This window comes from Amycolatopsis sp. lyj-84, from assembly GCF_046549075.1.
GTDB lineage: Bacteria > Actinomycetota > Actinomycetes > Mycobacteriales > Pseudonocardiaceae > Amycolatopsis.
In genome coordinates this window covers 113135-168595 of record NZ_JAJPWO010000013.1, presented here as the reverse complement: position 1 = coordinate 168595, position 55461 = coordinate 113135, and the positions used below count along the sequence as shown (strand labels likewise).

The following is a 55461-nucleotide window of genomic DNA, read 5'->3' as shown; positions in this document are numbered from 1 at the left end:
AGCAAAGTGATCAAGAACTTGGACTTCATCTCATGCTCCGATCAGGCTGATGATCACGGAACCGCTCGCCGCCGCCAGCGCGGACCGAACGTGTTCGGTATCGATGATCACGTCGACCACGACCGTTCCGGCGGCATCAGGTGTTCCGACTCCGGCGACTCCGGCAAGGAACGCGTCCTCGACCGACGAGAACGAGTCGCAGGATGGTGCTTCTGGCAAGGGGGACACGCAGACCTGCGCACGCGGCCAAAGGGGCTGGCTAGGGCGATGGCCGGCTTCGACTCGCAGGCCGACCACCCGGAATCCCGCTCCTGGCACACCCTCCGGCAGGAGGTCGGCCGCAGCGAGGAGTGTCCCTTTCTGAAGGCCTATGGCAGGGGTACGACCGAGGATGGCGGCCCGGTCGGACGCGTGGACGAAGCGGACACCATGGTCGGGGATCAGGTCGACGGTGACCAGGTCCTGCTCGGTGATCGGCTGCGCCGCGCCGACGTCCCTGGCCAGTACGAGCGCCGGCGCCGTTCTGTCCCTGAGCACCACGACGAGATGAACGATTACCAGCGCCAACACCATCGCGACGACCACCGTCGCAAGGTTCAGCCAGCGCGTCGAATTCTTCCGCGAAGGCTCCGGATCGGGCACGCGTTGGCGCGCCTTCCTCAAGCGTTCGGTGAAGTCGGTGACCGTCATCCCCCGACCTCGGCATCCAGATCTGCGGGATCCACTTGTTCGATGACGCCCCGCCATGTCCGGCACTCGTCGCACCAGACGTACCGGCTCAGCGGTTCCTCGTCGTCGCCGTCCGCGGGGATCTTCACTCGATCACCGCAATCGAGAACGTATTCGCCTGACATCCGGCCTCCCTCCGTAGATCTGTCCGGAGACGGAGGCCGGCTGAGGCTTCCCGAGTTGCTTGCTGGCTACTCGGGCGAGGGGAGGTTGCTCAGCCGGCCTCCGGTTCTTCTCCTGCGTCGCCAGGCAGTCCGTTCCTGGCAAATCAGGAATACCGCTCGCCGCCCCGGTGAGTGCAAGGTCAACGCCAGGTGAGCCTTGGCTCAGCGGGGGTTTTGTCACTCGTCCGGGTGTAGGAATGAGTAGAATTGCTCGCGCACAAGCAGTAGCGAATCGTGTTAGCTGGTCGGTATGGAGGGGTGGGAAATTCCGTATCGACACAGCGTTCAGACCGCCTTGGATCTCTTGAGAGGCAGGTGGACCGTTGCCGTCTTGGCCGCGCTCGCGCGGGGCGAAACGCCATTCAAGGAATTGCTGACCGCGATCAACGATGTCGAGAAGCGCACGGACCGAGATCGCCAGCTGTCCGGCCGCGTGCTGACCGACACCCTGCAACGTGCGCGCGAAGACGGGCTCATTGAGCGGCACGCGGAATCTGGCAACTTCGCGACGGTCTCTTACGTCCTCACTCCGACTGGCCGCTCGCTGCTCTGCGCCGTCCGGCCACTGGCCGAATGGGCTCAGGTTTACCAAGCGGACCGCCAAACTGACGAGGTAGACCGGCGAGGCGCTTAGTCCGCCCTGGTGGAAGCCGTGCGGCGGGCGGGCGGAATCAGCGAACGGACCCGGTCCCGGCCCGCGTCCTTTGCCGCGAACAAGACGTTGTCCGCGGCTACGAGCACATCGGTGATGCTGTCGCCTGCCGCTGGATAGGCTGCGACGCCAATTGAGACGCTAAGGCGCAAACCACCCAATTCACCATTGAGTTCCATCCTTCGGACCGCCTCACAGACGCGGTCGGCAACATCGACCGAAGCGGCCGTGTCGGCATTCGGCAGGAGGACCACGAACTCCTCTCCACCGAACCGCGCGGAGATGTCGTACGACCGAACGTTGCCGACGATCACCTGCGCGATCTCGCGAAGCACCTTGTCCCCGACGAGGTGTCCATACGTGTCGTTCACCGACTTGAACTTGTCGACATCGATCATCAGCACGCCGATCGGAGCATGGTGGCGCTGAGCTTTGGCTACCTCGTTCTCGGCAAGGGTCTTCCATGTTTCCGCGTTGAGCAGGCCGGTCTTCCTGTCGGTCGTCGCCGCGGCTTCGAGCTGGCGGACCAGAACGCTGCGCGCCAGCACATACAGCGGCAACATGACGAAGGCCAACGCGAGCGGATGCCAGAGCATCAGCAGGGCGACCAGAACGCCTACGCACAAGGTGGCGAACTCGAGGCTGTTCTCGCTCCAGCTGCCGACCAACGTCCCGAACGAACGCCTACCAGGTGACAGCGCGATCACCGCGGCGACCAAGGCCGAGTTCACCAGCCAGTAGCAGACGAGCACCAGCGCCAGCCCCACCAGTGTGCCGTCGTCGACGTTCTCGAGCGTCTGGACCGCAGGAAGCCAGCGAGCCACTGCGATGGCCAAACAACAGGAAACGACAACCGAGCCCGCGCTGAACATCACCCTGTACAGGCACATGCCGGACACGCGACGCCAGCTGCGCCACCACATGTGCCCATAGAGGATGACCGCCGTCGCCGCCGCCAAGGTCGGCGTCACGAGCAAGGCGGCCGCGAGGGTCCACACCGAGCTCATGTTGACGTGCGGAGTATCGGAGAACCTGCGCCGCATCTGCTCGACAGCTCGGGTCACTTCAGCCGCGGCCAGGCCAAGCACGACAAGGATGCCGAAGCGGACGAGATCGGACCGGCTCACCGGCGTGAATCCATCGAGAAGAAGCGTGAGCACGATCGCAGCGCCCTCGACGGCCAGAACGAACACGATCACTTGCCAAGGCAAGGACCAGAGCTTCCACCGTGTGACATTCCAAATACGTTCCGTATCACCAGAGGCATCTCCGGGCACAACTGAGGCTCTGACCTGCATACTTGAGTCGCTTGCGTCCCCAGGCGGCCCTCCGGCGGACGCCGTCGTCGGGCTGTTCTCAGCGGGTGGGCCGTCCAGGCAGTCCGTTCGCTGGGAGGAGGGTTCATCGATGACCAACAAGGACTGGTGATCTCGCGCGTCCTCATTCGCTGAACCACGCTCGCTCCCGGCCCGCTGCCGGGAGCGAGTAAGTGTCCACAGCACACCGATCGCCGCCGCCACACCGACCGCGCCGGCACCAGCTGCAGCGACCGCCTTGAACGGCCCGAACTGCTGGGTGGCGAGTCCGCCGCCCAGGATCGCGATGCCTTGCGAGCAGTGCAGGCACGTCGACATCCGGCCCATCACTCCTCCGCGCCGGGCATCCGGCACGAGGTCGACAACGATGGTCTGCACCTGGATGAGCAAGGCCGTCGAGACAGCGCCGGTCGCGGCCCACAACATGATCGAGACGACGACGCCCGGTTCGAAGGCACAGACGATGAGCGGCACGCCGGCCAAGATCGCGAACAGCGACGCCACGAGGGGCGTCGCCGGGAGCTGAACGCGCGTCGTGAGCCATGCTCCGATCGCGCTTCCCAGCGGATCAGCTGCGAGCAGCAGTCCGATGCCGAACGCCGAGACTCCGAGTGCACGTCCGTACGGCACCGCCAGGCCCTCGGGCACGACGTAGACGCCGACCAGCAGGACCAGGCCGTAGAGCAGGAACCACGTACCGCCCGCGGTCCTGGTGGCGAACACCCTGCCCGAACCCTCCTGTTCGGGCACGTCTTGGCTGACCGGCCTCGATGCCACACCCTTCAGGAGGACGACGGCGCTCAGGAGGAAGGTGCCTGCGTTCACCAGCATCCCGAGATGTGGCTCGATCAACGTCAGCACCAGCCCACCGGATCCGAAGGCGACGACCTGGGCGATCTGCCCGGTGAACTGCCGGAGAGCGAGGCCTGCGGGGAAGGCTTCGCGGCCGAGAACCTGCGGCAGCAGCGCCGACTGGGCCGCTTTGAACGGACCTGCCGCCGCGCTGAGGAATGCCGTACACGCCCACAGCGCGGGCAGCGGTAGCCCTGGCAGTGCCATCCCCGCGGCCAGAACCGCGCGGGCGACGTCGGTGATGACCAAGATCGCGCGGCGCGGATACCGATCCGCGAGACCGGACAGCAGAAAGCCACCGAGCACCGACGGTATGAAGGTCAAGGCGTACGTCAACGCGGTCAGCGCCGCGGAGGACGTCTCCTTGAACACGAGTAGTGAGAGTGCGACACGAGCAATCTGATCCCCGCCGATGGAAAGCAACTCGGCGACCCACAGCGCCCGAAACTCCCGATTCCGCAATGGCACGGCAAAGCCGGCACGGCGGCGCTCCGCCATATCCGTTCCCCCTACGCAACTACCAGGCGACAACTCAGCATGGCGGTCGCGCAGTCACGCTCCCGCCGGACTGACCATGCCGGGTCGTTCGTCCCTCTCCCGGATCTCACGGTATGCCCGGAGCGTCGCAAGATGACCACCATCAGCGACTTTTCGCCCGTTTGTAGTACGTGACTACTCCAGGTGATCAACTTATGAATTGCCTGCTCAGAGCGACTTTCGAGCCACGATGATGCCGCCCCGGCAGGAGATCGTGAACTCTCCGCGCCGGTCGAGGTGCCGGACGAGTAGCTCGTGTGCTCGATCGATCGTCGCGTCGAACGGGACGCCGCCCTCGTCGGCCCAGGCCCGATACGAACGAAGGTGCGCGAGCACAGGTCCCGGCTCGCGAACGGTGATCACTCCGGGCAGATCGACCGTGGTGATCTGTTCGAAGTACGGCTCAAGAAGCCGAGGCGCATCTTCGAGCGCGAACCGTTCGCTCAGCGCAACCCGCCTTGGCCCCTTGGTTACGCCGAGCACGTCGGCGGCGGCCGCTGACCAGAGGTCGTCCAGTTCGGCTTTGTCGGTGCGCGCGTTCGTCGAGACGAACACGAGACCACCGGGAACCAGGACTCGGCGGATCTCGTCGAGCGCCGCAGGCAGCTCGGCGACGTGGTACAGCATGTGCAGCGCCAGGACGACGTCGAATCGTCCGGACGCGAACGGCAAGGCTGCTGCGTCCACCGCCACGGTCGGCGGCGGCAAGGGCGTCAGGATTCCGGGCGAGATGTCGGCTCCGATGGTGAGCGCGTGCGTGCGCTCAAGCCGGATTCGGTGAAGGAATTTCCCGTTTCCGCAGCCCAGGTCGAGCACGCTCGTTGTCGAAGCCGGCAGGTGCTCGAGCACAATGCCAGGCAGGTCGTAGCTCGGTTGCTGCCAGGCGTACAGCGACTGCCGTGCAGCCAGGTCTGCCTCGTCCTTATATGCGCTTCCGGCGAGCTTGGTGCGGCTCGTCGTGTCCACTTCCTCGGGCTGTGACGTCACTTCGCCACTATCCCCGCTCCGGGTGGGAGCGCCGGCGGCGGCGCGCAGAACTCCCGGATCTCGCTGCGCAGGCCCTTCGCGCGGGCCGTCGTGAGGTACTTCGTGGAGCTCAACCGGTCACCGATGTCTCGGGCTCGCTTGACGATGCTGGCCGTTCGCCGTACCTGAGGCGCGGCAAGAACAGGTAGGAGATACGACTGCGTGGCATCAAGATCATCCAGGACCATGTGCGCTCCAGCCAGATCAAGACGGGCAGCGAAGATATCGCCCGCGGAACGATCCGCAGGCGCCGCCACTTGGTAGACGTCAAGCGCGAACTGCGACTTCCCGATAGCCTGCTTCGCCAAGGCCGGGCTGCTTTTCAAAGTCAGCAACGTAGTTCCGGCATACACCGACTGCTTCGCGGCGGGAAAGGTAAAGACACCGGAGTACTCGTCCATCGTCGAGTCAGCACGAGCGCTCTCCGCGACGTCGAGCGCGGCCACCGTTCCTTGTTCGTCGCCGCGCGCTGCGCATGCCCGCGCTTCGAGGCTCGCAAGACGAGCCCCAGTCGTTCCTCGCGGATGGAACAGGGCACCTTCCCGCGCTCGTTCGACAGCGTCCTCAAGCCGATCATCCCAGTAGGCGATCAAGCTTTGCAACGCCTTGATCCAGCCGAGCATGTCCTGATGTCCGGCCAGTTTGGCGTAAAGCCACGCGGTCTGAGCGTGGATGTCGGCAGCGCGGTAGTCGCCAAGATCGAGCGACACGTGCGCCTGCAACCCGCCGAGCCTGCTCGCGTGCAGGTAGAGGTCGCGAAGCTGGTTCGGGATCCGGTTGTTGTCGAGCAGCCGGAAGACCTCTTGACGCAGTTCCCGGATCTCGCCGAAGACATCGACAAGAGGCCGGGAGATATAGGCTGCGGCGATCCTGCGGATCTCGGAGTCGAACTGGTCGACGGCCTCGTTCGTCGTCCCGGAAGACGCGATCATGCGAGCGATCCGAGCAGCGTTGCGCGCGTCATCGGCAACCGCCTGCCGGCTGAGCTCTGCATCTTCAACCCCTTCGCTCGACAGCGGAGACGACGACCTGGCCAGGGCCGCAACGCGCCCCTGGCGACGACGAGCCTGCCGTTCTTTCTTGGCTTCGCGCCAGAGCGCGCACAGCTGGCCAGTGGCACCAAGGGCCTGATCGAGTGCCTCGACAAGGTTCTGCGAAGGCAGGTTTCCACCCACACGCTCGGCCATGGAAACGTAGTTCCGGGTGTAACCGACTCGCTCGCCTAAACCCGACTGACTCAAGTCGGCCGCGTTCCTGAGCCGCCTGATCTCTCCCGCGAGTCGAGAGTGCGCCGTCCCAGCGGTGAAGCTCTCGTCGGCCATGTCTTTCTCCGGCTCCGTCAGGGGGTAAATAGGGGTAAATACCACGCGTAGCGTCATTACCCCGTTCCGTAACTATAGCGGTCGAGCCAAAGTGGTGACAGTCCACAAAAAACTCAACCGCGCCGGAGGTCGGCAATGACGACAACCGTCTGCAAGAACTCGATGCGCCCAGACACGAAGCACCTTATGACGTTCTGGTCGACCAAACCAGACTTGGCTGTTCGTGCTCGCCTGACCCGAAGTGCCTCGACACGAGCAGGCGGAGGTAACCGCGCACAGCACCCGGAACCAGTTCAGCTGTACGACTTGCTGACGTGGTATATCGCAGTACACGTACCGCTTCCCGACACCGACGCACTCCACAGCCGGCTCTCGTGCAAGCGGCCAGACCTGGCCTTGTGTGTCCGTCCGGCTGGCCTACCGCCCGCGTGAAAGCTTCTGAGCGAATGCCGTCCTGGAGGCCACCATGTCGACGTTCTGGATGGTTAGCGCTGCCGCGCTCAGCGCCGTCCTGATCACCGCAGGAATCACCTGGTTCAATAAGCGTCGCCGAATCCGTCTGTTTCACGGTCAGCCGTACTGGGCGGCCCTAGCGATCGTCGCCAGGGTCAGAAGGCAGCGGGAGGACGAGAAACCAAGATGGCCTTCAAACGAGCCCGACGTTCTGGACGATGAGCCGACCGAAGTACTCGTCCTACCGCCCCAGCCACGGCCATACCTGGAATCCCGCTTCCGATGTCGCACGAACCCAGACGTGCCGCGGGACGGATTGGCTGGCAACCGCCTAGCTCCCGCACCGCAGTCGAACCGAGGCGGTGAACTTGACTTTGGAAGAGTCGTCGTCGGTCCGGCCGTGGAACTGCCTGATCGTCGACTGTGAGAGCCCGTTGGGCAAGGTCGCTTTCTCGGTATGCGAACTGACCGCACACCTACCTGATCCCGACGCGACGCTTCTCTGCTCCATCTGCTTCGGCAAGCAGTGGCCGTGCGAACGGTTTGACGTAGCAGCAAGGAAAGTCCTCGACGGTCGGCTCTCCCTCGCGGCTCTCATTCCTCTCGACCTCCACCACCGACTCTGGCCACAAGCTCCTCCGCGGCCGACAACAAGCCCCACCTGAGAAAGTGATTCACCGTGTTCAAATCGGCACCTAAACCAACACCGCAACTCAAGCGCGTCGAAGAGTCCACAGCCAAGAGCCGAGAGATCGGCGTCGCGCTGCGGCAAGCGCGGAAACTTTCCGACCTCAGCGCCGCCGACGTCTGTCGCTCCCTCGGCTGGGGAGCTCCGAAGGTCTCCCGGTTGGAAAGTGGCCAGCGCGAAGGATCAACGTTGGACATCGTCGCCTACCTGGCCCAAGCCAGGACCGCGCCGGGAGAATTCGATCGCATCAGGAGGCTGGCCGAGTCACCGGCCAATGGCTACGACCTCCAGCGTCACCCTGAGGGCATTCCCGATCTGCTCCCGACGCTGGACTTTCTCCACGCGAGTGCCAAAACGATGACGTTCTACGAACCACGCCGTATCCCCTCTCTGCTGCAGAGCGAGAGGTACGCGGAAGTGATGCTGCGACACAACCGGAACCCCAAGGACCCCCTGATCAAGGAAGCCGTCCAGGCACGCCTCGCCCGACAGGAGGTACTCAAAGGCGTCAAGAAGAGCTTTGATGCCATCTTCTACATCGACGAGTTCGCGCTTTGCGATCCAGCCATGAACGACGTCTTAGAGGACCAAATTCTCCAGTTGCTCATTACCTCGAGCATCCCACACTGCAACGTGCACGTTATTCCGTCCGACAGCTTCGATGAGGACCTTCAAACAGCTTTCGGCTCCTTCGAGGACTACGACAACAACTCTGTCGTCGTAGTCCACACCGCCACCGCGATGCTGGTGCTGGAAGAAACCGAAGAAATGTTGCCGTATCTGCGAAAACTGAACGAGATTCGCGAGATCGCCCTGAGCGAGAAGGAATCCATAGAAAAGATCAACTCGCTAGGCCTTCTCTAAGTCGCCGAGGCTTGCGTAGCCGCATTTCGAGTGCGGCGGCGTTCGAGCGCCGAGTCGCTGAAGTAGTTCACGAACGCCTCACGCTGACCAATCCATGAGGAGTGCCCTATGACAGCTGGTTGGCCACCGACCGGTGATCCGTGTTGACCGCGCCAAGTACTCGGCGCGGAGGCGGGCGTTCACCGCCCGCGCGAGAATGCCGGGAACCAACGCGAGAAGGGCTGAACGTGTCGCACCCGATCATGATGTTTGACCACTACGGATGGCTGCATGGCGATGATGGGCGCGTTCGGCGCGTGCTCCGGTCGGCCGGTTCGGTGTGGTCGGTGATCTGCACGCCGGAGCCTGCCGTCGGGCATCTGGTCGACGCCGTCCGGCTCACTGGCGACACGAACGTCGCCCCGGTCGTCGACACGATCGACCCGCGAACACTGGTGGGCGACGCGACGGTGTGCGAGCCGCTGCGGGCAGACGGACCGATCGCGCGCGTGCGGACTTCGGATGTGTGGGAAGCGCTCGGCACTGCGGTTACCCGCCAGGTGATCAAGGCCTCGACCGCGCGCGAGAACTACCACCGATTCTGCGAAGCCCACGGCGAGCGGTACAACACCGCGGCCGGTCCGGCGTGGCTATTCCCCTCGCCCGAGACCGTCCTCGCCTTGTCCGACGCCGAGTTCGACGTGCTGCGGATGAAGTTCTTCCGCGACGGCCTGCGCTCGGCTGCCGAGGCGAGCCTCAAGGCGGCCGAGGGCTGGGCGGGCATGACGGGCGAGCAGCTCGTCGCCGCGGTGCAGAGCGTTCGCAGGATCGGCCCGTGGACGGCCGGCGCCACGGTCGCCGACGTCACCAACGACTACAGCCTCTATCCCTTCGCCGACCTCGCGGTGCGCACCTGGGCGGGCAAGCTCGCCCCTTCGGTCGACTGGCCGAAACCCGAACCTGAGTTCGGGCGGTTGTGGCAAGCGATGGCCGGCGCGCAGTTGTCCGAGTGGACGCTGCTCACCCTCGCTTGGGGAGTTCGACATGCAACCGGAGTTGCCCTCTGACCTGATCGCCGGTACCGACCTGACACGCGACATCGACGCCCTGTTCGTCAACGCACCGTTGCGCGACTACGACGAGCGCCCGCGGGTGAACGACTTCACGTTGCCGGTGCTCGGTATGGCCTACATCGCCACCTACGCGGCCGCGCAGGGGTTCAACGTCGGTGTTCTCGACGCCGAGGCGCACGGGCTCGGCATCGAGCAGACCGCCCGCCTGGTGAACGCGGCCGCGCCGCGGTGGGTCGGGTTCAACCTGCTAGCCCCGACGTACGAGATCAGCGCGCGGATCGCCGACCGGCTCGACCGCGACATCATGGTCATGCTCGGCGGACACCAGGCGAAAGCCATGCCGGCCGAGATCCTGCTCGACCAGCGGATGAGCCAGTGCGAAGCGCTGGTGATCGGCGAAGGCGAGACCCGGGTCGCCGCGCTGCTCGACGACCACCAGCGGCGGATCGAGCTGCCAGGGGTGATGTGGCTCGACCCGATCATGCGGGAACCGGTCACAGGCGGAATCGGGAAGAACAAGCACTACCTGGCGCCGGACATCAACGCGTTGCCGTTCGTCGACCGCGGCTACCTCACGCAAGACCCGCACCGCGACAACGGACGCCTTGAGGCGAACATGGTCGGCGCCCGCGGTTGTCCCTACGACTGCTCATTCTGCGGCGCCGCGGTATCGGCGAACCCGGATATCACCATCCGCACCCGCGAGCCGCACAACATCCTCAACGAGATGGACGAACTTCGCGGTACCGGTGTGAACGCGTTCCGGTTCGTCGACGACCTGTTCCTCGGCGTCCCGCGTGTCATCAAAACGATGATGAACGCCTTTACCGTGGACCGCGTCGGCGACTGGGCGCAGTGGGACGCCACCGGCCGCATCAACGTGCTCTACCGCACGAGCGACGCCATGCTCGACACCCTCGCCGAGAACGGCCTACGCGAGGTCGCGCTCGGCGTCGAGTCCGGCAACCCGCGGATGCTCGAGCTGATCGACAAGCGCATCACCCCGGACATGGCGCGCTCCGTGGTGCGCCGGCTCACCGAGCGCGGGATCAACGTCAAGGGCTATTTCATCCTGGGCTTTCCGACCGAGACCCGTGCCGAGATCGACGACACCGTGCGGCTCGTGCACGACCTGTGGGACATCACCGACCCCTTGCCTGGCCGGTTCCGGGCCTCGGCGTTCGAGTACCGCCCGTACCCCGGTACGCCCGACTGGGGCGAGTTGATGAAGTCCGGGAAGTACACGGCCGAGCAACTGCTCAACTACAGCGCCGTCGACCTCACCTCGGACGGTGTCGACGAGTCGATGCGCGAGCGCGACGAGTTCAACTTCTCCGTCAACATCCAGTTGAGCGAGGCACCCATCGACTACATCCGCCGCAACCTCGTCACGCTCTCCCGCGCGCAGTACGACCGAAGGGCGGCCGCGTGACCACCAAACGCCGCGGGGTGTTCGTCACCCTCGACGGCCCGGCCGGCGTCGGCAAGACCACAACAACCCGCCTGCTGCACGAATACCTCGCCAACCGCGGATACCGGGTCCACGCCACCGCTGAACCCTCGCACAGTGCGCTCGGCGAGACCGCTCGACACAACACCGAGACCTACCGCGGGTACACGCTCGCGTGCCTGGTCGCCGCAGACCGGTATTACCACCTCAAGACAGAAGTGCGGCCGCACCTCGAGAGCGGGCATATCGTCCTGTGCGACCGCTACGTCGCCTCGTCCTTCGTGCTGCAATGCATGGACGGAGTCCCATTGCCGTTCGTCGAGGCGATCAACGGTGCGGCTGATCGGCCCGACCTTTCCATCATCTTGCAGGCGCCACCTACCGTGACCGCAAAACGAGTCGCCGCCCGTGGGGCACACGACCGGTTCCACAGCGGCGAGGACAGCGGCCGACAGGAAACCGAGCTCTACGAAGAAGCAGCGCGACGGCTGACACGGTGGCAGCATCCCGTCGTCGCGGTGGACACCGGCGAGGCCTCCCCGGTCGACATCGCGACCTACCTCACGGACCGAATCGCCGACCTCGTAGACCGCCTCACCGAGGAAGCGGCCACGGCGTAGCCTGCCTGCGAGCCCGCGAAAGCACTGGGCTCGCAGGTTCAGGACCGCCACCCGTGAGGATTTCGCCGGATGCCCAACGGCCAACACACCATCATCGACGTGCACGTCTTGCTCGTCCGCGGCGATGAACTGCTGCTCATCCAGCGGCGCGGCACCTACGGCGACGGCATGTGGCACCTACCCTCCGGCAAGCTCGACGCCGGCGAGTCCCTGCCCGCCGGAGCGGCACGCGAAGCCTCCGAAGAGGTTGGCGTGCTCATCGACCCTGCCGATCTCCGGCACGCGCACACGGTGCACGTCGACGGCTCCGGCCCCGTGCCGCGGCTCGGCGTGTTCTTCGAGGCTCGCCGCTGGTCCGGTGAACCGCACAACCGCGAGCCAGACAAGTGTTCGGCCGTCGAATGGTTCCCATTCGACGGCCTGCCCGACGCCGTCATCCCCTACCCGCTCGCCGGCATCCGCGGCTACCTCGACGGCGCCCCATTCAGCCTGCTCGGCTGGGCAGAAAGGCAGCAACCCGCCCTGGCCTGACCTGCTATCCCGCGCAGCAAGCCACGGAACTCGAATGCCCTTATGCACAAAAGGCGTCTCGACGCTATATCGATTGAGACTTGCCGATCACCGCACTCAAGGGAAACCAAGCCAAGATCACCAATGGCGAACTACGCGGATTTCAGGACGGCAGGCAGCGCGCTACACCTAGGCCATCTTCCTCGGACGACCGCCGCCGGCGCCCTGCCCTGGCCGCGCTCGTTCCCACGACCAAATCTCGGCTTCGCGAGCAGGCGACCAGCCAGGCGTCCGACCGATGATGACGTCCGGCTCCGGGAAAGGGTGATCGTCGGCGTAGCGGCGCCGCCACAGGGCGACCGTCCGGTGCGTGACCCCGAACCACTCCCCGATCTCGACCATCCCGAGGTACCGAAGGGTCAACCCTTCGCCGGCCGGACGACCGTCTTCTAGTCGGTGGTTTTCGCCGCTCACCAGGCTGAAGTTAACAGGAACCTGCACGTCCGACTTGCACCTATGGCAACACGGCATGTCCAGCCCGAGTGAACCTTGTTGACTAAGTAATCAAAGTTTGCCTACCCTGAACCTTGATTACTTAGTGTTCAAGGTTTTATTGGGAGGCCTGATGTGGCATATCAGCACCAGATCGAGGGCAGTTCAGAAACGAGCCGGGGGCCCTCGCCATGGCCGAGCACACTGACGGGTCCTGGAGCCCGCCCGAGGCGCGTGAGCTTCCGGCCCTACGTGAGCACCTGGCCGAGTACCTCACGAGCTTCGCCGCTCACCTGTTCACCTCGGCGATGGTGCGCGAAGGCCGAGGAACGCTTCGCCCGATCGGCGATCCAGACATCGGTGCCGAGTTGATGTTGGCGGACGAGTACCGGCGGCTTCACCAGGCACAGCTGTTCTACGTCACCAGCGACATCACACCCCTCGTCCAGCATGCGGCCCGGAATCTTCACGACCACTGGGACATCGAACCTCAGGATTTGCCCGCGCTGACCGGCTTCATGCTCTTCGCCGAACCGCTGGCCACATACACCAGAGAAGATGGCAAGAACGTCGACATAGTCGCTGTTTCCTGGGGAGAAACGACCCTCATCAGCCATCCCGGCGGCGGAATCTGGCTGACCTTCTGGAGCGCGACCGACTTCGCCGTGGTGATCGCCAAGTTGCGCGAGGCAGGCTTCCCAACTGCCGAATCAACCCGGCTCGCGCACGCGCAGAATGCCGAGCTGACCTGGGACAACGAGATCTATATGCCCTGGGGTGCCACCCATGCCGTTGTCCCCGAGGAGTCCGGCGGACGAGCCCTCGATCCCACCAAGGTCGCCGCGGCTAAGACGACGATTGACTGGCTGCGAGTGGTCCACGCCGGTTGGATCTTCTGCCAGCCAAACGGCTTCACGGAGGTATCCGACGAGCATCTCCCGAAGACGTTGCGGAAGCGGTCCGAGCGTGCCGGGCACTCCACGGACCCGGTCCGAGTGCTCTCTGTCAGCCGGAAGACTCCCTCTCGACCGGCGCGAGCCCCGGAACCGAGTGGACGCACCGTCGGTGTCCGCTTCCCCGTCGCGCCATTCCTTCGGAGGCAGGCATACGGCCCCAGCCATTCACTCCGCCGCTGGAAGGTCGTGTCCGGCCATTGGCGCGGCCCAGCCGACGCACCGGTTCGGATCGGCAAGAAGGTCAACCTGATCGACACTCCCCCACCAGAACACGACTGAGCGAGGCAGGAATCATGATCGCAATCAAGCGCCCGAACCCGACGGAAGATGTCATGTCGGCAGCCCATCACTGTCTCGCGGCGGAGAACTTCTTCGCTCGTGCCAAGGAGATCTACGAGGAAACCGTGAACAGCCCGAGAAAACCGGACCGCTTTCACCGTCGCCTGGTGAACGGGCTGGAGCGGTCATACCAGACTTACATGGAGTGGGCTCGTTTTCACCTCCAGATGGCAGAGGCCATCACGCACAGCACCAATCTCGTTTTGGCGTACTACCGTACTTCATCCACTGTGGACCCGCGGCTTCTCAGCGCGGACGTGGCCCACGAGGTTGTTTGCTGGGAGGCGTTCATCGGCGGGCAGCCACGTGACGGCCGGGAACGATGGCTGCAGAAGCCAGACCAAGACGACGCCGAGTACTGAGTCGCCGGTTCAGAGGAGGTCGTCGTAACCGAGCTCGGTGGCGACGTCCTCGACAAAGTCTTCGCCCGGGACACCGGGGTGCTCGTTCTCCACGTCCCAAGCCGCGTCACCGACGGCATCGCCACCTTCTTCAAGCGCGTCGACGATCATCTCCACCAGCCCACGGGCTTCGTCATCGTCGAGGTCGAACCGCTGAGCGGCGTTCGATTCGGCTTGTTCGAGGTCCTGGTCGTACCACGGAGGTTCATACATCTGCGGGCTCCTTCGCTGGTGTGTCGAGCCCTCAGGACATGGTGTTCTTGCTCGCGTTCGATTCACGCGGACGTTCGTTCAGCTGCCGAGGGCGGCCATCGTCGCGCTCAGCATCGTGGCGGCCAGCATCGGTGGCGCAAGCGGCATACGGCTGCGACGAAGGCCCCAGCGTTTCGTGAGCAGCCCGAGTACGGCGAGCAAGGCGGCCAGCAGGTAGGAGCCGACGATTCCGGCCAGGAGCCATTTCCAACCCAGCCAGCCGAGCAGCATCCCCAAGCTCGGCGCCAGCTTGACGTCACCGGGGCCTGGATCGCCGGTGAGGAGGAACGACATGAACAACACCCCGCCCCACACCACGGCGCCGACGAGCGCCATGGTCAACGACGGCACTAGATCCGCGAGCAGCGCTACTGTGACCAGCGTGATGGCCATTCCCGCCCCCAAGAGGCCGGTGAGCCGGTCCGGAACCCGGTGTTCGACCACGTCGACAGCGGCGGCCGGCACGCCAAGCACCAGAAGAAGGGCGCCTGCGGCAATCAGGCTGGGTGGCCAAACCGCGGCAGCCGCACCAAGCACGGCTGCCGCGGCGACGATCGCGACGTAGTGGAAGCGCTTCGGCGGCGCCTTGAGAGTGGCGCGGAAGAGCAGCGCCGAGACCGTGGCCAATACGCCGCCGAGAGTGAGCCCGAGGACGATGCGCAATTCGATGCTCATCAACGTGCCGGTGCCCTCAGGTGGTGGTCCATCTGGCGATGGTCACATGGGCTCCAGCCGAATCGACCGTCACGTCGCCCGACCGTGTGAACGTCCTGTCAGGAGCACTAGCCGGATCTCGGCGCCATACCAAGACCCGGCTTCGTCCGAACGTGCTCGGCGGTAGTGCCAACCTGGATGGTTCGATACCGCAAGCCCTCGACGGCACTCGCAGGTTGTCGCGCACCACCAACCGGGCCGCACGCGCAAACCCGTGTGGCCGACCGGCGGAAAGTGCTCGGCGAGCGCTCCTCTCGCCTTCGTGAGGATCTCGCCCAGAGAGGAACCGCGAACGAGCAACTGCCCGTGCGCCTCGTGATGTTCGACGACCCATTCGACGTCGCTCAGCTGGGGTTCCGAAGTCGCGCTCATACTCTAGACAAGCCGAGGTGAAGGTCGACTTGATGCGCTCCGGCTCAATCGTGCTCAAGCACTTCAAGTGCCTCACGTTCTTCGGCTGAGATCGTGGTCACCCACGTATCGAAGTCCTGCAGGATCTGGAGCCGGCCGGACCGCGCCCGCTGGACGGTCACAGTCGAGCCGCCGGCGAGTTGAAGCTGGAGCCGAGAGCCATCACACCGCGCTGAAGCGACGTGCAGCGCCCGACGTCGAATGACAGCCGGATCGAAGACGGGCAACCGCGTCTCCGGATCCTGGGAGGCCCCAATGAGTGGCCGGATCCAGAAGAGAGCGGGCTCGTCCACATCCCGACGTACATGCCTGGCCAGCGCGACCCGCTGGTCACCGTCGATGACGAGTTCGGCACCGGGATGCAGGTCGTCAGCCCGTTTCTGGGCGCGGCCGGTGACCAGGTTCTCGAAGATGCGCCCGGCCTCGTCGAGGTCGATCTCATGATTCACGGGTCATCTCTCCTTCATACCTTCAGAACGTCGTCGATCGGCTTACCGGCGATGTGCGTGATGCCTTTGGCCGTGAACATGGCTTGGATCTCCTCGCGCTGTGCCTTGCTCTCGCACAGGATTCTCGACGGTCCTTCGGCCCCCAGCAGGTCGATGCCGTCACCGAACATGACCTCGTTGGAGGGATTCGTGAAGTGGGCGATCTTGAATGGGTCTCGCGTGGACGACGCGTACTTGCCGGTCTTGGAGGGATTGACGGCGCCGTAGGTGTCCGCGTTCGCGCCGTAGTAGTCCGCGCGGTGCATCAGCCGCTCGGGCTGATCCCACACCAGCTTCGGGCCGGAATGCGACGAGGGCTTGCCCAGCACGCGCAGGAAGACGGAGCTCGCTCCGCCGGTGAGTTTGTCCTGGTCTTCGCTCATACCGACGCCGCGGCTCACTCCCATCAGCGTCCGCCGCTCGGTGGAGGCGAGCACACCGTTCGCCAGCATCGCCTTCAACCCCGACGCCGAGGTGGCGTGAACCAGCGCCTTGCCCTTGAAAGCGGCCGTCAGCATCGTCATCGAGTTGCCGACATCGAAACGGTTCCAGGTGAGCCAGCCACCGGACGGACGAGGCGCGGGGTCGTATCCCGCGGTGGCGGAAAGGGCCCCGCCGTCGTGTTGCCCAGTCACCTTCGCAACAGCTTCGCGCAGGACCTTCACCTTCGTCGGCAGTGCCTGCGTGTGCGCGTCAAGCTGGATGTCTTTGGCGAACCGCGCGAGCTGAGCGTCGTTCAGGCCGACAGCGAGGTGGGCACGCTCGTGGAAAAGCTCCTGTCGCATCATCTCCTCGAGTTGATCACCGGTCGCGATGGCTGCCTGCACCTCGTCCTTGTCTCCCAGGTTCTGGGCTTTGACGTTCGCGGCGAGGTAGCCGTATTCGCCTTCGGCCTGGGTCATGGGGCGGTTGGCCAGGTTGAGCTGCCCAAGCCGTTTGACCACGTCCGGGCCGTGCCCCTCGCCTGCGGGCGCGATGATCTCGAGCCGGCCGCGCAAGGAGAACTCCGCCGTCATCGGCGAGTTGATGCCATAGGGCCGGTAGACGGCCTGAAACCCATCGCCGAGGTTGATCACGTACTCCTTGCCAGCGACCTTCTCCCACCGCGCGACGCCGTTCCAACTGGCCTGACCGGTTTCGGTGTCCAGGGTCGGCCTGATCCGGGTCGCGTCGCGTAGAAGGCCGGCGACGCGGTGGTCACCGGTCTCGCTCGTGAGCACGGGCATCGTCACCGTGACGGTCGCGACGCCTTCATGCAGGTACGGGTTGACGTGACCAACGGCCTTCGCTGCGGCGGCCGCCGACTCGACGTCGGCCAGTTTCGCCGCGTAATGCGCGAGCATTGCGGAGTCCGCCGGCCCTGGGCTGTCGCCGATGTCCATGGCCGCGGCCTCCGCCGCCTTCTTCGCGTCAACAATCTTCTGCTCCGTTGTTGACGGCAGCTCCCCGACGGAGAGATCTCCCTCTTTGAGGTGGTGGTTCACGCTCTTCGCGGCCGCGATGATCTTTTCAGCGAGTTCGTGCTGCTCGTCGACCGGCAGCCGGCCATGAACGATCTGCTCGACCTGGATCGGGGCTGTCTCCTTCGAGACGTTGATGGCGTCAAGCAGCTTCTCTTCCGCCTCCTCACTGACCCGTGCGTGCAGAACGGTGCGTGGGCCTTCGGCGCTGGCGTAGCTGACGAGAGTGGCGCTCGAGGCGTGCAGGTCGGTCCCGCCCACCAGAATCGGCTCGCCGAAGGGCTTGCCGACGTCAGGTGTCTCCGGGAGGGGTGTTAGCGGCTGAGCACCTGGTTCTGGAGAGCTGTCCGGTTTTGACGGTGTCTGGACGTCGAGGGCGATCTCCTCGTCGAGAGGCGCCGGCTCGGTCGACGGGTTCGACGGCGTGATCGAGTAGCTCGTGTGAGCCGTCTTGGAGTTGGTACCCATCAGGTCTTCCCCGCGTGCTGAAGGGCCGCGGCGTTCTCCAGCTTCAGCTCACCGAGGAAGAACTCGGTGAAGTCCTTCCTCAGGCTCTTCTTACGCTCGACCGCGTAGTCGAGGAAGGCTTCCGCTATCTGTTTCGTGGTCACCGAGGTTTCGGCGACGCCATGGTGCTTGGCCGCCTTCGCCCGCATCGTCGGCGCCCACTTCATCTGCTTCTGCGCGGCTCCGGCGTAGGCGGCCGACCGCAGCATTCCGCGCCACTCCGCGTCAGGAACCGCTTCGAGGTGCTTGATCACCGAGTGCGCGGCCGCGGGGTTGATCCGTACGCCTTTGGCGAGCTTGCCCTCCTTAAAGGCGTCGTACGCCCGGTGGTAGACGGCCGTCGTGTTGTTCGGCCGGAACGACATCGACAGCTTGTCCTGGCCGTAGAACTTGAACGACTGCCCATGGTCGATCGGGACGAGACCACCCTCTCCCGTCCGGAGGACGTTGCCGGCGTGCGGATCGTGGTTTCCCAGAGCCCAGCTCGCGACGTGCAGGCGGACGATGTCGTCGATGTCGGTTTGCGACCAGGTGGAAGGGTTACTGGACATCTCGGTCGCGCCGACGAGCATCGGTTGCACGGAGGCCGGCTTCCCGTTGACCTTGGTGGCGAATACGGGGACCACCGGCAGACCTGCACGTTCAAGTGCCCTCGAGGTAGCGGCCTCGGCTTCGATGACCGCGCCGCCCCGAGGAGTCGCTTCCCCCTTCGCGAGCCAGGGCTTGCCGTCCGGCCCGGTATGCAGCGTCTTCGGATGTGTCCCGCCAAGTTTTGCGGGCTTGCCCGTTCCGAAGTCCCAGGCCGCGACAGCAGCTGGATCGACCGACTTCGGTAAGGCCGAGAGAGCGGCCTTGGTCTGTTTCAACGCCGAGAGCATCTCGGCGTGCTGGCGGCCGAACACGCTCCTGGGCGCAGCCAGAATCGGCGCCTTCGCGGACTTCCCTGCCTTGGGAGGCAACGACTTCGTACTGTTCTTGAGACCGATCTTCTCCTGCAAGCTGTGTTTCAGTGACGCGACCGCCGCGCTGGCCCCATAGGCCTGATGAACGAGGAGCTTCTTGCAGAAAGACTTCGTCGCAGCCGCGGCTTGATCAGTCGTGAGGAGGCCAGCGGAGACGACGAACGCTCGCAGGTCTTTCAGTTCTTGCTGGTCTGTCCACAGCGCCACTTCGGTTTGCGCGATCTGGAGTGTCTCGTTGTGCGCCAGTGTCGGCTCGACGGGCTTCCAGCCACCCATGTCCTTGTAGGTGACTCCCGCCTGGTGCGCGTGGTCAAGGAACTTGGTCATCGCCGTCATGCCACCTGGGGCCGCGAGGCTAGGCAGGCCAGTGTGGCCCAGTGCGTTGTGCAGGTCGGCGATGTTGGCTTCGAACGTCACTTTCGTGGCCGCGCGCTCGACGGCGAGGGCCTGGAGGTCGTGTCGTTCCTGCTTCTCGGTCGACGCACGGAGGAGCTTCAGAACCTGTTGGGCATTGAGCACCTTGGCCTGGAAAGGCGCAATCTGATCGTGGTCCTTCGCGGCTTGTATCGCGGTGGAAAGTTCGTGCGGTGAAATGTCGGTGAAAGCTTGATCGACTTGATGCTTCGCCGAGGACCGGATCGCCTCCAGGTCGTCCAGCGCGGGGTTGTGCGCGGTCGCCAGCTTGTTCTCCGCCGCGATCAAAGCCGAGACGAGGTCGGGGTCGGCCCACGAGCCGTTGCTCTTGGCGGTATCGACAGCGCCGGCGGCGGAGTTGATCGTTTCCTGCGCTGCCTGAACCTCGGCGGCGGTCGCCGTCCACGACAGGAACCCCGGAGGCACGTAATGGCTTGGCGTAGCGACCAGGCTCGCGTCGAGCAGTTGCCACTGCTCCAGGGTTTTGCCGCCTACTGTTTCACCGGAGAGCAGAGCCACAAATCTGTCGAACGCGACACTCTGGATCATCTTCTTCGTGCCCGCGTCGTCCGGATAGGACGGATCGAGCCAGTGCACCAAAGGATTTCCCGTGGACTCGGACAACCCCACCAGAGCTGGGTGCTTGAACCCGCGGGCGGCGGCGAGTTCCTTGAGCTCATCCGATGTCAGGCCGTTCAGGAACGACTCGCAGTGGATGTGCAGCGCGTCCTCGAACTCAGTGGGATCACCGCTGAGTTTCGCGATTTCTTCTTGCGCCTCACGGACTGCTTCCGCGAACATCGCATACCGTTCTTCGATGTCGTCAGGTAGGTCGAGTGAGGTTTGCTCGAATGGGTTGTCTGGGTCGACTCCGTTGAGCACGAAGCCTTCGACGACCGACAACGCAATTTCAGCGTCCGTCCACTTCGGGCCAGCTTCGGGTGACGTCTCCTCCGCTGTCGAGGGCCCGACGGCGTAGGCCGCGTGCGTGGTCTTGGAATTCGTTCCCATGGAGAGTCGCTCAGCCGGCGCTACCGAGCAGGTCGTCGAGCTGGTACTGAACGGCGGCAGCGAGATCCGGCGCCGAGGGGACGAGGTCGACGCGTGCGGCGGGTGCCGTGAGAGAGTTCTGCCAGATTTCCATGTGGGCAACGAGGTCATCGACCGGTGTCGATGCGATGCGCTTCCGCCAGGTGAGGCAGCGTTGATACTCCCGCGGGACCCATTCGATGTGCCGGGAGAACTGGCCGTCGTCCTCCTGGTCGATACCGAGAACCGCGACGACAGTAGTGGCGGCCCCATACTCGGGTGACCAGCCGAGAAGAATCCAGAGAGTCCGCTGCATCAGTTGCCTCCTTCAGGTAAGAGCGAAGCCAGGTAGCGCACCGAGCTGGCGAAGGCGTCCGGGATACGGGCTTGCAGGTCCTTGCGCCCTTCCGGAGTCATCACGGCTCCATGAAGCGCGTACTGCGCCGGGTTCTGACTGACGAGAATCAGCCTGGCGCCGAACAGCTCGGCGGCGGTGGCGATGCGGTCTTGGCGGGACAGGCCGGTGATGACGACCGGGAGGCCGTCCGGGATGTTCTCCGCGAGCCAGCTGAGGCCCGGCAGTGCCCAGGTTTCCCAGTTCTTGTTCTCGCGCACGGTCTGGAGGTTGATCGCGATGGCGGGCGGCGCGGTTTCGGCGATCCACGCGGCGTACCGCTGGAGGTCCTCGAGCCGGAACCAGTAGAGGTTCGGAACGGCCGGCAGACGGGCCCGGGCGAACTCTTCCGCGAGCAGGAGCGACCTGCGCATGTTGATGAGGTGTTCGGCGCGGGGCCAGTTGCCGTAGATCGAGTAGTTGGGAGCCAAGACGAGATCGAACTTGAGCGCCGCCAGCCTGTCGAGCAGACGATCACGGTGCCGGGCCGTCCAGAACGCTTCAACCAGCGGGTCCTCTCCATATCCAGAGAGGACGATCAACGTTTTGCGCGGAAGACCCAACGCTTCCGTGGCAGTCGCCGCTCGGTCCCACCGTGGGTAGATTGCGTGTGTCCGCGGAGAGAACACTCGACGAAGTCCGACGGCGTACGCGGGCCAGCCCAACGCGGCGTCGAGGTGGCCTGCGTTGGATCCGTCGACCTGCGGGATGAAGGAGGGCAAGCCTTCGGGCAAGCGGCCACGGAGGACGATGTCGTCGAATTCCAGGGTCTCCCCTACGTCGGCCATCCACGTCTGGATGTCGCTTCGGGAGCCGCATCGGATCGGGCAGCTCGAGCACGCGATTCCCGTCTGCCCGGTTTCCGCGCGTGCGCAGCCGCAGTAGCTGCAGTCCGAGTTGCACCCCGAGCACACCGGCGCGATGACCGCACCCGGTTCGGCATCAGTGCCCGCGTACCAAGGGCAACGCCTGCAGTCGCACCGCGCGGCCGGCGCGGTGCCGGTGGGTAGGCCGAGGAAGACGGACACGGGGCTCACTCCGTTCCGTTGAGTTGATCGGCCAGAAGGCGGAGTGACGCCATGTCATGCGAAGAGAGTCGAGCGCCGCGAGCCAGTGCGGCGACCAGGAGTCGAAGACTGTCGAGGGTGTTGTCGACAAGTCGTTGTTCCACTAGCGAGACGGGTACATCGGCGGGTGCTGACGAGTCTGCGCGGAGTTTGTCGGCACGTGCGATGTCCGCTTGTTCGTGCAGGCGCCCGGCTTCGGCCAACGCTTCGTCAGGAGTAACAGCCGGATCGGCCGCGACGGTCAGGGCCGAACTCAGCAGCCGGGTTCGCTTGGTCTTCTTCACCGCGGCCCAGATGTCCTGGGCCGCCTGCGCTCGCCCGCGGTTGAGCTCGATGAACCGGATGCGGGTGTTGAGACTGATCTTGGCCTCGTCCATCTCTTCCGCGATCTCGCGGGGCATCTCGGCGAACGCGCGCACCAGCTCGCGCGCCTTCCGAGGAGTCAGCTGCAGGCCGAGACGGGTCAGGACCTGGGACCACGGCGCGGCGCATTTCTTGTCGGCGCCCCGGATGCGCTCCATGGCGGAGAATCGGGCGATCGGATCATCGATGGCGTAGACGTCTGCGGGGACCTTGTAGCCGTACGCGATCAGCTTGCCCAGCAGCACAGCGCAGCGATCGAGGACAAGCGCGGCCGCCAGCTCGCCGGGGCGCAGGTCCTCACGAGCAAGGTTTTCGACCAGCTGCCAGATCCGGCGTTCCTCATCCGACAGCGGTCCGGGACAGACGACCGCCGGGAGTGCGGTGAAGTGCGGATTATCCGGCTTGTGGACCACGCCCCACCGGCAAGCTCTCAAGCGCCGCTCTCCCGCCGTCAACCGCATGACAGGAGCCTTGTTGTCGCCAGAGTCCACTTCCTCGACGAGCACCGGTTGCAGGACGCCTACGGTCGCGATAGACGAAATCAGGTCAGCGAGTTCTTCCGGCGCGGTGCTGTCGCCTGGCGCTCGTCCCTGCACGTCCGTGAACGGAGTGCCATCGCCTCGCAGCGGGAGCAAGGTGAATCGACGCTGGCGCAACCGGGATGAAAGCCCGAGCTGCTCCACGAGGTCGACCGGCACCGGCTCTGTCACGATCCACCGGACCTGGGCCAGGCGAAAACGGACGTCGGCGCGGCGCTCTCAGCGAGGAGCGGGAGCGCGATGTCCGCCGTCGGGCCGGGATCTCGAAGCCTCCGCAAGGTCGTACCCAGCGCACACACGCGATCGCCGGCGAGCGCCAGGCCGTGCATCGCTTGCGCGTAGGCCCGCAGGTCCGCGAGCCGGCGCTCGAGAACGTGCTCGGCCGCGCCGGACAGGACGATGAGAAGCCGGGGGTAGCGCGCGTAACGGCTTCGCCATGCGGGGCGCCCAGCCGAGCTCGGCTTCCCTGGGATGTAGTCGTGGTACTGGACGTAGGAACGAAGCTTCTGTGCCAGCCGGGCCACGGGCATCGTCGCACGATCCAGCTCGATGAAGTACGTGCGCTGCGACCGCCGCCCGTCCTCGTCGAGGACGTAGTCGAGGACCGCGTCCGCGATGACAACGCCCTGGCGCCGTCCACGGCCGTCTCGAAACCGGTGCGCGACCTCCGGAGTCCACGACAGCGGGCCGCACTCGTCCCTATGCCGGCGGGCAGCAGCTGTGAAGGCGAGCCCGACTTCGACGACGTCGAGAGAGTGTTCCTGCAGTAGTTCCACCACCGCTGCCCGCGGGATCCGGTACGGGCGCGCTTCCACGCGTCCGGACTCTTCGACCAGTTCCGCGCCGGTTTCGGTGACGTGCCAGGTCCGGGAAGCGTGGTGCCGGTGTAGGCAGTCGGCGAGCCCATCTGCCTGTAAAGCAAGGAGTTTGTGCTGGATGGTGCGGATCGGTGTCGTCGGAGCGATCAACCGGCGCATCTGCTCGGTGGAGACCATGCGGTGCCAGTAGAGAACGACGAGCGCCTCGCGCTTGAACGGGTCGAGACTTGGCATTGGTCACTCCACCGTCGACTCGGGTGCGGACAGCCCGATTCCTGCGCCGCTCCCGCGGGAAGGCGGTCGCCCTCGCCTCGAGCGAGAAGCAGGCTGGTTGCCGCGCAAGGCGTCGAGGATGCGGTCATCGAGGTCCTCGAGTTCGTCGAGGACCTCACCGATCGGCCTGCGGGTCAGGTTTCGGTCGAGGCATCGATCGACGTCGTCGTTCCACTCGGGATGGAAATGGTCGGCGAACTCGTCATCCACATGCAGGCCGCGGATCTTGAACGGTGTCGTGCGCTGGCCGCCGAGCGTCACGGTGACGACGTGATGGAACTGTTCGAGTTCGGTGATCGTCGCGGGCTGGACGAGGCCGCCGTACTCGCGTGCCACGGTCCGGGCGCCGTCGATCGCCGCGGCACTGGTCATCAGTAGCGACTGGTTCTGCAGCAGCGCCCTGCGGGTCTCCGGAGCGAGCCGGTCGGGCATCTGGTTCATCGCGTGCAACGCGACCCGGTACTTCCGCAGCTGTTCGAGAATCGCGGCGAGATAGCCACGCGACGCGCCGTCGACCGCGGCGAGCTCGTCGACGAAGGCGTCGCACCTGCGGCGCTGATCGACCGGGATCTCCGCGCGCGACCGGCCGGCGCGGAACAGGTCGTAGATCATGAACGAGGTGATCAGCTTGTTCGTCTCACCGGTACCGGTGGTGCAGACGAAGACGATCTTCCCGGTGTCCATGGCCCGGCGGACGTTGTAGGTGGTGACCGAGGAGCCGAGGAAGGCCGACAAGGTGGGGCTGGTGCGCAGACGGTTGATGATGTTGGTGACGACCGTGGTCGCGTCGGGCGCAAGCTTGGGGAAGGAGTCCGTCCAGTAGCGACGGATGCTTGGCTTGAGAACGCGCAACACCTCGTCACGCCAGGAGTCGTCGTCGAGGAGCGTCGGGATCTGGAAGATGGTCGGCGCGCACTCAGGAGGAAGGCGCATCGCGAGGTAGCAAAGCGCCTCGCACGCCTTGGTCAGGATCGACTTCGCGCGAGGGGCGGCATCTCCCCAGCCCAGCGCGGTGGCGAACGAGGTGACAACGGCGTCGACGCGGTCCTCGATGTCCTCCTCGGAGAAGCCCTGCATGCTGAGCGGGTTCCAGCCGGGCAGCCGCTTCTCGCGGCCACGTACGTCGAGATTGACCTCCCACAATCGATTCCGCAGTTCTGGATCTGAAAGATACGGTTTCGCCCGTTTCCAGCCATCTGCGTGCGGATCCAGGAACCAGACGCCTCCGCCCAGCCGAGCGATCTCGATCGCCTGCACGAGAGCTTCTTCGGTCTTGCCGAAGCCGGCCTTCCCGAACCTCGCCGAGAACAACAGCTCGCGGACCGGGACCCCGACGAGCCGATCCTCACCGTTGACGTCCGTGACGTAGCCGAGCCGGACCAGCCCCACGCCTGGCTTGTAGCGCGGAATCTCGCGAGGAGCTGGCATGACCCAACCACGGCTGCGCGCGATCACCGGCGACTGACAGCGTCCGGACGGCGGCTTCAGCAGCGCCGCAATCTCGCCGGCCGTGACGAAGGATTTCCTGCGTGGCTTGGCCAAGCCGGTCTCGAAACGCCTGTCGAAGAGCCGGCGGATCAGGACCGTGTCCGCACCGAAGTGCCAGCCCAGTACGCGCATCCCGCGAACTCGCCAGTAGTTGTCGCCGCGGTAGACGTCGAAGGCGCCGATCACGCTCCGCAGGTGCGCCTGGGCGCGGCCGGGGATCTCCGAGCGGCAGCGGATCAACAGCTGGACCGCGAACACTGGTTCGTCCGTGGCGAACTTGTTCAGTACCGGCGTTTGCTGCCGCGGCGCTGGGCGTCCGCCTCCGCGCGCCGCCAGCATGAACTCACCGAGTACTTCACTGGCCACGTCGGCAACTCCGCGGGCCAGCGCGCGTCCAGACGTTTCCTGCTGCTTCGCCGTCTGGCGCGCGAGGTGCCGGATCCTCGCGGGAGTCAACGGAATGAGGTCCAGGCATACGTCGACCCCTTCACCGAGGTCTGGCCGAACATCGCCCAGCGCGTTCGCCAACGTCTGAAGGGGGTCGTCAGGACGCAGCGGCAGAGACTTGAGCGCGAGGTGAGCCGGCCTTGCCAAGGTCAGCTCCGCGCGAGCAAGGTGCACCTGCGGTTTCGTCTGCTCAGCGGACGGCGATGTCTCCCTCATCGCGCGCCTCCGGCCGCGGGGAGGTCGTCTCTCCGGTGAATGCCCGGGGAGACATCACCCCGTTCGGATCGGCTACGCCGGATCTCCACCTCTGGATAGGAGAGCTTGTTGATCACGCCGGTGATCGACTCCCGGCCCTCCACGCTCATGGTCATCTTGCCGAGGTACTCGTCGGTGCTGAACCGGATCCGGACGCCGACCGCGCCCTTCGGTACCCAGCCATGTACTGGCCGGACCCTGCCGAGCTGGTGAGCGAACGACAGGACGCCCTGGAGCGATGGGTCGAACGTGGCGGTCGGGAGGAGGTCGAAGCGAACTCTGGAGCGGAGGTGGTGGGAACGGAAGTGTCGGTGGAGGACGAAGACCGCGATCAGGATCGCGACCACCGCGGCGGTCACCCACCACAACGCGGGCTCGGCGAGCACGTGGTGGGGATCGAGTGCCTTCGGCACGCTGGTTCCCTGGATGGCCTGACGGCCATGGGGGAACAAGTCGGCATTTCCCCAAGGGCTTGCCCATGGGGACCGACCAGCCGTCGCACAAGCGCTCCAACCGTTCACAAGCGACAGGTCAACCGCGACGACATCCGCAAGATCACTGCACAGAATCATGTGGAAGGCATGTGTAGCCACTGGCCCGTTCGATGCAAGCCGGGCTGCAGAAATCACCTTCAGTTATGGACCTACTACCCAAGTGCACACGGGGGCAGTAGATGGAGCGAATCAAAGTCGGCAACAAGCGCCCGCGAGGTGCCAGCCAATCCCAGAACTGTCGGCCCGAGGACACATACTCGTTTCATGGTTCGCAGAATGACTCCCGCCCAGGCCCGAGCCGCTCTTCAGAAGGCTCAGCGTGAAATCACGGCGCATAACCAGAAGGTGAAGAAAGCGGTAGCGAGATACAACCAAGAGGTACGCGCCTACAACTCGAGTGCGCGCGCTCACAACCGTCAGGTCGAGAATCAGCGGCAACGCCTCAACCAGGAGATCAGGCGTCTCAACCAGCGGCCGGCAAGCACCACGTTCGTTACTTACCAGGCATCGACCGCCACCCTTGTTCAGCGGTACAACACGGCCGAGGTCAACCTCACCTCGAACAGCGCATCACCCGCAGCCCGCAGATTCGTCGATTTAGCAGGCGACGAAGCAGCCAATAGCGTCTATCTGATCAACGCCCTGAACGGAGATGGCGACCCTGCAGACGACCCGACCGAAGATGAGCTTCGCGCACCGTCCTTAGCCAACGAGCTCTCCGCTTTCGGGCAAGACCTCGTCAACCGCTGGGCAGGAGCCCTCTTTTCCCTCAGCCCGCAAAACCCGGACGCGGCTCGACACTTCTGCACCAGTGCACGCGAGGTCCTCATCACCATGCTGGACTCCTCCGCACCCGACGCAGAGGTCAAGCACGCCGACCCCGCCTGCGAGGCCACCGACAAGGGAGTACCAACCCGCAGGGCCAAGATCAATTATCTGCTCCGCAAGCATGGAGTCACCGATCGTGACATCGTCAGCCTGGTCGATGAGAATGTATCGAACGTCCTGACCCTGTTCCGAACATTCAACAACGGAACACATGGGCATGCCGGCAGGTTCACGATTACCGAACTGGCAAGCATACGCACTCGAGTCGAAGCGGCGATCAGCTTCATCCACCAGGTGGTGGCAGCGCCTACAAGTTAGACACCAATCCGTCGGTGGAAACGAGGCTACGGGGACCCGACGTCGCCGCCTAGATGATGAGTAACATTCTCACAGCAGCCTGACCCCACCGGCGTAATCGACGTGGTTAACGACGTCGATTCGGACTTCAGCCCCGGAGTGAGGCGCATTGATCATCTTGCCTTCGCCGATGTAGATCCCCACATGATGGATAAAGCCGGGACTGTAGAACACGAGGTCGCCTGGCCGCAGTGCACCGAGACCCGCCTCTTTCGGCACCCGAGCCCCGGCAGCGAACTGCGCTCTGCTGTTGTGCGGCAGGCTGATCCCAACCTTGGCGTACGCGAACAGAACCAGGCCACTGCAGTCGAAGCCGACCTTGTTGTAGTCACCGTGCCGGTCCGCGACGCCGCCGTCGCGGATCCCACGGCTTGGTCCTGCAGCCGTTCCGCCACCCCAGGCATAGGGCACGCCGAGCTGCGACATGGCGGCCTCGATCACCGCCTTGGCGTCTCCGGTAGCAGCTACCGCTGGCCGGAGTTCGACGGCGTCGTAGCGCTCGACGTTGGCGAGGACCTGCGACACGTAAGTCTGGCTCGCGTTGTACCTGAACAGCGCGGCTCGAAGCTGGCCCTGGTCGCGAAGATCTCGAGGTCCAGTTCCGCACAGATAGGCCGCAGCACCGAGCGCGGCGTCGAAGGCGTTGTTCGGGTTGCGGACGCCGTCGTCGTTGCCGTCTTGTTCGACGCTTGCCCAGGTCGTGGTCAAGAACTGGAAGGGTCCGACAGCGCGGGCGAAGCTGCCGTCTGGGTTGCGGATCGGCGTGCGGTTGCCGCCGACGCCACTGCCGTCGAGTTGCGGCCCGAGGATCGGTGGGGCGATGTCGCCGTTGGGTGCAATGTTCCGGCCGCCGGCGTGCCGGGATTCGATCTCGGCGATGCCGGCCAAGACGGACCAGCGCATCCCGGCGCACGCTGGCCGGATGTTCGTGATTCGTTGCGCGGCTCGCTGGTAGGCGCTCAGCATGACGTCAGGGATTCCAGGGACGTGGCCAGGTGCCGCGTCGACGCCTTCCGCTCCCCCGGCGATCACGATGATGATCAAGACGCCGACGAGCACACAGGCGATGGCTGGCCCGAACAGCAGGAACAGGGTCAAGCATCCCCACTTCTTCGGATGCTCTCGGATCTCGTTGCGGACATGCTCGGCGATCTGGAGAGCGAGCAACGGGTTCACGGCCGACGCTCTTCCAACCGGCTCCGCAGGCGTTGCGCCCAGGTCGGGGTGAGCGGCAGCATCCCGGGTGGCAGCGGCGCGGGATCAGACGCCAGACGTTCCTGACGCCCTGTCCGCATAGGTCGGCCGCCTGGCACCTCGGCTTGCACACCTGTCCCGGTGAACGCCGGAGCCTTGGAGGTTCTGCGTGGTGTAAGGGCCTCGACTTCCTGTTCGCGAACGGTCGTCTGCGGGGCCGACGTACGCGCGGTCCGCGCAGAGAGGGCGGCCGCGGCGGTAGTCGCGGCGCTCCATAGCGGGTTGGCGACTGCCCCGACGTTGCTCGCATAGGTAGAGGCGTAGGCCTTCGCTGCGGTCGCTTTCCTCCCAAGGGCCGCCTTGGCGACATTGCCTTTCGCAGTCAGCGCTGTCTGCGCTCGGTTCGCCGCGGCAGGCCAGGACACTGGTGCGCCGGCGGTGTATGAGATGGCCTTGCTGCCGATTTTGCTGCCGACCTTTCCCGCGGATACCAGTCTCTTTCTCAGGTCGTTCGCCGGAGCAACGGCCTCGGTGAAGGCGCTGGTGCCGGCTTTGAGGGTCCGGCCGATTCGATGCGGCCCCGGCGTGACGACCGGTAGGGGCAAGGCTTTCGGGGTGCTCCGCGGTCTACCGAGTCGCTGGACACCCGAATTGACGCTGGAGCGGATTCGTTGGATGTTCGCCATGAGCTGCTTCCGGAACAGGAAGCCGGAGAACACGACGATGTCGATGACGGCGAACTTGACCAGTTGCGGTCCGAGGTCGGCGAGCATGAGCGACCGCAGGAGCATGGTCATCATGGCGATGAAGAACATGCCCATCAACAGTTTGGCGATGGTGCCCGCGATGGAGCTGATCCGGTAGGCCAGCTGGTGCTGCAGCGCCGGGATCAATGCGGCGATCAGGGCCAGGGAAAGCAGGAGACCTTCGAAGAGCAGGAAGTACGGGGCAAGGATCTGGATCGCGTTGAGGCAGATGCTGAGGATCGCGAACAAGATCATCGCGACGGCGTACTCCCATGCTCCCAGCATGCGGTCGACGTCGGAGACCTCGTTGTACTTGCCGTACTCGCTCGGGCAGCCCGCCAGCTCGCGGGCCGGTGTGCTGTCCTTGCCAGACCACGGGCCCTGGTCGAGAATCTGCTTGATCGAGTACTGGCAGGCACCGGTGCCCTGCTTGCCAGAGACCGGTGTTCCGTAGTTGAGGGTTTCCCAGGGCGAGATGAGCAGGTTGTCGATGAGAGCTTGCCCGATCGGCGCCGCGGGGTTGCCTGTTCCTCCGGGTTGTTTGCCCATGATCACGGCGCTGACGTCGGCGCCGAGGTCGCGGCTGAGGCTGAGCACTCCCCCATCACCGACGAGGAAGTCGACGGGGTGGGTGATGAACGCGATGGCCATGACGTTGATGGCGATCGTGGACACGGTTTCCCGCCAAGCACGGGTAGTGAGGCCACGTGTGAACAGCAGTCCGAGGTAACCGGTGGCGATAAGCAGAGCCAGTTCACGGAGTTTAAGCCCACCGATGATCGTGGTCTGCCAGATCTTCTCCAGGTCCTGGGCGGGCGCTTTGATCCAGTCGACGACTCCTGCGGTCATGGACCATTCGGTGAACCAGACAGCGAAGCCGAGCGCGTGCTTGCCGACGGCGAAGCCCATGTTCGCCAGCCAGAGCCAGATCGTCGGCATCGGATTGGTGGCCAGCCAGGGCAAGTTCGCGAAGAGGTCGTAGTTGCGCAGGTCGCGGCCATAGCCATCGTCGACGGTGAACATGCCCTTGAGGTGCGCGGCGTGCCCGGGATCGTCCTGCAGGGGCAGCGTCGGCCTGTCCGGATCGGGGCGGTCCAGGCTCGGCGGAGTCGGCTGCGGCACGCGGGGATCCGGGACGACCAGGCACAGCGGATACGGCTGGCACGGCCGCGGTTCGTTCGGAGGCAGCGGCAAGACCTGGGCACTGGCGGGCGCGGCATTGCAGAGGAGCAGGACGAGCAGGATGGTGGCGAGCGCGAGGGGTTTCGCGACACGCGCGTTGAGCGTCATGAACGTCTCCCTAGATCGCCGGTTGTGTCCGAGACATGGCGCTCACCTGGGGGTTTGATTCAGGTCCGGAGTGGACCGCGGGCGACGATCGGCGTGGTGAGGACGGCTTTGGGCAGGGTCCGATAGGGCTGAGTGAGGACCTTGACCTTGCCGACTCGGCCGGAATGGTCGCGCACCAGGAACTCACCGGCCCGAGCTCGGCGTTCGGGCTCTCCGCCCGCAGGGTTGAGCGGCGACAGGTCCTTGGTGACGATCTCCTGGTAGCGGGTGTCGGCGGGATCGACGCCGAGCCACGCGAGACCGTGCCGGGCAAGTCCGCTGTCACGATGGCGACCGAGCATGCGGACGGCGATCAGGCCACGAAGGACTTCGTCACCAAGATCCCGCTCGGTGTGCGATCCGAACGCGGCGTCAGCACCGTGCTTACGTCCGTCCCGGACGAACTCCAGCGCGATCTGCTGACCTTCGGGCGTGCCGGTGACGTTGTAGGCCTCGTCGCAGATGAACTGCCCCCACCGCTGTGTCCCGAAGCAGACCTCCTTGGCGATCGCCGCGATCAGCAAGTGGAACGCGCGCCCGAACAGCTTCCGCGGCGGGATACGAGCGGCCATCCGCTCGTTGCTCATCTCAAGCGTGTTGGGCAGCGGGACTTCATTGGTGCAGAAGACCACCATGTCGGCGGAAAGCAGATCGACAGGTTCGAGATCGGCGTCGAAGATCGGCCGGGTGATCGGATCGCGCCGGAGTCGTAGCAGCCGCTCAGCGAGACTCCGTGCGGCCGGGTCCGCGATACCGCGCTCGGCCAGCACGTCGATGAGCGCGTTGCTCGATACGTCAGGCGTGCCGCTGACCTGGTCGAGGCCGCGACCGAGTGCGTCACGTTCGGCCGAGTTCGACTCCAGGTCCAGCCACGAGGCGAAGAAGGTTTCGGCGATTCCGGTGCTGGACTTGGTTTTACCGCGGAACACTCGAAGCGGGTCGCAGGAGTGCCGGAGTTCGGTGCCGGCGGCGCGCTCACTGTCGAGGGTCGGATCGATGATGTCGACGACCTGGCAGTTCCCGGGGAGGGCCCGTGCGACGGGATCCCACTCGCGACTCCTCGTGCGGTCGATGGCGATCACCCGACCGTCGAGCATGAGCCGAACGACCGCGGCGATGTTCTTCAGGACAACGGATTTCCCGGAACCGAGCTCGCCGATGACCGCGACACCTCCGGACGAGTCGTGGGTGGGGCCGTAGGTGGGGTCGAGCAGGAAGGGCGAGATCGCGCCGCCGTCCAGCACCATGCCGAACAACGCTCCACTGGGGTCACCGAACTCGGTCGACGACATCGGCAGCAGCATCGCGCAGTCACTGGCCAGGAGGTTCTGGCTGCACTCCCGCACAACCAGCGGAGTCCGGTAGCCGGGAAGCAGTGCCTGGTAGAGCTGTTTCTGACCGCCCAGCGGTCGTTCCCACTTGTACTCGCCGCCCAGGAAAGTCTGCCGCAGCGTCTTCGCGTGCGCGTCGCACTCCGCGGCGGTTGTGCCCCACACACAGGCGATGACACCGACTTCGAGTTCGATCTCGGTGGTACTCGCGCCGAGCCGGGCGTTCTTGTGCTGGATCTCTTCTTGCGCCGAGTGGACATCGGCGGGGACGCCGGCAGTGTCCCCTCCGTGCTCGTCGTCTTGGCCCATCAGGTCTCGGGTTCGGCGCCGGTTGGCCGCGCGAGCTTCGTCGTTGGTCTTGGCCGAGATCCGCAGGACGTAGTCGACGCCGAACCCGATGTCCGCCAGGCGCGACAAGATCTCGTGCCCAGGGAAGGTGAAAGCTCGCGGCATCTCGGCAAGCACCAGATATGCCTGGTAACTCTCGATGAGACCGTCGTCGTCGGGCGTGACGCATTTGAGGAACCGCTTGTTCAGTACTTGCAAGGGATTCCCCAGCGACGTGGGCTCATCCGTGCGGCCACCTTCGTCGAACACGGTGCCGCGGAGCCTCACCAGTCGCGCCCGCCCACGCCCGTGCGAGAGCGTCGCGCCCGAATTGTGCACTGCGGCCGTGCGGTCGAGCTGAGGCTCACGCACTCCGCGGACCGGTGCGCGGCTGAGCCACCACAGCAGTTCGGCCTCGGTAGCGGGCCGAAGCGGAATGGCGCCACCAAGCTCCTGCTCAGTGACGCTGGCCAGCTCCTGCACCTCAGCAACGATTTGAGGAGACACCGGCCGTGGCGGGATGCCGAGCCCTGCGTTCAGCGCGACTCCCACGGCTCGCAACAGGGTCCGGCCACCGTCACGCCACCCGTTGCCGGTGAGAGGTTTGGCGATCCAGTAGCTGCGCCCGAGCACGTCGAGGTCGTCGAGCTGGTCCCATGCGTTGTGCACGGTTTCCGCCCAGTGCGGATTCTTGTCGAGGTCGATGTCGTCGAGGCAACGCCGGATGATGGCGTGTGGCTGGACCTGCTCGCACAGAGACGCGAGCATCACCTCACCACGCAAGGATTTCATGAACATGACGGTGCGGCTGTAAAGCTCGTGCAGTTGCTTTCCCGCCGACCGGGCGCTTTCCCGAGGAAGCGCTCGCCACACGGCCCAAGTCGATCCATCCGCGCAGAACAGCAAGTTGCCGTTGATGTCGAGAATCTGGTTCTCCATCACCGCGCCCCGGCCAGTAGCCGCTGCAACGACGACATCGTCGTCGGCTTACTGTCCACGCCCACGTCCATACCGTGTACATAGAACCGCTGCCTGCAGAACACCTTCCGGTCTGGTCGGTAAGCCCGCCCGGCCAGCGTTCCCGACGACGGCGCGAACAGGTGCGCCATGAATCCGATCAGCCAACTCGCCGGTGTCCGTGACTCGATCCGAGCTCTCCGGATCGCGATCGCGGTCAGCGGCACACCCCAACGCGCCGGGCCGAGCCAATCCAGCAGCGGCAGCTTCCACACCACGAGCAGAAGAACCAAGAAGACCACGCCCTGAGTGAGCGTGTACGGCCCGCCGGGCAGGTAGCCGCCGTCGCGACCGGGCATCCGTCCGAACATCCTCGGAAACCGGCGCGACCGCGTATACGACCGTCCGATGAGGACATCGCCGCGGCCGCGTTGCGCGTTCATTTGGTGAACCAGGCACCGAACATGCCGGATACGCCGTCGAGGTTGAGCAGGATGCCCAGGAAGATCGCGGCGATCACGCCGTATTTGATCGAGCGGGTGAAGTTACCTCGCGTCCCGATCAGCAGACCGATTCCGCCTACGACGGCCGCGAGCAGGATCAGGCGACGGACAGCTTGGTCTCCCCAGGCGAGGTTGGCGTCGATCCAGCTCTTGACGTCGGCTGCGAGCACGATGGTCGACATCTCTTCTCCTATTCGCCGGCCTTGGTCGATGGTGTGGCCGGGGTCCCGGCAAGGAGCGGACCCGGGTCGATCCGGCCGACTTCCCAGCGCCCTGCCCGTGCTGTGAGCGTCAGGGCGTAGTCGACGGCGGTGACCTGCCCGATGGCGTCATATCCCCAAGCACGCGCCATCACGTGGATCTCGGTTCCGTCCAGTGGCCGAGCTGCCTGACCTGGCTCGAACGGCTCATGCGTCCGCAACTCCAGCAGCTGAACCTCCGCGTACAGGGGCGGGACGATCACGCCGATGCGTGTGCCCGGCGCGATGTAGCGGTCCAGCTCTCCTCGGCCGACCAGGTAGGCGAGCAAGAAGCCGTGCACGGACTGCCCGATCGGCCCGTTCAGTTCCGCGGATTCCGGGTAGTCGGATTCGACCGCGGCGAGCGTGTTCGGGCAGGCGACCGGTGCCGGCAAGGCCGCTGCGACGTAGCCCTCACCGCTCCCGACGAGGTTGACCTGAGCGCAGGTCAACCTCGCGTGGTGTTTCCCGTCGAACTGCTGGACCAGCATGCTGGCCGCGACGACTACCGTCCACGAGCCTTGCCGGGGCGATGTCACCGACAGCGTGCTGGTGTCGACCGGGATCTGTGTACCGACCTCGCGGGTCGACTTCTGACCCGCTGGGTAGAAGGCCTCCAGCCCGGCGGAGTCGTCTCTGCTCGCCGAGAGCCACGACCGGATGTACATCTCCGCCCATCCCTGCGGCTGGTCCACACCGAGCGGCGCATCGGCATGCGGGACTCCGGAGGGCACGTCCGGTCGTAGCACCGTCAGGCCGACGATCACCGCCAGCGGACTCGCGACGATCACACACCACCCCAGCACTCGGCCGAACCGCCGCGTGACCGCGCGGGCAACTGGCTCCAGCTGGGCATCAGGAATCATTCGCACGATTCGGTTCTTACGGAGCTCCATCACTGCGCCTCGATGCCCATCACCTGATGCAGGCGTTTGCGCAGCTCTCGATCACTGGAACTGGCCAGCCTGTCCAGTGCGTCGCACGCCGGGAACCCGACCTCGTCGAGGAAGCGCCGGAGTTCCTCGTACAGCTGTCTGTCGACCAGAGCCGATCCGAGCCGTCGTCCCAGGTCCCTTGCTCGGACGCGGGCGTGGGCGACAAGAAGTTCGCCGGGGGCAAGGTCTGTACGGGGTCCGGTCACGGAGACTCCCTGAGGTCTGGCGGGCTGCGGCGCTCAAGACACGCCCCACACCGCTGACCTTTGATGCACCTCGCCCGCTGTTCGGGCCCCGGAGCGCTAGCACTGTCGCTGCCATTCGCGACCAGCGTTCGCCAGCGTGTCGAGCGCCCGGTTCCGCCGACGCGTGGCGGTCGGTTGGCTCACGCCGAACAGCGCACCGAGCTGCCGGTCGGTCGCGACGCCGTCACGCCCCATGTCTTCGCCGAAATATCGCGCGGTGAGAATGGCTGCCTCCTGCTTGTCCAGCCACTCCTGCTCGACCGCCCACGACAGCAGTTCCAACAACTGTTCCGACGCATCCCTCTCGGTCTGCACCTCGGCAAGTGGACGGTGCACAGCATCGTCGTCGATGCTCACGACCTCTGCGGCGACTTGGCTCGTATCGACACCGAGGGCGCGAAGAGCCGATCGTTGGGTGTCACGGACCAGGTTGGCGGCGACATGGTGCCGACGGCGCAGTGGATAGCAGCGGATCTGCTCCCACAGGTGTCCGATGACCGCGGCCTGGACATCGGTGTTCGTCTCATTCGCCGAGACTCCGCCCCCGGTTACACCGCGGCGAGCACCGAACGCGCCGAGCGCTGCCCGAGTCGCACGAATGACCCGGCCGACGATGCCAGGTACGGCGGGCAGCATGGCGTTCAGAGCGAGTTGAGCGGCAACGGTTCCTTCGTCACGCTCAATCGCGGCCCGCTGCAGCAGCGCGTAGAGGACTTCGTCGTGACGTGCATAGTCGCGGCCGCTCAACACGTCAGTCAGCTGGTGATGAGATCCGACGTCGGCCAGCGCCGTGTCGTGCTCTGACCATGAACACAACGCGGCGTCGAACCTTTCGAGCACCTTGGGGTGAGCAAGCTGTCGTTGAAGTGCGGTGAGTGGGCTGCAGGCAGAGGCGGACATCGAGATGGCCTTTCGAGCGGCGACAAGATCGCCACGAGGCTCGAAACCGCCCCTCGCCCCTTCCCTGGCTCAGATGCTTGCCCTGGACTGGGGCAAGTCGAAAGGTCACCCGATCAGACGTACGAAGGCCAGTGCTGGACGGCAGTCCAAGCCACCAGGCGAGATTGGATCGCTATGCCCGAGACCGGTATCCAAGCGCAGTCTCGACTCTGGTGAACGAAGCGAGACCGGGGTTCGTGTGGGTCTCGCTATCTCTAACCGTCGATGAGCAGAACTGTGCCCGCTCGTCGGAGGTTCCTACGATTCGGATTGCTGTCTCCCTCGCGGCGACCAGGGTCTCGCCGGAGCCAAGGCCAGTCTCGGCACCCTCAGGCCGGCGGCTGCTCGGCTGGTGGTTCGAGCTGCCGCGCGTCGGTGGGATCCGATCGGCGGAGAACGAAGATCTTCGCCAGCGCGATGAGGCTGGGGCCGGCAAGGAGCGCCGCCAAGCACGCCTGCCCGTTGACGCCGACGAGCATGCCGACCACCAGGGCGAAGCCCGCCCATAGACCACAAAGATGCCGGAAGTGGCGCTGACGCCGCTCCTCCTGCTCGTTCCGGAGGACCTCGAGCCGCCGGGCGTCTTCCCTCCGGATGCTTTCGAGCTGACGCTCGTGTTCCCGCTGGAGCTCTGGTTCCAGCGCCTTGAGTGCGACTTCCAGGTGCTCGGCCGGAACTCGTGCCCACATCCGCGCGATCTGGACAGCGCGGGACGGTGGTGGCTTCTCGTCACTCATCAGCGGGGCGCCGTCTCGGAGCTGCTTCGAAGTCGACCCTGGACGCGACCTGATTGGCAATATCGGGTTTGGGAAGGTCCGGGAGCTCGCCGACGGGCGATGCTCTTTTGGCGACGCGATCGAGTCTGTCGACCCGCCTCGCGGCGTTCCTGACAGTCACGTGGAGCCAGGTCGAGATGCTCACGTGCGCAGGTACTTGCTCTCGGTCACCCCAGGCCACCAAGAATGCGTCCTGCATCGCGTCGGCCGCCAACTCGGGACTCCGCGTCACACTCAAAGCGATTTTCCATGCCTCGTCTCGGTGGCGTCGAACGAACTGCTCGAACACGGCGCGCGCTTCAGCCTCGCTGCCCAGTTTCGCGCCGAGCAGCTCGCGGTCCGTCTGCAAGTCCGTCTCCAACAGGTAGCCGGATGCCGCAGTCGACGTGAATGCGCAATCGACGACACGACCCAGGTCTCGGAGAGCAACCTTCCCTTCGCCCGATCGGGTGCGTCGTGTTCCAGCCCGAGACCTACGCCGTGCGCGAGTAGAGACCACGTTCTCGAGGTCACATCGAGAATTCATCGCAGGGAACAGAGGCATCCCTACGCGGCTGCATCGTTCGATGCTACCGACGCGCATGTCTCCAGAGGCATTTTTCGGTCCGGCGAGACTGGACGCGAGACCGGCGAGACCAGGTTCGATACAGGTCTCGCCACCGCGCCAGTACCCGGATGACGGTCTCGGAGGGCTGATGGCGCGAGCATCAGAAGACGAGAAACCCGAACCTGCGCTCCCGTCCGGGGAACCTGTGTGGTGCTACCCTCAACCGAGCAAGCGCGGCATTGATCGCACCTTTTCTGGTCATATAGACCGAATCCATGGAACCGAAGCCGAGTTGGCTCGGATACGACTTGCCGCCGCCACCACCGATCTCTTGCGCTGGGCCCGCGAAAGCGCTCAGCGCGGATTACCCGAGGACGGCAAGCCCACATGATTTCACCTTACGAGTTGACCGCGGCGGCTCCAGCTCTGCTGTCCACACCTGATGGCCGCATGACGCAGGTTCCGGTGTCCGGCCCCTCGGGCTTGTCGGACTACGCCGTGTCTCCGCTCGGGATGCCGACAGCTCTTCTCCGTGATGAAGTACGTGTCGCCTTCCTCGCGCGAACGTCAACCGAGGACCAACAGGATCCACGCCAGTCCATCCTGCGCCAGCTCGGCAACTCCAAGGCCGCCATCCCCGAGTCCTGGGTGATCGTCGCGCATTTCTACGATGTCGAGTCAGGACGCATGGATCTCGCCGCTCGCGGACGCGGCGAGAACTACGAGCGCTTCGACATCCCCATCGCACGAGACGGCGGCATCTCCGACCTACTCACCGAGTCCGCGAATCCGAAACGCCGATTCGACGTCGTAATCTGCGAGAACATCGCTCGAGTCGCCCGACGAGCGTACGAGGGCTTGTCGGTCGAGCGCGAACTAGAGCGCAACGATGTGCCGCTCTTCGCCTCGAACGAACCGATCACGGTTTCAGGGAGCCGCGCACAGCGCATCCTCCAGCGTCGAATCAACCAGTCGGTGGCCGAGTACGAGGTTCTCAATACGCTTGAGCAATCATGGGGCGGGCTCTGCACCCACGTGCGCGAGGGCTGGAACATCGGCAAGCCATGCCACGGTTACAAGGCGAAGGTCTTCAAGCACCCGAACCCGTCCAAGGCCGCGAAGGGATACACGAAGTCACGTCTGGAACCCGATGGCCTCAAAGGGGAAACCGTCACCCAGATGGCGATGTGGCGGTACTACGAACGCATCGGCTGCGACACGATCGCAGACCGCCTGAACGCAGACCTCACCAAGTACCCGCCGCCAGAACCACCAGGAAAGGCCCGCGCTCGTGGCGTGTGGAGCAGGTCGAGCGTGTACGACATCCTCCGTAACCCCAAATACACTGGCTATCAGGTGTTCAACAGGCGCGCGACCCGCTCACGCGGAGGCAGGCACAACGACCCCATCAAATGGGTCTGGTCACCTACCCCGGTCCACGAACCGTTGATTCCTAAGTGGATGTACGACGCGATCAACGCTGGTTGGAAAACCAAGCAAGGCTCACGGGACAGCCACGAGCCGAACAACCATCCTGCGACCATCAAAAACTACCTGTTCCGAGGCCGCCTCTTCCACGGCTGCGGACGAAGGATGGTCGGGGATCCAAGACACGGCCGGGCGTACTACCTCTGCCGACCGAGCAACAACAACCGAGCACGCTCAGACCGATACGCCTCACACGAGAAAGCCCTCTACCTCCGTGAGGACGCCTTGCTCGACGCAGTCGCGAAGTTCTTCTCCGACCGCGTCTTCGGCCCCGACCGGCGTTCCATCCTCGAAGCCGACCTCGCCGGCGTCGACGACCAGGCAGCCGTCGAACACGACGCTGAACGAGAACGAGTAGGACGACGGCTTGCCGAGATCGCCAAGCAGCAGGCCTCGATCCTCAAGCAAGCACAACAAGGCGACCCGGACGATCCCTTCACCACAGCACTTCGCGGCAGCTACAACAACCTGGCCAAGGACGAGAAGCAACTGCGCGCCAAACTCACAGAACTGGAGGAAACGGAACAGCCGACCCCTCAAGGGATAACAGTCGACGAGCTGGCCCTGATCGACGCACTCCCCTGCCTCGCGATGAATCTCGCCAAAGCGCCCGATCAGCTCCTCCGGGCACTGTTCGAAGCCGTCCAGCTCGCCATCATGGTCCACGACGACGGCGAACATGCGACAATCACGATCAAACTCCCGGCAGACCAGCTGCCCGAGATAGCTCAGGCAGCGGAGAGGATCACTGAGCCCATGAATCCCCACGAACTCCCGCGCGAAGCCGCGCCTGAGCTTGTGGGGTTGCTGTTGGTGCCCCCGGTGAGATTCGAACTCACACTGGACGGGTTTTGAATCCGTTGCCTCTGCCAGTTGGGCTACGGGGGCGTCGCGGGGTGAACTTTACGGGATCGCAGGAGCGCCGCTTCCGCCGGGCTCGGGAGTGTGACGACTGTCTGACGTGGTGAACGCCATCTCGCCGACTGGATCGTTCCCGGTAGGCTTCAGGTTCGCGGACAGCCCGCGAGCCGAACTGCCCGACGACCTTCAGGAGGACCCCGGTGACCGAGCAGGCTGCCGAGGCCAACGGTGCCGTCGCCGCACCCCAGCGGCGGGTGCTCGTGGCCGAAGATGAGGCCCTCATCCGTCTGGACCTCGTCGAGATGCTTCGCGAAGAGGGCTACGAGGTTGTCGGTGAGGCCGGAGATGGCGAGCAGGCCATCAACCTGGCCACCGAATTGAAGCCCGACCTGGTGATTCTCGACGTCAAGATGCCCAAGCTCGACGGGATCGAGGCCGCTTCCAAGATCACCGGTGACCGGATCGCGCCGGTCGTGATCCTGACCGCGTTCAGCCAGCGCGACCTCGTCGAGCGGGCCAGGGACGCGGGCACGATGGCGTACCTGGTCAAGCCGTTCGCCAAACGCGACCTGGTGCCCGCCATCGAGCTGGCCGTGAGCCGGTTCGCCGAGCTCCAGGCGCTCGAGTCCGAGGTCGCGGGACTCACCGACAGGCTCGAGACGCGCAAGGTCATCGACCGGGCCAAGGGCCTGTTGATGAGCCGTCAGGGTCTCACCGAGCCGGACGCGTTCCGCTGGATACAGCGCACCGCGATGGACCGCCGGACCACGATGAAGGCGGTGGCCGAGGCCGTCGTCGAAAGCATCGGCTGACGAACCCGAAAAGGCCACCTCCGTCGCCGGAGGTGGCCTTTTTCGGCTCAGGACCCGCTTGCGGTCCGCATCACCCAGTAGACGTCGGTGTTCTCGACGGTGCCACCCAACCGGGCGGAGCCGGGGCCTTCGGCGGTGACGGGGGTGTCGGCGCCGGTGTGGTCGTGCGTCGTCCAGTCCACAGTGAACTGGAGCTTCGAGCCCGGTACGTCGAACGGACCGTCCTGGTCAGGGTCGGTGTCGGACTCGTCGTAGTTCTCGATGCTCAGCCCGCCGGTCTCGTGGTCGCCGCCGATGATCACCAGCGTGTCGGGGTGCGCGCGGACGAACCGCATGACCTCGGCGATCGTGGCGTCGAGTGCGCGGCCTGCGTCGATCACGCCGTGCGCGTTGTTCTCGTGCGACATCCCGTCGGTTCCTTCTTCCTCCAGGAAGAGAAAGAAGCCTCGCGGGTTCTTCGACAGCGTGTCGAGCGCCTTGCGCGCCATCTGCTGGAGCGGCACCCGCGGCGCGTACTTCCCGACGCCGTCCGGGCCGTAGTCGACCATGTCCTCGTTCGCGAACAGGCCGAGGATCCGGTTCGCCCGCGTGTTCCGCAGTTCGTCGCCGTCACGCACGTAGGTGTAGCCCGTTCGCTGCGCGCGTTCGACCAGGTTGCCGTACGGGCTGCGGCTCTCCTCCCCCGGCTTGTCCGGCCACAGACCGGGATTCCCCTTCGGGTACCACCAGTCCTCACCGCCGCCGAGCAGGACGTCCGGGCGGCTGCTTTCGATGTACTGCTTCGCGATGTCGCTCTGCGAATCCCGGCTCGGCACGTGCGCCGCGAACGCCGCCGGCGAGGCGCCCGTGACCTGCGCGGTGGTGACCAGTCCGGTCGACTTCCCCGCCCGTTTCGCCCGTTCGAGGATGGTTTCCAGCGGACGTCCGTGGGCGTCCACCCCGACGGCGCCGTTGCGCGTCTTGTGCCCGGTCGCCAGCGCGGTGGCCGCCGCGGCCGAGTCGGTGACGATCTCGTCGGGATCATCCGACGACGTCCGCACGAGGCCGGTGGTCGCGAGCCCGTCCATCGCCAGTTCACCGCGTTTGCCCTTGAGCGCCAGCCGGAGCAGGTCACGCTGCCCCAGGCCGAGGCCGTCGCCCTGGATGTAGATGATGTTGCGCGCCACCCGCGCCCCGGATCCCGCCGTCGTCGTCTCCGCGACGGCGCCCGAGCCGCCGCACAGGACCACCAGAACCGTCGCCGCCGCCAGACCACGTCCGCGCACATCGCCTCCCGTTAGTTAGGAACCTTTCCTAACAGAGAAGTCGCGGGAAGGCGAGGGTCAGCGGCGAAGGATTCCGGCGTCGTGGGCGAGGATCGCGGCCTGGACGCGGTTCGCGCAGCCGAGCTTCGCGAGAATGTGGCTGACGTGGATCTTCACGGTTCCGTTCGACAACCGCAGGTCCGCCGCGATCTCCGCGTTGCCGAGCCCCCGCCCCACCCGCACCAGGACGTCGCGTTCGCGGGCAGTCAGCGCGCCGAGCTTCCGCCTGGCCCGCGCGACGCTTTCCGCGTTGGCCGCGTCGGTGTCGCGGAACCGGTCGATGACCTGCTTCGCGATCCGGGGCGACAGCACCGCGTCGCCGGTGGACGCGGACCGCACGGCCTGGATGAGTTGCGCCGGATCGGTGTCCTTGAGCAGGAAACCGGCCGCTCCCGCGCGCAGGGCCCTGGCCACGTAGGCCTCGTCCCCGAACGTGGTGAGCATGATGATCCGCACCTCCGGCGCGATCCGGCCGAGCTCCTCCACCGCGGCGAGCCCGTCCACCCTGGGCATCCTGATGTCCATCAGCACGACGTCCACGGACATCCGCCGGACGACGTCGATCGCCTCCGCGCCATCGGACGCCTCGGCCACGACGTCGATGTCGCCCGCCTGGTTCAGCAAGAGCCGCGCACCGGCGCGGAGCAGCGGTTCGTCGTCGGCGAGCAGGACCCGGATCATCGCGTCTCTTTCGGTACGGGGACTTCGAACCAGGTCTTCTCCACCAATCCGCCGTCGCCGAAACAGAACCGGAAGATCGCGGCGGTTTCGGCGTCGGGCGGATCGTCGGCCGGGGTGTAGACGCAGTAGGTGTCCTCGGGGACCGGCGGCTCCCGGTCCCGCGCGGCGGCATGCGCCGAGGGTTCGTTCGGGCCGAACCAGGCCTCGACCTCCTCCGGTGTCATCCCGATCTTGACACTGGCGAGTGGATCTTCGTGGTCGGCGGGCGTGAGCGGCGGCACGAAGGCCAGCGTCGTCAGCAGCAGCGCGGCGACGGCGGCCAGTCCGGTCGTCAGCATCAGGCCGGACAGGATCCGGCCCGGTCGTCTCTCCGTGTCCGCGACCTGCGGTTCCTCGCCCGCCTCTTCGGCGAGAGGCGCGTCCGCCCGCTTCGGCAGATCGGCCGTGACCGCGAAGCCGCCGTCCGGGTCGGGCCCTGCCGTGAACGTGCCGCCGAGGAGACGGACACGTTCGCGCAGGCCGACCAGCCCGCGGCCGGTACCGGGCAGCCGCTCCCCCTCGACCGGCTCCGCGCCATTGCGCACCACGATCTTCACCAGTTCGGGGCCGTGGTCGACGACGACGGTGACCGACGCGGCGGCGGCGTGCTTGTGGACGTTGGTCAGCGCTTCCCGCACCACGCGGTGCACGGCCCGGCGGACCGGCGGCCGGACCCCGTCGAGGTCGGTCCCGAGCCAGTCGAACGTCACGTCGAGACCGGCATCGCGCGACGACGCCACCAGATCGGCGATGTCGGCCTCGGTCCCGGCGGCGTCGGTGGCCTCCGCGGGCTCCGCCGGTTCCCCGCCCGGCCGCAGGACGCCGAGGGACTGCCGCAGTTCTTCGAGCGCGACCTTCGCCGTCGTCCGGACGTGCCGTGCGGCCTGCCGCAGCTCCGGATCCTTGCCCTCGGCGGCGACCTCCAGCGCGCCCGAGAACATCGTGATGAGGCTGAGCCGGTGCCCGAGCTGGTCGTGCATCTCCTCGGCGATCCGCGAACGTTCCTCCAGCCGCGCCCGCTCCCTGGTCACCTGCCGGGCCTCTGCGAGGGACTCCGCGCGCTCCCGCAACGCCACCACCAGCCGGGCCTGCTGCGCCTGCATCGCGCCGACCAGCGCGGGCAAGACGAGACAGGACAGCGTCGAGACGGCGATCACCACGAGGACGTACTGCCAGCGGAACGCGGGCTGGGTGAGCAGGACGACCGCGGCCGGGAGCAGTGCCGCGAGGCCGAACAGCGGCCACCGCCGCCCCCTCGCTCCCGCCGTGTACGCGATGACCGCGAGAGCGACACCGGTGGCGGGGAACAGCCCGAACAGCACCACCGCGGCGAGCAGCGCGACCACCGCGAACCGGCGGCGCGCCAGCATGAGCACGACGGCGCAGGCGATCACCGCGGTCAGCACCGGCGCCGACGGGTAGAACACTTCCGGCCAGCCCCAGGCGGGCAGCAGATCGGCGAGGAAGATCGTCACACCCGCGACGAATCCGGCGAGGAGCACCTCGGCGAGCACGGTGACGAGCCGCCGGTCGACCATCTTCACGCTCCCAGCATCACACGGACCCGGTGGCACAGCGGGCCGGGGCGGCGGGAGTCGTCAAGTCGACCAGGTACCGGCTGACACCTTCGTCCACACAGGACGAACCACTGCCGTAGACGGCGTGCCCGACGTCCTCATTGGACAACAGCACCGCCGACTTGAGGCTGCCCGCCAGCTGACGTGCCCAGCCATACGGTGTCGCGGCGTCCTTCGTGGTCCCGACGAGCAGGATGGGCGGGGCGCCGTCGGCGCGGATCGTCCGGGACGGGACCGTCGCGGTGGGCAGGAAGGCGCAGCCGAGCGCCTCCGTGCCGGACGAGAGCCGGGAAACCCGGCGCAGCTCCCGCGCGGCGTCCTCGTACGCGGCCAGGTCGGTGGGATGGGCGCGGTCCAGGCAGTTGACGACGGTGAGCGCGTCCGTCGTGTCGGTCGTGGGCTCCGGCGAGTCGGCGGAGTCGTCCGGCGAGTCGTCCGCCGGGGCGTCGGCGCCGAGGATGATTACGGACAGCTCGGCCCAGTCGGCCGGGAAGGTGACCTTCGAGGAGATCTCCTCGCGAAGAGCACCGCCGTCGCCCGCTTTGTCCGCTTTGGCCAGCACCCTGTCCACCGTGGCGAGGATTTCGGTCTCGTCCCGGCCGGGGCACGGCTTGCCCGTCCTGGTGGCGCATTGCTTCGCATAAGTGAGCAGCGTGTCCTCGACGCCCTTCGCCTGCTCGACGGTGTCGGCCCGCCAATCGAGATAGGTGTTGTCGACGCCGTCGAGCACCATGGCGCGAATCTTCTTCGGGAACCGGTCGGCGTACAGCTGCCCGATCCGCGTTCCATAGGAGTAACCGAGGTAGTTCAGCTTTTCCTGGCCGGTGACCACGCGCAGGACGTCGAGGTCGCTGACGACGTCGTCGGTGCCCAGGTGCCGCAGCACGTCCTCCCCGGTCCCCTTCAGGCACGCCTCGGCGTACTGCCGCGTTTTCGGGACCTCGGCGCCGATCAGCGGCAGCCCCTCGGGCGCCTTCGACGTGGGTTCGCCCTCGGTTTCGCACCGGATCCGCGGTTCGCTGCCGCCGATGCCCCGGGGATCGAAGCCGACCAGGTCGAACCGTTCCCGGACCGAGGCGGGCCAGGTGCCCGCGACGTCCTTCACCATGGCGACCCCGGATTGGCCGGGGCCGCCCGCTCCCGCGACGAGCGTGCCGAGCCGTCCTTCCGGCCGGGTCGCCGCGGCCTTGATCAACGGCAGGGTGAACTTCGGCCCGTCCGGTCGCCGGTAGTCCATCGGCACGGTCAGCTTCGCGCACTGGAAGGCCTCGCACGGCCGCCAGTCGAGGGCCTGCCGGTAGAACGACGCCAGCGCCGCCCGGTGCTCCGGTTCGTCCACTGTGGTCACCGGGGCCGGGCTCCCTTGCGACGTCGTGCATCCGGCGACGAGCGCGACGGACAGCATCACGCACTTCCAGTTCACGCGGGACTCCTGCTTTCGGGACACCGGACGATCCAACCCCGGCACCGCCTCCTCGCACGACCCTCGACAGGCTGAAAGTCCGTGCCTTCGTCGGCCATGAGGACTAGACCGAAAGACATACCCACGAACGGTGAGATCCAGACCACACGATCGGGTCGTGACGATCTTGGCTCCGCTGGGTCTATGGAGTGTGGAAGTGAAGAACTTCCGCCACAGGCAACGGAATCCGAACCGAGGAGATCGCGATGACGAACACCGCCACCACCGCCGCCAAGCCGAACTCGAACTCCACCGCCCCCACCGAGAACAGCGCGCTCGTCTCCACCCAGGGCGTGACCACCATCGCCGACACCGTCGTGCAGAAGGTCGCCGGCCTCGCGACCCGTGAGATCACCGGCGTCCACGCGCTGGGCGGTGGCGCCGTGCGGGCGTTCAACGTGCTGCGCGAGCGCATCCCGGGCGCCACCGCGTCCGCCGGTCAGGGTGTCTCCGTCGAGGTCGGCGAACGCCAGGCCGCGGTCGACCTGCAGATCGTCGTCGAATACGGCGTCGCGATCGCGGATCTCGCCAAGTCGGTGCGCCGCAACGTGATCGGCGCCGTCGAGCAGATGACCGGACTCGAGGTCGTCGAGGTCAACATCAACGTGTCCGACGTGTACATCCCGGGCGACGACGACACCGACGAGAGCACCGAATCCACCCGCGTCCAGTGACCACCGGCGCCGGTCCGCGCCCGACTGCAAGGAGAACGTTCATGAACGCCACCCATCTCGGCCTGTTGACCGGTCTCGTGCTCGGCGTGGCCGGCGCGTTCGGCGGCTTCGGCGCCTTCCTCGTCGTGCTCGTCCTCGCCGTCCTCGGCCTGCTGGTCGGCCGGTTCCTCGACGGCAAGCTCGACCTTTCGGCCCTGGCCGGCCGCGACAGGGGCTGAGCGCCATGACGACCATGACACCCGCCGCGCCGGAAACGGACGGGCGCGGCGGGCTGACCGTGGCCGCCGGTGCCGTCGAACGGATCGCCGCACGGGCGATCACCGAACTCGACGGCATCGGCGGCGCGGCCTCCCGGGTGCTCGGGATCGCGGTCGGCGGTGAAGACCTCGACCAGGGCGCCAAGGTGAGCGCGAACGTCACCGCCACGACGGCCACCTTGGACGTCCGGCTGTCGGTGAAGTACCCGCTTTCGGTCCGCGCCACCACCGAAACCGCACGGGAGCACCTGATCCACCGCGTCGGCGAGCTCTCGGGCCTGACCGTCACGCGGGTCGACATCACCGTCACGGCCCTGCACTCCACGGAGACCGAAACGAGGAGGGTCCGATGAAACGGCGCCCCCGCCGCAGCGCCCCGGCCGTGCTGGTCGCCCTCGTGGTGCTCGCCGGATGCGTCCTGGCCGCCGCCGTCGCGGTCCAGACGATCATCGGGGAGAAACCGTGGGTCAGCTACGACGCCGTCGCGTCCGCGCTGCACGACACCCGATGGAGTGATCCGCTGCCGGCGATCGCGGGTGGGGTGGTCGCGCTGATCGGCCTGCTGCTCCTCGTGACCGCGATCGTCCCGGGGCGGCCGACCGTGCTGCCGCTCGAAGGCGGCCCGGACTCCGGCGCCTCCCGGCGCAGCTACCGGTCCACGCTGCGCACCGCCGCGTCCACTGTGGATGGTGTTTCGGCGGCGAAGCTGAAGCTCAAACGGCGCGGGATCGTCTCGGTGGTGACCACCGGGCGGACGAACACCGAGGGACTCGCCGACGCCGTCCGCGCCGCCATCGAGCACCGTCTCTCCCAGATCGGCCCCGCGACCGTTCCCGCCGTGCGTGTCCGGGTCAAGGCCACCAGGAGCGCGTCATGACCGATCTCAACCGCCCCGCCCGCCTGAACCGCACCCTTCTGGTGCTGACGGGCCTCGTGCTGCTCGCCGGTGGCGTGTTCGCCGTCGGCACCCATTTCGGCAGGATCCCCCTGCTCCAGTCCGGCACCACGCTCGTGCCCGGAACGGCGACACCACCCGGCTGGGCCTGGTACGCCGTCGCCGGGGGCGCGGTGATCGTCGGACTGCTGGCGCTGCGCTGGCTCGTCGCGCAGCCCGTCCGCAAACCCAAGTCCCACACCTGGCGCTTCGAGCAGGACGAGGGCCGGACCTCGCTGGCCGCGAGCACCGCGGTGGAACCCTTCGCCGCGGAGGTCGCGACCTATCCCGGCGTCCACGCCGCGCACGCCACGCTGGGCGGCACCCAGGACGCGCCGGTGCTGGCCGTGGTGCTGAGCGCCGAACAGGACGGCGATCTGGCCGCCATCCGCGAGCGGATCGCCGAGGAGGGCCTGCCGCGGCTGCGCCAGGCGCTGGACCTCGGCGAGCTCCCGGTGACCATCGAGTTCCGGTTCTCCGCCAAGGCCGGTCCCCGCATCCAGTAGCACCCGTCCGCGACTCCGTCGGCACCGAACACCCCTGTGAGAGGTGTTCGGTGAGGGGAGCTGGGTGCGGTGAACGGTGGCCAAGCGGAACTGGAAGCGGAACTCGACCGGCTGTGCCGCCGGGTCGCCTGCGCCGCGGAAGTCACCATCGACCTGCGAAACCTCCCGGAACTGCGCCGGATCCGCTCCGTGGTCGCCGATCACCTGGGCTTCGGCAGGGGCGAGGACGAACCGCTCGGCGCCTTGCTGCTGGTGGTCGACGAGCTGGTGAGCAACGCCTACCGGCACACGGACGGACCAGGCGAGTTGCGCGTCGTCCGGCAGGTCCGCCGCTTCCTGGTCGAGGTCTCCGACGATGACCCGGGGCTGGATGCCTTGCGCTCCGCCTCCGCCACGGCCCACTTCGGTCTCCGCCTGGTCGGTCAGCTTTCCCTCGATTGGGGTTTCCGGACCGAGCGGACCGGGAAAGCGGTCTGGGCGCTGGTTCCCGCGCAGATGTACTACGAGCGATGAGGAGTACCCGCATGTCCACCGTGACCCGGGCCGCCGACACCGTGCTCGACCGGACCCTGCTCGGCTACAGCAGTGTCGGTCACTTCCTGCGGAGGCGATGGTGGCCGGCGGACCCGGCACCGGACGCGCTCGCGGGCAAGGTCGCCGTGGTGACCGGCGCGAAGGCGGGCCTGGGCAAGGCGACCGCCGTCGGGCTGGCGAAGCTGGGCGCGACCGTACGGATCGCGGTCCGCGGCGACGGCGACGCCGCCCGCGCCGAGATCGAGCGGGCCGTACCCGGCGCGCGGATCATCGTCGACCAGTGCGACCTCAGCCTGATCTCGTCCGTGCGCGACTACGCCAAGGATCTCGACGGTGAGATCGACGTCCTGATCCACAACGCCGGCCTGATGCCCGCCGAGCGTACGGAAACGGCCGAGGGCAACGAAGTCATGCTGGCCACGCATGTGCTCGGCCCGCACCTTCTCACCGCGTCGCTCCGGCCGAAGTTCGCCGACGGCGCCCGGGTGATCTGGGTCAGTTCGGGCGGGATGTACGGCCAGCCTTTGCGCACCGACGACCTCCAATACCTCCAGGGCGAGTACAAGCCCGCCGCCGGATACGCGCGCACCAAACGGATGCAGGTCGTGCTCGCCGAACTCTGGGCGGACGAACTGGACGGCTCCGCGGTCACCGTGCACGGCGCCCATCCCGGCTGGGCCGACACTCCCGGCGTCGCGACCTCCCTGCCGACGTTCCAGAAGCTGACCCGGCCCATCCTGAGGACCCCCGAGCAGGGCGCCGACACCTTCGTCTGGCTCGCCGCGGCCGAGGAACCGGGCCGGTACAACGGGATGTTCTGGCACGACCGCGTCCAGCGCCCGACGCATTATCTCGGCAAGACCCGGGAAACCGCCGCGCAGCGCCAGGAACTCTGGCAGGCCTGCGGGCGGCTGACCGGTTCCTAGGCGAGCGGGATCATCGCGACGGCCGGGGTGGACGGCGTCCGCGAACCCCCGGCGGGTTCCGCGGTGATGCCGACCCGGTCGATCCCTCCCGGCAGATCCGCGAGGACCGGACGAGTCCGATGTGGACCGTCCTGCGCCAGCAACCCGGCCGAATGCACGCCGCTCGCCCCGATGAGCCAGACCTGATACGCCTTGCCCGGCGCCAGCGGCGGGAGATCACCCGCCAGCACGACGACCTTGCCCTGGCTCAGCGAGGTCACCACCGTGGTCGTCCCGCGTTCGGCGCCCTTCACCGTCGAGGCGTCGGGCGCGGTGAGCACGGAGTTCACCGAGGCGAGCTGCTGCTGCGCGGGATCGGCCCCCGGCTCGGTGGTCGTGGTGACCAGGCCGAACACCAGTGCCCCGACGGCGGCCGCCGCGGCACCCCACAGGGCTATCCGCACCGGCTGCTTCTTCGCGGGCTGGGCCCGCCGCACGGCCGCGACCAGCGGAGGCCACTGCCGGGTCTGGGCGATCTGCGTGAGGGTCGCTTCCCTCAGCCTCGGCGGTGGAACGACGGCGAGCGACGCCCCGAGCCTCGCCGCGGTCTCCCGGAGTTCCCGGACCTCCTGGCCGCACGCGGAGCAGCCCCGGAGATGCCGCTTGAACGCCGCGGCCTCCTCCTCCGGGACGGCGTCCACGGCGTAAGCCCCGGTCAGTGTGTGCAGTTCCGCCGTCATTGCCCCACCCCCAAGCAGTCGCGCAACCGGATCAGTCCGTCGCGGATGCGGGTCTTCACCGTGCCGGGCGCGGTTTTGAGCACTTCCGCGACTTCCGGGTAGGTGTACCCGTTGTAATAAGCCAGTACGACCGATTCCCGTTGCAGGTCGGTCAGCGCGGACAGGCATTGGCGCACCCGCTGCTGCTCCAGATTGGCGATCGTCGACTCGGCGACCTCGTCGAACGGGCGCCGGAAATCGAGCCTGCCCGCGCGGTCGTCCCGGTCGAGCGCGGCCTGATGCGAACGCACCCGGTCCACGGCCCGCCGGTGCGCGATGGTGAGCACCCAGGCCAGTGTGGTCCCCTTGCCCGGTTTGAACCGGGCCGCCGTCCGCCACACCTCCACCAGGACCTCCTGGGTCACTTCCTCGGCGAACGTGGCGTTGCGGACGACTCTGTTCACCACTCCCCACACCGGTCCCGCCACGACGTCGTACAGATCGGCGAACGCCTGTTCGTCGCCGGCCGCGACCCGTTGCATCAGGCTCGACTCGGCAGGCTCCGCTCCGGTGCCGCCGTTTTCGCGCAGACTCGTGCGCACACCCTCGACCATCAAGCTGCCTCCACCTCACCCGACGCCCGGCTACGCGGTGCCCTGGCGTCTGGAAGGGATTCGGTGCCGGTGGCGATACGGACTGGTCGGGTGGCGGAACCCACCCGAACGGGGCCGGGGCGGCTAACGGCCCTGCTGCTCGAGTACGCCGTCCATTGTGGACCGCAGATGCCGCAGGAAGGCCTCGAACCGCTCGATCTCCTCCGCCGGGTACTGCGCCACCAGCGCCGCGAGCCCCGCGCTGAACGGGCCGAAGAACTCCCGCGCGGGCGCCTGGATGTCGGGCCCGCTGCGCAAGGTCACCATCCGCCGGTCGGCGTTCTCCCGGGTCCGCACCACGTAGCCGAGGTTCTCCAGGCGGTTCAGCAGGTTCGTGGTCGCGCCGGAGGTCAGCGAGATACGTTCACCGAGGCGGGCCGGGGAAAGCGGCGAGCCGGTGTCTTCGGCGTAGAGGATCTCGACCAGCGCGGCGGCGTCGGTGGCGTGCAGGCCGAGCCAGTCCGCGAAACGCCGGGTGAACTCGGTGTAGTTCGCCCCGAAGCTCCGGAGGCCGTCCAACAACGACGTGACCCGATCCTCCACCGAACCTCCTCGAGTAAGTGCTTTGACAACCTACCGGCCACGAATATACCTTCACCATGAAGCTACTTTCTCATGAAGGAGTTGCCTTGCTCCCCGACCCGTTCGCCGCGACGACCCGCGGTATCACCGAGCCCGACCCCGTCCGCCCCGCGCTGCGCGCCGCCGGTCCCCTCGTCGAAGTGGCCGCGCCGTCGGGCGGCAAGGCGTGGATCGTGACCGACCAGAAGCTGGCCCGCGAGGTCCTGTCGGACCCGCGTATCGCCAAAGATCCCGCGCTGGCCCCCGAGAACTGGACCGGGCTCGAACAGACCGCCGCCGAACAGCCGTCCCTCACCACGCTGGACGGCCCGGACCACACCGGCCTGCGGCGAGCGCACGCTTCGCTTTTGAGTGCCAAACGGATCCAGGCGCAGTCGGACCGGATCCACCACATCGCGCGTGTCCTGCTGACGGACCTCGGCGGCGGAACCGTCGACCTCATGGACGGCTTCTCCACCCGCTTCCCGCTCACCGTGCTGCTCGATCTGCTCGGTATCCCGCTTCACCTGCTCGACGCGGCCGTCGACGCCTGCCGCCGCATGTCCGATCCCGAGCCGGGCGCGCAGGGCAAGACCATCGCCGCGCTCGCGGACCTCGCCGCCGCGGGATTGACACCGAACCGGACCGGGCTCGCGACGGAACTGCGCGACAACCTCCCGCCCGGGACGTCCGAGAACGACCTGCGGTATCACCTGTTCGGATTGATCTTCGCCGGGCAGCTGACCACCGACGCGTCGATCGGCTTCCTGATCGCGCGGCTCCTCGACGGCGACACCACCCCCGAGGGCCACCTGGTCCGCGAGACCCTCCGGGTGCATCCGCCCGCGCCGTTCACCCTCTGGCGGTTCACCACCACGGAGATCGACCTCGCCGGGGTCCGGCTCCCCTCCGGCGCCCCGGTGCTCGTCGACATCCAGGGCATCAACACCGATCCGGCCAGGAAACCGGGCCCGGACCTGACTTTCGGCGCGGGTCCGCATTTCTGCGTCGGCGCCCAGCTCGCGCAGCTCGAACTGCGGGCGGTGGCGACGGTACTGCGCACGGACTTCCCCCGGGCCCGGCTCGCCGTGCCCTACGCCGAACTCCGGCAGACGTTCCTCGGCGGCATCCAGGGCACGCGGCTCACCGGCCTGCCGGTGCTCTTACACCCATGAAGACGGGCCGGGGCGCGGAAACCGCTGCCCCGGCCCGGAAGGGTCCGCTACTTCTTGAACGTGTCGCGGAGCTTGTCCGCGGCGTCGCCGACGGCGTCCTTCACGTTTTCGACGGCGCCCTTGAGACCGGCCTTCGCCTGGTCCGCCTGGCCTTCCGCGCGCAGGTCCTCGTTGCCGGTGGCGTCACCGGCGGTCTCCTTGGCCTTACCGCCGAGCTCTTCGGCCTTGTTGCTGATCTTGTCGCCCAACGACATCGGGTCCTCCTCCGTCCGTGGCGCCCGGATCGTGCGCCGTACAAGGGAAGGACAACCCAGGATCGGGATTCGTCATGCGCACGGACGGGTGATCACGCTCACGTGCCCTTGAGCAGGGAAGCCACCGCGTCGGCGAACGCTTCCGGGGCCTCCTGGGGAACGTTGTGGCCCACCCCCGGGAGGACCCGGTGGTCGTAGGCCCCGGCGAAGTACTCGCGGTCGCCCTCCGCGCCAGGCCCGCCGATGCCGTCGTCCCCGCTTTCCAGCACGACCGACGGCACCGTGATGACCGGTTCCTCCGCGATCAGGTCTTCGAGCGCCTGATACCGCGGATCCCCTTGCGCCAGCCCGAACCGGTGCCGGTACGAGTGGATGACGACGTCGACGAAGTCCGGGTTGTGCAGGCTGGGGGCGCTGGCCGGGAACGCCGCCTCGGCGCCCGTCCAGGTCGGCGACCAGGTGCGCCACAGCAGGGCGCACAACTCGTCGCGGTTCTCCGCCAGCCCGCGGCGGCCGCGCTCGGAATGAAAATAAAACTGATACCAGTAGGTGCGTTCCCATTCGGGCGGCGCCGGTTCCCCGGCGTAGGCGAGGTTCTGGACGTTGTAGCCGTCCACCGAGACCAGCCCGCGCACCCGTTCGGGCCGGAGCGCGGCCACGATGCACGCCGCGCGGCCGCCCCAGTCGTACCCTGCGACGACGGCGTTCTCGAGCTCCAGCGCGTCCATGAAGTCGAGCAGATCCTGCGCGAGCGCGGCCTGCTGCCCCGATCGGGGCGTGGCGTCGTCGAGGAACCGCGTCCCGCCGAACCCGCGGAGGTACGGGACGTACACCGAGGCGCCGCCGGCCGAGAGGTTCGGGGCCACCTCGTCGTAGGCCCGCACGTCGTACGGGAACCCGTGGAGCAGGATCACCGGCGGCGCGCCCGCCTCACCGGTGTGTTCGTACTCGATCTCCAGAACCGGTGTGGTGACACGTTTCGACCCCATCCCCGGATCCTTTCACGAGGATCAGCCGGACCAGCCGCTCAACCGCGACAAAAGCCGTTCCAGGACCTCGGGATCGGCGCCGACGGGCTCACCGGAAACGGGCTCGTCCACCAGGGTCCGGCGGTCGCCCCGCCGCGGCAACTGCACCTGTCCGGCGGACAGGCCGCCGGGCAGCGGCAGCTCGCACCAGGTGGTCACGCCACCGGTCTCGCCCGGCGCCACCCCGGTCCGCTCGCCCGGCGCGGGCGTCGGCGCGGGAAGCCCGGCCAGCTCGTGGTCGACCTCGATGACCAGCACGTCCGACCGCAGCCGCAATCTCAGCGTCAGGAACGGCGGTTCCTTCGGATCGGCCGCGTCGACGAGCGCGCCCACCAGTCTGGCGGCGGCGGTCTTCGCCTGATCGAGCAACGGCCGCAAGGACCAATCCGACAAGATGAGACGGACGAAGAGCTCGGAGCACAAAACGGCATTCGGTTGTGCCACCAGCCGGAGATCGTCCACCTGGGAGGTGCGCGCGCTCAAACCAAGGCCTTCCTCGTCGACGTGCGAGCGTGCATCATGCCACTCCATCCGGTGACGGTGTCAGGCGCCTCACACAAGCCTTTGGTCCAGTGGAGTGACACGGCTTTGGTCCTGTTCATCGGACCAAAGGGCGCGCAGAGTGGTCGGCGTGAGCATCGCCTTCCTGATCACCACGCTGGTCGTGGTCGCCACGCCCGGCACCGGCGTGGTCTACACCTTGTCCGCCGGGCTGGCCCGAGGGAGACGGGCGAGCGTCATCGCGGCGACCGCCTGCACCCTCGGGATCATCCCGCACATGGTCGCCGCGATCACCGGCCTCGCGGCACTGCTGCACGCGAGCGCGGTGGCGTTCGAAATCATCAAATACCTCGGTGTGGCCTACCTGCTCTACATGGCGTGGGCGACGCTGCGGGACCGGGAAGCGATCGTCGTCGAAGGCGATCCCGAGCCCAAGTCGGCGCTGCGGACGATCACCTCCGGCGTGCTGATCAACGTCCTGAACC

General features: G+C 66.4%; 57 protein-coding genes, 1 tRNA gene and 1 pseudogene (2 of these 59 only partly in view). 20 read left to right on the top strand and 39 right to left on the bottom strand.

Annotation, left to right across the window (positions count from 1 at the left end; genetic code table 11):
• The 3 genes in view from ACLJRM_RS33200 to ACLJRM_RS33190 are tightly spaced (at most 1 nt apart) and all read right to left on the bottom strand, a layout consistent with a single transcriptional unit that may run on beyond the window.
• Nucleotides 1–29, bottom strand: partial view of a hypothetical protein gene (locus tag ACLJRM_RS33200; protein ID WP_410665301.1) — the start only. 544 nt of this gene lie to the left of the window's left edge; 29 of the gene's 573 nt are visible here — the first part of the coding sequence; the start codon lies at nt 27–29; the stop codon falls past the left edge of the window.
• A 1-nt stretch (nt 30) separates the two neighbouring features.
• Entirely contained in the window at nt 31–690 is a 660-nt protein-coding gene (locus ACLJRM_RS33195; protein WP_410665300.1) for an SAF domain-containing protein, read from the bottom strand.
• Nucleotides 687–854 (bottom strand): hypothetical protein, encoded by a 168-nt coding sequence (locus tag ACLJRM_RS33190; RefSeq protein ID WP_410665299.1) that lies wholly within the window; start codon nt 852–854, stop codon nt 687–689. The genes ACLJRM_RS33195 and ACLJRM_RS33190 overlap by 4 nt, the downstream gene beginning before the upstream one ends.
• Before the next feature lie 289 nt (nt 855–1143).
• Between ACLJRM_RS33190 and ACLJRM_RS33185 the strand changes: the two genes are divergently transcribed.
• Complete coding sequence (locus ACLJRM_RS33185) at nt 1144–1527, top strand: winged helix-turn-helix transcriptional regulator (RefSeq protein WP_410599792.1); 384 nt, start codon at nt 1144–1146, stop codon at nt 1525–1527.
• Here the strand turns inward: ACLJRM_RS33185 and ACLJRM_RS33180 are convergent.
• From ACLJRM_RS33180 to ACLJRM_RS33170, 3 genes are all read right to left on the bottom strand, one after another.
• The gene (locus ACLJRM_RS33180; RefSeq protein ID WP_410665298.1) at nt 1524–4211 is read right to left on the bottom strand and encodes an MFS transporter; all 2688 of its coding nucleotides are present in this window, start codon (nt 4209–4211) and stop codon (nt 1524–1526) included. The two genes, ACLJRM_RS33185 and ACLJRM_RS33180, sit on opposite strands and share 4 nt — an antisense overlap.
• Before the next feature lie 207 nt (nt 4212–4418).
• Nucleotides 4419–5237: a class I SAM-dependent methyltransferase gene (locus tag ACLJRM_RS33175; RefSeq protein WP_410665297.1), complete on the bottom strand. Its 819-nt coding sequence runs from the start codon at nt 5235–5237 to the stop codon at nt 4419–4421.
• Nucleotides 5234–6598 carry a helix-turn-helix domain-containing protein gene (locus ACLJRM_RS33170; RefSeq protein ID WP_410665296.1) on the bottom strand — a complete coding sequence of 455 codons (1365 nt, stop codon included), beginning with the start codon at nt 6596–6598 and terminating at the stop codon, nt 5234–5236. The genes ACLJRM_RS33175 and ACLJRM_RS33170 overlap by 4 nt, the downstream gene beginning before the upstream one ends.
• A gap of 1132 nt (nt 6599–7730) precedes the next feature.
• Between ACLJRM_RS33170 and ACLJRM_RS33165 the strand changes: the two genes are divergently transcribed.
• The 7 genes from ACLJRM_RS33165 (at nt 7731) to ACLJRM_RS33135 (ending at nt 14384) form a co-directional block, all read left to right on the top strand.
• Complete coding sequence (locus ACLJRM_RS33165; protein ID WP_410665295.1) at nt 7731–8603, top strand: Scr1 family TA system antitoxin-like transcriptional regulator; 873 nt, start codon at nt 7731–7733, stop codon at nt 8601–8603.
• Nucleotides 8604–8899: 296 nt separating this feature from the next.
• The gene (locus ACLJRM_RS33160; RefSeq protein ID WP_410665294.1) at nt 8900–9649 is read left to right on the top strand and encodes a hypothetical protein; all 750 of its coding nucleotides are present in this window, start codon (nt 8900–8902) and stop codon (nt 9647–9649) included.
• A complete protein-coding gene (locus ACLJRM_RS33155; RefSeq protein WP_410665293.1) occupies nt 9627–11087 on the top strand; it encodes a B12-binding domain-containing radical SAM protein in 1461 nt (486 codons plus the stop codon). Before ACLJRM_RS33160 ends, ACLJRM_RS33155 begins: the two co-directional genes overlap by 23 nt.
• The gene (gene tmk, locus ACLJRM_RS33150; RefSeq protein WP_410665292.1) at nt 11084–11725 is read left to right on the top strand and encodes a dTMP kinase; all 642 of its coding nucleotides are present in this window, start codon (nt 11084–11086) and stop codon (nt 11723–11725) included. The genes ACLJRM_RS33155 and tmk overlap by 4 nt, the downstream gene beginning before the upstream one ends.
• A 69-nt stretch (nt 11726–11794) precedes the next feature.
• Complete coding sequence (locus tag ACLJRM_RS33145) at nt 11795–12256, top strand: NUDIX hydrolase (RefSeq protein ID WP_410599800.1); 462 nt, start codon at nt 11795–11797, stop codon at nt 12254–12256.
• Between the two features lie 662 nt (nt 12257–12918).
• Entirely contained in the window at nt 12919–13962 is a 1044-nt protein-coding gene (locus ACLJRM_RS33140) for a hypothetical protein (RefSeq protein ID WP_410599801.1), read from the top strand.
• Between the two features lie 14 nt (nt 13963–13976).
• Nucleotides 13977–14384, top strand: a complete 408-nt coding sequence (locus ACLJRM_RS33135; protein ID WP_410665291.1) for a hypothetical protein — start codon at nt 13977–13979, stop codon at nt 14382–14384.
• A 9-nt stretch (nt 14385–14393) separates the two neighbouring features.
• Here the strand turns inward: ACLJRM_RS33135 and ACLJRM_RS33130 are convergent, their stop codons facing one another.
• From ACLJRM_RS33130 to ACLJRM_RS33080, 11 genes are all read right to left on the bottom strand, one after another.
• On the bottom strand, nt 14394–14636 hold the full coding sequence (locus ACLJRM_RS33130; RefSeq protein ID WP_410665290.1) for a hypothetical protein: 243 nt from the start codon (nt 14634–14636) through the stop codon (nt 14394–14396).
• 78 nt (nt 14637–14714) lie between these two features.
• The gene (locus ACLJRM_RS33125; protein ID WP_410599803.1) at nt 14715–15350 is read right to left on the bottom strand and encodes a prepilin peptidase; all 636 of its coding nucleotides are present in this window, start codon (nt 15348–15350) and stop codon (nt 14715–14717) included.
• Nucleotides 15351–15805: 455 nt separating this feature from the next.
• Complete coding sequence (locus ACLJRM_RS33120; RefSeq protein ID WP_410665289.1) at nt 15806–16249, bottom strand: hypothetical protein; 444 nt, start codon at nt 16247–16249, stop codon at nt 15806–15808.
• Between the two features lie 14 nt (nt 16250–16263).
• A complete protein-coding gene (locus ACLJRM_RS33115; RefSeq protein ID WP_410665288.1) occupies nt 16264–18216 on the bottom strand; it encodes a hypothetical protein in 1953 nt (650 codons plus the stop codon).
• Nucleotides 18216–20642 carry a hypothetical protein gene (locus ACLJRM_RS33110; RefSeq protein WP_410665287.1) on the bottom strand — a complete coding sequence of 809 codons (2427 nt, stop codon included), beginning with the start codon at nt 20640–20642 and terminating at the stop codon, nt 18216–18218. The genes ACLJRM_RS33115 and ACLJRM_RS33110 overlap by 1 nt, the downstream gene beginning before the upstream one ends.
• 10 nt (nt 20643–20652) lie before the next feature.
• Nucleotides 20653–20976, bottom strand: a complete 324-nt coding sequence (locus ACLJRM_RS33105; RefSeq protein WP_410665286.1) for a hypothetical protein — start codon at nt 20974–20976, stop codon at nt 20653–20655.
• Complete coding sequence (locus ACLJRM_RS33100) at nt 20976–22082, bottom strand: hypothetical protein (protein ID WP_410665285.1); 1107 nt, start codon at nt 22080–22082, stop codon at nt 20976–20978. The genes ACLJRM_RS33105 and ACLJRM_RS33100 overlap by 1 nt, the downstream gene beginning before the upstream one ends.
• 5 nt (nt 22083–22087) lie before the next feature.
• On the bottom strand, nt 22088–23194 hold the full coding sequence (locus ACLJRM_RS33095; RefSeq protein ID WP_410599809.1) for a ParB/RepB/Spo0J family partition protein: 1107 nt from the start codon (nt 23192–23194) through the stop codon (nt 22088–22090).
• Entirely contained in the window at nt 23191–24075 is an 885-nt protein-coding gene (locus ACLJRM_RS33090) for a replication-relaxation family protein (protein WP_410599810.1), read from the bottom strand. The genes ACLJRM_RS33095 and ACLJRM_RS33090 overlap by 4 nt, the downstream gene beginning before the upstream one ends.
• A 3-nt stretch (nt 24076–24078) precedes the next feature.
• Nucleotides 24079–26265, bottom strand: a complete 2187-nt coding sequence (locus ACLJRM_RS33085) for an ATP-binding protein (protein ID WP_410665284.1) — start codon at nt 26263–26265, stop codon at nt 24079–24081.
• Nucleotides 26262–26717 carry a hypothetical protein gene (locus tag ACLJRM_RS33080; protein WP_410665283.1) on the bottom strand — a complete coding sequence of 152 codons (456 nt, stop codon included), beginning with the start codon at nt 26715–26717 and terminating at the stop codon, nt 26262–26264. The genes ACLJRM_RS33085 and ACLJRM_RS33080 overlap by 4 nt, the downstream gene beginning before the upstream one ends.
• A 357-nt stretch (nt 26718–27074) precedes the next feature.
• On the opposite strand from ACLJRM_RS33080, the gene ACLJRM_RS33075 reads away from it, so the two are divergent.
• Nucleotides 27075–27944 (top strand): hypothetical protein, encoded by an 870-nt coding sequence (locus ACLJRM_RS33075; RefSeq protein WP_410665282.1) that lies wholly within the window; start codon nt 27075–27077, stop codon nt 27942–27944.
• Between the two features lie 69 nt (nt 27945–28013).
• Here ACLJRM_RS33075 and ACLJRM_RS33070 read toward each other — a convergent pair whose 3' ends face one another.
• The 10 genes from ACLJRM_RS33070 to ACLJRM_RS33025 form a co-directional block, all read right to left on the bottom strand.
• Nucleotides 28014–29159: an NlpC/P60 family protein gene (locus ACLJRM_RS33070; RefSeq protein ID WP_410665281.1), complete on the bottom strand. Its 1146-nt coding sequence runs from the start codon at nt 29157–29159 to the stop codon at nt 28014–28016.
• A complete protein-coding gene (locus ACLJRM_RS33065; RefSeq protein WP_410665280.1) occupies nt 29156–31213 on the bottom strand; it encodes a hypothetical protein in 2058 nt (685 codons plus the stop codon). Before ACLJRM_RS33065 ends, ACLJRM_RS33070 begins: the two co-directional genes overlap by 4 nt.
• 59 nt (nt 31214–31272) lie before the next feature.
• The gene (locus ACLJRM_RS33060; RefSeq protein WP_410665279.1) at nt 31273–33702 is read right to left on the bottom strand and encodes an ATP-binding protein; all 2430 of its coding nucleotides are present in this window, start codon (nt 33700–33702) and stop codon (nt 31273–31275) included.
• A gap of 146 nt (nt 33703–33848) precedes the next feature.
• Nucleotides 33849–34226, bottom strand: a complete 378-nt coding sequence (locus ACLJRM_RS33055) for a hypothetical protein (protein WP_233223643.1) — start codon at nt 34224–34226, stop codon at nt 33849–33851.
• A gap of 80 nt (nt 34227–34306) precedes the next feature.
• Nucleotides 34307–34552 carry a hypothetical protein gene (locus ACLJRM_RS33050; RefSeq protein WP_101609309.1) on the bottom strand — a complete coding sequence of 82 codons (246 nt, stop codon included), beginning with the start codon at nt 34550–34552 and terminating at the stop codon, nt 34307–34309.
• A gap of 8 nt (nt 34553–34560) precedes the next feature.
• Entirely contained in the window at nt 34561–35400 is an 840-nt protein-coding gene (locus tag ACLJRM_RS33045; RefSeq protein ID WP_410665278.1) for a conjugal transfer protein, read from the bottom strand.
• Between the two features lie 104 nt (nt 35401–35504).
• A complete protein-coding gene (locus tag ACLJRM_RS33040; RefSeq protein WP_410665277.1) occupies nt 35505–35750 on the bottom strand; it encodes a hypothetical protein in 246 nt (81 codons plus the stop codon).
• 96 nt (nt 35751–35846) lie between these two features.
• Nucleotides 35847–36689, bottom strand: a complete 843-nt coding sequence (locus ACLJRM_RS33035) for a hypothetical protein (protein WP_410665276.1) — start codon at nt 36687–36689, stop codon at nt 35847–35849.
• A gap of 368 nt (nt 36690–37057) precedes the next feature.
• Nucleotides 37058–37465, bottom strand: coding sequence for a hypothetical protein (locus tag ACLJRM_RS33030; protein WP_410665275.1), 408 nt, complete (start codon nt 37463–37465; stop codon nt 37058–37060).
• The gene (locus ACLJRM_RS33025) at nt 37458–37853 is read right to left on the bottom strand and encodes a sigma factor (protein WP_410665274.1); all 396 of its coding nucleotides are present in this window, start codon (nt 37851–37853) and stop codon (nt 37458–37460) included. Before ACLJRM_RS33025 ends, ACLJRM_RS33030 begins: the two co-directional genes overlap by 8 nt.
• 585 nt (nt 37854–38438) lie before the next feature.
• Here ACLJRM_RS33025 and ACLJRM_RS33020 point away from each other — a divergent pair.
• Nucleotides 38439–39473 (top strand): annotated as a pseudogene (locus ACLJRM_RS33020) (recombinase family protein); the annotation flags it as partial.
• Nucleotides 39474–39728: 255 nt separating this feature from the next.
• Here ACLJRM_RS33020 and ACLJRM_RS33015 read toward each other — a convergent pair.
• Nucleotides 39729–40220 carry a hypothetical protein gene (locus ACLJRM_RS33015; RefSeq protein ID WP_410665273.1) on the bottom strand — a complete coding sequence of 164 codons (492 nt, stop codon included), beginning with the start codon at nt 40218–40220 and terminating at the stop codon, nt 39729–39731.
• Between the two features lie 130 nt (nt 40221–40350).
• Nucleotides 40351–40427: transfer RNA gene (locus tag ACLJRM_RS33010), tRNA-Leu, on the bottom strand.
• A gap of 173 nt (nt 40428–40600) precedes the next feature.
• Between ACLJRM_RS33010 and ACLJRM_RS33005 the strand changes: the two genes are divergently transcribed.
• Nucleotides 40601–41212 (top strand): ANTAR domain-containing response regulator, encoded by a 612-nt coding sequence (locus ACLJRM_RS33005; protein ID WP_005157321.1) that lies wholly within the window; start codon nt 40601–40603, stop codon nt 41210–41212.
• 47 nt (nt 41213–41259) lie between these two features.
• Here ACLJRM_RS33005 and ACLJRM_RS33000 read toward each other — a convergent pair whose 3' ends face one another.
• Genes ACLJRM_RS33000 through ACLJRM_RS32985 form a run of 4 tightly spaced genes read right to left on the bottom strand, consistent with a single transcriptional unit; the run spans nt 41260 to nt 46236 of the window.
• Nucleotides 41260–42477: an alkaline phosphatase gene (locus tag ACLJRM_RS33000; RefSeq protein WP_410665272.1), complete on the bottom strand. Its 1218-nt coding sequence runs from the start codon at nt 42475–42477 to the stop codon at nt 41260–41262.
• Between the two features lie 57 nt (nt 42478–42534).
• Nucleotides 42535–43197, bottom strand: a complete 663-nt coding sequence (locus ACLJRM_RS32995) for a response regulator (RefSeq protein WP_410665271.1) — start codon at nt 43195–43197, stop codon at nt 42535–42537.
• Complete coding sequence (locus tag ACLJRM_RS32990) at nt 43194–44774, bottom strand: histidine kinase (RefSeq protein WP_410665401.1); 1581 nt, start codon at nt 44772–44774, stop codon at nt 43194–43196. Before ACLJRM_RS32990 ends, ACLJRM_RS32995 begins: the two co-directional genes overlap by 4 nt.
• A gap of 16 nt (nt 44775–44790) precedes the next feature.
• On the bottom strand, nt 44791–46236 hold the full coding sequence (locus ACLJRM_RS32985) for an alpha/beta hydrolase (protein ID WP_410665270.1): 1446 nt from the start codon (nt 46234–46236) through the stop codon (nt 44791–44793).
• A gap of 245 nt (nt 46237–46481) precedes the next feature.
• Between ACLJRM_RS32985 and ACLJRM_RS32980 the strand changes: the two genes are divergently transcribed.
• From ACLJRM_RS32980 to ACLJRM_RS32950, 7 genes are all read left to right on the top strand, one after another.
• Complete coding sequence (locus tag ACLJRM_RS32980) at nt 46482–46949, top strand: Asp23/Gls24 family envelope stress response protein (protein WP_410665269.1); 468 nt, start codon at nt 46482–46484, stop codon at nt 46947–46949.
• A 41-nt stretch (nt 46950–46990) separates the two neighbouring features.
• Nucleotides 46991–47167 carry a hypothetical protein gene (locus tag ACLJRM_RS32975; protein WP_005154991.1) on the top strand — a complete coding sequence of 59 codons (177 nt, stop codon included), beginning with the start codon at nt 46991–46993 and terminating at the stop codon, nt 47165–47167.
• Nucleotides 47168–47172: 5 nt separating this feature from the next.
• Complete coding sequence (locus tag ACLJRM_RS32970) at nt 47173–47559, top strand: Asp23/Gls24 family envelope stress response protein (RefSeq protein ID WP_101609320.1); 387 nt, start codon at nt 47173–47175, stop codon at nt 47557–47559.
• Complete coding sequence (locus ACLJRM_RS32965) at nt 47556–48083, top strand: DUF6286 domain-containing protein (RefSeq protein WP_101609321.1); 528 nt, start codon at nt 47556–47558, stop codon at nt 48081–48083. The genes ACLJRM_RS32970 and ACLJRM_RS32965 overlap by 4 nt, the downstream gene beginning before the upstream one ends.
• Entirely contained in the window at nt 48080–48646 is a 567-nt protein-coding gene (locus tag ACLJRM_RS32960; RefSeq protein WP_410665268.1) for an alkaline shock response membrane anchor protein AmaP, read from the top strand. The genes ACLJRM_RS32965 and ACLJRM_RS32960 overlap by 4 nt, the downstream gene beginning before the upstream one ends.
• A 69-nt stretch (nt 48647–48715) precedes the next feature.
• Nucleotides 48716–49159 carry an ATP-binding protein gene (locus ACLJRM_RS32955; RefSeq protein WP_101609323.1) on the top strand — a complete coding sequence of 148 codons (444 nt, stop codon included), beginning with the start codon at nt 48716–48718 and terminating at the stop codon, nt 49157–49159.
• Nucleotides 49160–49170: 11 nt separating this feature from the next.
• Entirely contained in the window at nt 49171–50106 is a 936-nt protein-coding gene (locus tag ACLJRM_RS32950) for an SDR family NAD(P)-dependent oxidoreductase (protein ID WP_410665267.1), read from the top strand.
• Here ACLJRM_RS32950 and ACLJRM_RS32945 read toward each other — a convergent pair.
• From ACLJRM_RS32945 to ACLJRM_RS32935, 3 genes are all read right to left on the bottom strand, one after another.
• On the bottom strand, nt 50103–50825 hold the full coding sequence (locus ACLJRM_RS32945) for an anti-sigma factor domain-containing protein (protein WP_410665266.1): 723 nt from the start codon (nt 50823–50825) through the stop codon (nt 50103–50105). The two genes, ACLJRM_RS32950 and ACLJRM_RS32945, sit on opposite strands and share 4 nt — an antisense overlap.
• Nucleotides 50822–51418 carry an ECF RNA polymerase sigma factor SigK gene (sigK, locus tag ACLJRM_RS32940; RefSeq protein ID WP_101609326.1) on the bottom strand — a complete coding sequence of 199 codons (597 nt, stop codon included), beginning with the start codon at nt 51416–51418 and terminating at the stop codon, nt 50822–50824. The genes ACLJRM_RS32945 and sigK overlap by 4 nt, the downstream gene beginning before the upstream one ends.
• A 123-nt stretch (nt 51419–51541) precedes the next feature.
• Entirely contained in the window at nt 51542–52000 is a 459-nt protein-coding gene (locus ACLJRM_RS32935; RefSeq protein ID WP_101609327.1) for a MarR family winged helix-turn-helix transcriptional regulator, read from the bottom strand.
• A gap of 86 nt (nt 52001–52086) precedes the next feature.
• Between ACLJRM_RS32935 and ACLJRM_RS32930 the strand changes: the two genes are divergently transcribed.
• Entirely contained in the window at nt 52087–53193 is a 1107-nt protein-coding gene (locus tag ACLJRM_RS32930) for a cytochrome P450 (protein ID WP_410665265.1), read from the top strand.
• A 47-nt stretch (nt 53194–53240) separates the two neighbouring features.
• Here the strand turns inward: ACLJRM_RS32930 and ACLJRM_RS32925 are convergent, their stop codons facing one another.
• From ACLJRM_RS32925 to ACLJRM_RS32915, 3 genes are all read right to left on the bottom strand, one after another.
• Nucleotides 53241–53447, bottom strand: coding sequence for a CsbD family protein (locus ACLJRM_RS32925; RefSeq protein ID WP_101609329.1), 207 nt, complete (start codon nt 53445–53447; stop codon nt 53241–53243).
• A gap of 98 nt (nt 53448–53545) precedes the next feature.
• A complete protein-coding gene (locus ACLJRM_RS32920) occupies nt 53546–54436 on the bottom strand; it encodes an alpha/beta fold hydrolase (protein WP_410665264.1) in 891 nt (296 codons plus the stop codon).
• 21 nt (nt 54437–54457) lie between these two features.
• Entirely contained in the window at nt 54458–54958 is a 501-nt protein-coding gene (locus tag ACLJRM_RS32915; protein ID WP_410665400.1) for an ATP-binding protein, read from the bottom strand.
• A gap of 148 nt (nt 54959–55106) precedes the next feature.
• Here ACLJRM_RS32915 and ACLJRM_RS32910 point away from each other — a divergent pair, with 148 nt between their 5' ends.
• On the top strand, nt 55107–55461 hold the 5' portion of the coding sequence (locus tag ACLJRM_RS32910) for a LysE family translocator (RefSeq protein WP_101613366.1). 257 nt of this gene lie beyond the right edge of the window; only the first 355 of its 612 coding nucleotides appear in the window; it begins with the start codon at nt 55107–55109; its stop codon lies beyond the right edge, outside the window.

Coding starts and splice junctions, on each gene's coding strand:
- ACLJRM_RS33055 (WP_233223643.1), bottom strand. CDS start 34,226: ATGCCCGGTCGCGACGGCGGCTACCTGCCCGGCGGGCCGTACACGCTC.
- ACLJRM_RS33015 (WP_410665273.1), bottom strand. CDS start 40,220: ATGTTCGCCGTCGTCGTGGACCATGATGGCGAGCTGGACGGCTTCGAA.
- ACLJRM_RS32965 (WP_101609321.1), top strand. CDS start 47,556: ATGAAACGGCGCCCCCGCCGCAGCGCCCCGGCCGTGCTGGTCGCCCTC.
- ACLJRM_RS32975 (WP_005154991.1), top strand. CDS start 46,991: ATGAACGCCACCCATCTCGGCCTGTTGACCGGTCTCGTGCTCGGCGTG.
- ACLJRM_RS33110 (WP_410665287.1), bottom strand. CDS start 20,642: ATGGGAACGAATTCCAAGACCACGCACGCGGCCTACGCCGTCGGGCCC.
- ACLJRM_RS32990 (WP_410665401.1), bottom strand. CDS start 44,774: ATGGTCGACCGGCGGCTCGTCACCGTGCTCGCCGAGGTGCTCCTCGCC.
- ACLJRM_RS33090 (WP_410599810.1), bottom strand. CDS start 24,075: ATGCCAAGTCTCGACCCGTTCAAGCGCGAGGCGCTCGTCGTTCTCTAC.
- ACLJRM_RS33125 (WP_410599803.1), bottom strand. CDS start 15,350: ATGAGCATCGAATTGCGCATCGTCCTCGGGCTCACTCTCGGCGGCGTA.
- ACLJRM_RS33105 (WP_410665286.1), bottom strand. CDS start 20,976: ATGCAGCGGACTCTCTGGATTCTTCTCGGCTGGTCACCCGAGTATGGG.
- ACLJRM_RS32950 (WP_410665267.1), top strand. CDS start 49,171: ATGTCCACCGTGACCCGGGCCGCCGACACCGTGCTCGACCGGACCCTG.
- ACLJRM_RS33185 (WP_410599792.1), top strand. CDS start 1,144: ATGGAGGGGTGGGAAATTCCGTATCGACACAGCGTTCAGACCGCCTTG.
- ACLJRM_RS33170 (WP_410665296.1), bottom strand. CDS start 6,598: ATGGCCGACGAGAGCTTCACCGCTGGGACGGCGCACTCTCGACTCGCG.
- ACLJRM_RS33065 (WP_410665280.1), bottom strand. CDS start 31,213: ATGACGCTCAACGCGCGTGTCGCGAAACCCCTCGCGCTCGCCACCATC.
- ACLJRM_RS32995 (WP_410665271.1), bottom strand. CDS start 43,197: ATGATCCGGGTCCTGCTCGCCGACGACGAACCGCTGCTCCGCGCCGGT.
- ACLJRM_RS33155 (WP_410665293.1), top strand. CDS start 9,627: ATGCAACCGGAGTTGCCCTCTGACCTGATCGCCGGTACCGACCTGACA.
- ACLJRM_RS33195 (WP_410665300.1), bottom strand. CDS start 690: ATGACGGTCACCGACTTCACCGAACGCTTGAGGAAGGCGCGCCAACGC.
- ACLJRM_RS33140 (WP_410599801.1), top strand. CDS start 12,919: ATGGCCGAGCACACTGACGGGTCCTGGAGCCCGCCCGAGGCGCGTGAG.
- ACLJRM_RS33190 (WP_410665299.1), bottom strand. CDS start 854: ATGTCAGGCGAATACGTTCTCGATTGCGGTGATCGAGTGAAGATCCCC.
- ACLJRM_RS33050 (WP_101609309.1), bottom strand. CDS start 34,552: ATGTCGACCATCGTGCTCGCAGCCGACGTCAAGAGCTGGATCGACGCC.
- ACLJRM_RS32920 (WP_410665264.1), bottom strand. CDS start 54,436: ATGGGGTCGAAACGTGTCACCACACCGGTTCTGGAGATCGAGTACGAA.
- ACLJRM_RS32945 (WP_410665266.1), bottom strand. CDS start 50,825: ATGACGGCGGAACTGCACACACTGACCGGGGCTTACGCCGTGGACGCC.
- ACLJRM_RS33060 (WP_410665279.1), bottom strand. CDS start 33,702: ATGAAATCCTTGCGTGGTGAGGTGATGCTCGCGTCTCTGTGCGAGCAG.
- ACLJRM_RS33085 (WP_410665284.1), bottom strand. CDS start 26,265: ATGAGGGAGACATCGCCGTCCGCTGAGCAGACGAAACCGCAGGTGCAC.
- sigK (WP_101609326.1), bottom strand. CDS start 51,418: ATGGTCGAGGGTGTGCGCACGAGTCTGCGCGAAAACGGCGGCACCGGA.
- ACLJRM_RS33145 (WP_410599800.1), top strand. CDS start 11,795: ATGCCCAACGGCCAACACACCATCATCGACGTGCACGTCTTGCTCGTC.
- ACLJRM_RS33115 (WP_410665288.1), bottom strand. CDS start 18,216: ATGGGTACCAACTCCAAGACGGCTCACACGAGCTACTCGATCACGCCG.
- ACLJRM_RS32980 (WP_410665269.1), top strand. CDS start 46,482: ATGACGAACACCGCCACCACCGCCGCCAAGCCGAACTCGAACTCCACC.
- ACLJRM_RS32960 (WP_410665268.1), top strand. CDS start 48,080: ATGACCGATCTCAACCGCCCCGCCCGCCTGAACCGCACCCTTCTGGTG.
- ACLJRM_RS33030 (WP_410665275.1), bottom strand. CDS start 37,465: ATGAGTGACGAGAAGCCACCACCGTCCCGCGCTGTCCAGATCGCGCGG.
- ACLJRM_RS32970 (WP_101609320.1), top strand. CDS start 47,173: ATGACGACCATGACACCCGCCGCGCCGGAAACGGACGGGCGCGGCGGG.
- ACLJRM_RS32925 (WP_101609329.1), bottom strand. CDS start 53,447: ATGTCGTTGGGCGACAAGATCAGCAACAAGGCCGAAGAGCTCGGCGGT.
- ACLJRM_RS33075 (WP_410665282.1), top strand. CDS start 27,075: ATGACTCCCGCCCAGGCCCGAGCCGCTCTTCAGAAGGCTCAGCGTGAA.
- ACLJRM_RS33180 (WP_410665298.1), bottom strand. CDS start 4,211: ATGGCGGAGCGCCGCCGTGCCGGCTTTGCCGTGCCATTGCGGAATCGG.
- ACLJRM_RS33035 (WP_410665276.1), bottom strand. CDS start 36,689: ATGTCCGCCTCTGCCTGCAGCCCACTCACCGCACTTCAACGACAGCTT.
- ACLJRM_RS33130 (WP_410665290.1), bottom strand. CDS start 14,636: ATGTATGAACCTCCGTGGTACGACCAGGACCTCGAACAAGCCGAATCG.
- ACLJRM_RS33135 (WP_410665291.1), top strand. CDS start 13,977: ATGATCGCAATCAAGCGCCCGAACCCGACGGAAGATGTCATGTCGGCA.